50 protein-coding genes and 1 pseudogene (1 of these 51 running past the window's edge) are annotated in these 57671 nt (G+C 45.9%); 28 read left to right on the top strand and 23 right to left on the bottom strand.

Annotated elements, in window-relative coordinates:
• Positions 1 to 131, bottom strand: partial view of a translational GTPase TypA gene (gene typA / locus BEL05_RS10860; RefSeq protein ID WP_069671170.1) — the beginning only. 1696 nt of this gene lie to the left of the window's left edge; only the first 131 of its 1827 coding nucleotides appear in the window; it begins with the start codon at positions 129 to 131; its stop codon lies off the left edge, out of view.
• 370 nt (positions 132 to 501) lie between these two features.
• On the opposite strand from typA, the gene glnA reads away from it, so the two are divergent.
• From glnA to ppnP, 6 genes are all read left to right on the top strand, one after another.
• The gene (gene glnA, locus BEL05_RS10855) at positions 502 to 1911 is read left to right on the top strand and encodes a glutamate--ammonia ligase (protein WP_028762956.1); all 1410 of its coding nucleotides are present in this window, start codon (positions 502 to 504) and stop codon (positions 1909 to 1911) included.
• A 226-nt stretch (positions 1912 to 2137) separates the two neighbouring features.
• Positions 2138 to 2566: a hypothetical protein gene (locus BEL05_RS10850; protein ID WP_037428092.1), complete on the top strand. Its 429-nt coding sequence runs from the start codon at positions 2138 to 2140 to the stop codon at positions 2564 to 2566.
• A 15-nt stretch (positions 2567 to 2581) separates the two neighbouring features.
• On the top strand, positions 2582 to 2899 hold the full coding sequence (locus BEL05_RS10845) for a helix-turn-helix domain-containing protein (RefSeq protein ID WP_028762955.1): 318 nt from the start codon (positions 2582 to 2584) through the stop codon (positions 2897 to 2899).
• A 34-nt stretch (positions 2900 to 2933) separates the two neighbouring features.
• On the top strand, positions 2934 to 3398 hold the full coding sequence (locus BEL05_RS10840; protein WP_069671169.1) for a COG3650 family protein: 465 nt from the start codon (positions 2934 to 2936) through the stop codon (positions 3396 to 3398).
• A 264-nt stretch (positions 3399 to 3662) separates the two neighbouring features.
• Positions 3663 to 4487 (top strand): N-acetyl-ornithine deacetylase, encoded by an 825-nt coding sequence (locus tag BEL05_RS10835; RefSeq protein ID WP_069671168.1) that lies wholly within the window; start codon positions 3663 to 3665, stop codon positions 4485 to 4487.
• A gap of 96 nt (positions 4488 to 4583) precedes the next feature.
• A complete protein-coding gene (ppnP, locus tag BEL05_RS10830) occupies positions 4584 to 4898 on the top strand; it encodes a pyrimidine/purine nucleoside phosphorylase (RefSeq protein WP_069671167.1) in 315 nt (104 codons plus the stop codon).
• A gap of 51 nt (positions 4899 to 4949) precedes the next feature.
• Here the strand turns inward: ppnP and BEL05_RS10825 are convergent, their stop codons facing one another.
• Both BEL05_RS10825 and BEL05_RS10820 read right to left on the bottom strand, forming a co-directional pair.
• Positions 4950 to 6059, bottom strand: coding sequence for an aminotransferase class V-fold PLP-dependent enzyme (locus tag BEL05_RS10825; RefSeq protein ID WP_069671166.1), 1110 nt, complete (start codon positions 6057 to 6059; stop codon positions 4950 to 4952).
• A 3-nt stretch (positions 6060 to 6062) separates the two neighbouring features.
• The gene (locus BEL05_RS10820) at positions 6063 to 7241 is read right to left on the bottom strand and encodes a PrnB family protein (protein WP_069671165.1); all 1179 of its coding nucleotides are present in this window, start codon (positions 7239 to 7241) and stop codon (positions 6063 to 6065) included.
• A gap of 167 nt (positions 7242 to 7408) precedes the next feature.
• Here BEL05_RS10820 and BEL05_RS10815 point away from each other — a divergent pair, with 167 nt between their 5' ends.
• The 4 genes from BEL05_RS10815 to glnG all read left to right on the top strand — a co-directional run bounded on the left by BEL05_RS10815 (position 7409) and on the right by glnG (position 11158).
• Positions 7409 to 7873, top strand: a complete 465-nt coding sequence (locus BEL05_RS10815; protein WP_028762949.1) for an Lrp/AsnC family transcriptional regulator — start codon at positions 7409 to 7411, stop codon at positions 7871 to 7873.
• Positions 7874 to 7975: 102 nt separating this feature from the next.
• Complete coding sequence (locus BEL05_RS10810; RefSeq protein ID WP_028762948.1) at positions 7976 to 8521, top strand: DUF4124 domain-containing protein; 546 nt, start codon at positions 7976 to 7978, stop codon at positions 8519 to 8521.
• Between the two features lie 130 nt (positions 8522 to 8651).
• Positions 8652 to 9707, top strand: coding sequence for a nitrogen regulation protein NR(II) (gene glnL, locus BEL05_RS10805; RefSeq protein WP_028762947.1), 1056 nt, complete (start codon positions 8652 to 8654; stop codon positions 9705 to 9707).
• Between the two features lie 41 nt (positions 9708 to 9748).
• Entirely contained in the window at positions 9749 to 11158 is a 1410-nt protein-coding gene (gene glnG / locus BEL05_RS10800) for a nitrogen regulation protein NR(I) (RefSeq protein ID WP_028762946.1), read from the top strand.
• Positions 11159 to 11254: 96 nt separating this feature from the next.
• Here glnG and BEL05_RS21035 read toward each other — a convergent pair whose 3' ends face one another.
• On the bottom strand, positions 11255 to 11398 hold the full coding sequence (locus tag BEL05_RS21035) for a hypothetical protein (RefSeq protein ID WP_156029382.1): 144 nt from the start codon (positions 11396 to 11398) through the stop codon (positions 11255 to 11257).
• 91 nt (positions 11399 to 11489) lie between these two features.
• Between BEL05_RS21035 and BEL05_RS10795 the strand changes: the two genes are divergently transcribed.
• On the top strand, positions 11490 to 12392 hold the full coding sequence (locus tag BEL05_RS10795; RefSeq protein ID WP_028762945.1) for a LysR family transcriptional regulator: 903 nt from the start codon (positions 11490 to 11492) through the stop codon (positions 12390 to 12392).
• Between the two features lie 86 nt (positions 12393 to 12478).
• Here BEL05_RS10795 and BEL05_RS10790 read toward each other — a convergent pair whose 3' ends face one another.
• Positions 12479 to 12988, bottom strand: a complete 510-nt coding sequence (locus BEL05_RS10790) for an ester cyclase (protein ID WP_139151868.1) — start codon at positions 12986 to 12988, stop codon at positions 12479 to 12481.
• Between the two features lie 610 nt (positions 12989 to 13598).
• Here BEL05_RS10790 and BEL05_RS10785 point away from each other — a divergent pair.
• Together BEL05_RS10785 and BEL05_RS10780 are read left to right on the top strand one after the other, a co-directional pair.
• Positions 13599 to 14456, top strand: coding sequence for a lipase family protein (locus BEL05_RS10785; protein ID WP_069671164.1), 858 nt, complete (start codon positions 13599 to 13601; stop codon positions 14454 to 14456).
• 10 nt (positions 14457 to 14466) lie between these two features.
• On the top strand, positions 14467 to 15753 hold the full coding sequence (locus tag BEL05_RS10780; RefSeq protein ID WP_069671163.1) for a DUF4785 domain-containing protein: 1287 nt from the start codon (positions 14467 to 14469) through the stop codon (positions 15751 to 15753).
• A 55-nt stretch (positions 15754 to 15808) separates the two neighbouring features.
• Here BEL05_RS10780 and BEL05_RS10775 read toward each other — a convergent pair whose 3' ends face one another.
• The 5 genes from BEL05_RS10775 to BEL05_RS10755 form a co-directional block, all read right to left on the bottom strand.
• Positions 15809 to 18910, bottom strand: coding sequence for an efflux RND transporter permease subunit (locus tag BEL05_RS10775; protein ID WP_028762941.1), 3102 nt, complete (start codon positions 18908 to 18910; stop codon positions 15809 to 15811).
• Positions 18907 to 20232, bottom strand: coding sequence for an efflux RND transporter periplasmic adaptor subunit (locus tag BEL05_RS10770; RefSeq protein ID WP_069671162.1), 1326 nt, complete (start codon positions 20230 to 20232; stop codon positions 18907 to 18909). Before BEL05_RS10770 ends, BEL05_RS10775 begins: the two co-directional genes overlap by 4 nt.
• Complete coding sequence (locus BEL05_RS10765) at positions 20225 to 20878, bottom strand: TetR/AcrR family transcriptional regulator (RefSeq protein ID WP_028762939.1); 654 nt, start codon at positions 20876 to 20878, stop codon at positions 20225 to 20227. Before BEL05_RS10765 ends, BEL05_RS10770 begins: the two co-directional genes overlap by 8 nt.
• 172 nt (positions 20879 to 21050) lie before the next feature.
• Positions 21051 to 21920, bottom strand: a complete 870-nt coding sequence (fieF, locus tag BEL05_RS10760) for a cation efflux pump FieF (RefSeq protein ID WP_028762938.1) — start codon at positions 21918 to 21920, stop codon at positions 21051 to 21053.
• A 64-nt stretch (positions 21921 to 21984) separates the two neighbouring features.
• Positions 21985 to 22470, bottom strand: a complete 486-nt coding sequence (locus tag BEL05_RS10755) for a Spy/CpxP family protein refolding chaperone (protein ID WP_028762937.1) — start codon at positions 22468 to 22470, stop codon at positions 21985 to 21987.
• Between the two features lie 236 nt (positions 22471 to 22706).
• Here BEL05_RS10755 and BEL05_RS10750 point away from each other — a divergent pair, with 236 nt between their 5' ends.
• Together BEL05_RS10750 and BEL05_RS10745 are read left to right on the top strand one after the other, a co-directional pair.
• On the top strand, positions 22707 to 23390 hold the full coding sequence (locus BEL05_RS10750) for a response regulator (protein ID WP_028762936.1): 684 nt from the start codon (positions 22707 to 22709) through the stop codon (positions 23388 to 23390).
• Positions 23390 to 24757, top strand: coding sequence for an ATP-binding protein (locus BEL05_RS10745; RefSeq protein WP_069671161.1), 1368 nt, complete (start codon positions 23390 to 23392; stop codon positions 24755 to 24757). Before BEL05_RS10750 ends, BEL05_RS10745 begins: the two co-directional genes overlap by 1 nt.
• 21 nt (positions 24758 to 24778) lie before the next feature.
• On the opposite strand, the gene BEL05_RS10740 is transcribed toward BEL05_RS10745, so the two are convergent.
• Together BEL05_RS10740 and BEL05_RS10735 are read right to left on the bottom strand one after the other, a co-directional pair.
• On the bottom strand, positions 24779 to 25804 hold the full coding sequence (locus BEL05_RS10740) for a helix-turn-helix domain-containing protein (RefSeq protein ID WP_069671160.1): 1026 nt from the start codon (positions 25802 to 25804) through the stop codon (positions 24779 to 24781).
• A gap of 43 nt (positions 25805 to 25847) precedes the next feature.
• A complete protein-coding gene (locus BEL05_RS10735; protein WP_245686978.1) occupies positions 25848 to 27566 on the bottom strand; it encodes an SLC13 family permease in 1719 nt (572 codons plus the stop codon).
• A gap of 322 nt (positions 27567 to 27888) precedes the next feature.
• On the opposite strand from BEL05_RS10735, the gene BEL05_RS10730 reads away from it, so the two are divergent.
• The 8 genes from BEL05_RS10730 to BEL05_RS10695 all read left to right on the top strand — a co-directional run bounded on the left by BEL05_RS10730 (position 27889) and on the right by BEL05_RS10695 (position 36655).
• Positions 27889 to 28524 (top strand): hypothetical protein, encoded by a 636-nt coding sequence (locus BEL05_RS10730; RefSeq protein ID WP_028762932.1) that lies wholly within the window; start codon positions 27889 to 27891, stop codon positions 28522 to 28524.
• A 17-nt stretch (positions 28525 to 28541) separates the two neighbouring features.
• The gene (locus tag BEL05_RS10725) at positions 28542 to 29012 is read left to right on the top strand and encodes a CYTH domain-containing protein (RefSeq protein ID WP_069671159.1); all 471 of its coding nucleotides are present in this window, start codon (positions 28542 to 28544) and stop codon (positions 29010 to 29012) included.
• Positions 29013 to 29023: 11 nt separating this feature from the next.
• Positions 29024 to 30364, top strand: a complete 1341-nt coding sequence (locus tag BEL05_RS10720) for a hypothetical protein (RefSeq protein ID WP_028762930.1) — start codon at positions 29024 to 29026, stop codon at positions 30362 to 30364.
• 301 nt (positions 30365 to 30665) lie between these two features.
• Positions 30666 to 32024 (top strand): OprO/OprP family phosphate-selective porin, encoded by a 1359-nt coding sequence (locus tag BEL05_RS10715; protein WP_069671158.1) that lies wholly within the window; start codon positions 30666 to 30668, stop codon positions 32022 to 32024.
• 17 nt (positions 32025 to 32041) lie between these two features.
• Positions 32042 to 32866: a hypothetical protein gene (locus tag BEL05_RS10710; protein WP_028762928.1), complete on the top strand. Its 825-nt coding sequence runs from the start codon at positions 32042 to 32044 to the stop codon at positions 32864 to 32866.
• A gap of 101 nt (positions 32867 to 32967) precedes the next feature.
• Complete coding sequence (locus BEL05_RS10705; RefSeq protein WP_028762927.1) at positions 32968 to 33636, top strand: DUF47 domain-containing protein; 669 nt, start codon at positions 32968 to 32970, stop codon at positions 33634 to 33636.
• A gap of 11 nt (positions 33637 to 33647) precedes the next feature.
• Positions 33648 to 34691, top strand: a complete 1044-nt coding sequence (locus BEL05_RS10700) for an inorganic phosphate transporter (protein ID WP_069671157.1) — start codon at positions 33648 to 33650, stop codon at positions 34689 to 34691.
• A 44-nt stretch (positions 34692 to 34735) separates the two neighbouring features.
• Positions 34736 to 36655, top strand: coding sequence for a methyl-accepting chemotaxis protein (locus BEL05_RS10695; RefSeq protein WP_069671156.1), 1920 nt, complete (start codon positions 34736 to 34738; stop codon positions 36653 to 36655).
• A gap of 15 nt (positions 36656 to 36670) precedes the next feature.
• Here the strand turns inward: BEL05_RS10695 and BEL05_RS10690 are convergent, their stop codons facing one another.
• Entirely contained in the window at positions 36671 to 37327 is a 657-nt protein-coding gene (locus BEL05_RS10690; protein ID WP_069671155.1) for a TetR/AcrR family transcriptional regulator, read from the bottom strand.
• A gap of 121 nt (positions 37328 to 37448) precedes the next feature.
• Here BEL05_RS10690 and BEL05_RS10685 point away from each other — a divergent pair, with 121 nt between their 5' ends.
• Positions 37449 to 38318, top strand: coding sequence for a LysR family transcriptional regulator (locus BEL05_RS10685; RefSeq protein WP_028762923.1), 870 nt, complete (start codon positions 37449 to 37451; stop codon positions 38316 to 38318).
• Positions 38319 to 38426: 108 nt separating this feature from the next.
• Here the strand turns inward: BEL05_RS10685 and BEL05_RS10680 are convergent, their stop codons facing one another.
• The 5 genes from BEL05_RS10680 to ardA all read right to left on the bottom strand — a co-directional run bounded on the left by BEL05_RS10680 (position 38427) and on the right by ardA (position 45276).
• Complete coding sequence (locus BEL05_RS10680; RefSeq protein WP_245686977.1) at positions 38427 to 40415, bottom strand: methyl-accepting chemotaxis protein; 1989 nt, start codon at positions 40413 to 40415, stop codon at positions 38427 to 38429.
• Between the two features lie 133 nt (positions 40416 to 40548).
• Entirely contained in the window at positions 40549 to 41676 is a 1128-nt protein-coding gene (locus BEL05_RS10675) for a hypothetical protein (RefSeq protein WP_069671153.1), read from the bottom strand.
• An 84-nt stretch (positions 41677 to 41760) separates the two neighbouring features.
• The gene (dddY, locus tag BEL05_RS10670) at positions 41761 to 43005 is read right to left on the bottom strand and encodes a dimethylsulfoniopropionate lyase DddY (RefSeq protein ID WP_069671152.1); all 1245 of its coding nucleotides are present in this window, start codon (positions 43003 to 43005) and stop codon (positions 41761 to 41763) included.
• A 368-nt stretch (positions 43006 to 43373) separates the two neighbouring features.
• Positions 43374 to 43727, bottom strand: a complete 354-nt coding sequence (gene ardB, locus BEL05_RS10665; RefSeq protein WP_069671151.1) for an acrylate reductase cytochrome subunit ArdB — start codon at positions 43725 to 43727, stop codon at positions 43374 to 43376.
• A gap of 28 nt (positions 43728 to 43755) precedes the next feature.
• On the bottom strand, positions 43756 to 45276 hold the full coding sequence (gene ardA, locus BEL05_RS10660; RefSeq protein ID WP_069671150.1) for an acrylate reductase flavoprotein subunit ArdA: 1521 nt from the start codon (positions 45274 to 45276) through the stop codon (positions 43756 to 43758).
• Positions 45277 to 45547: 271 nt separating this feature from the next.
• Between ardA and BEL05_RS10655 the strand changes: the two genes are divergently transcribed.
• A complete protein-coding gene (locus tag BEL05_RS10655; RefSeq protein WP_069671149.1) occupies positions 45548 to 46477 on the top strand; it encodes a LysR family transcriptional regulator in 930 nt (309 codons plus the stop codon).
• Between the two features lie 2 nt (positions 46478 to 46479).
• Here the strand turns inward: BEL05_RS10655 and BEL05_RS10650 are convergent, their stop codons facing one another.
• The 3 genes from BEL05_RS10650 to BEL05_RS10640 all read right to left on the bottom strand — a co-directional run bounded on the left by BEL05_RS10650 (position 46480) and on the right by BEL05_RS10640 (position 50685).
• Entirely contained in the window at positions 46480 to 47484 is a 1005-nt protein-coding gene (locus BEL05_RS10650) for a substrate-binding domain-containing protein (RefSeq protein ID WP_069671148.1), read from the bottom strand.
• Positions 47485 to 47797: 313 nt separating this feature from the next.
• Positions 47798 to 48781: an acrylyl-CoA reductase (NADPH) gene (gene acuI, locus BEL05_RS10645; RefSeq protein ID WP_028762915.1), complete on the bottom strand. Its 984-nt coding sequence runs from the start codon at positions 48779 to 48781 to the stop codon at positions 47798 to 47800.
• A 131-nt stretch (positions 48782 to 48912) separates the two neighbouring features.
• Positions 48913 to 50685: a sigma-54-dependent Fis family transcriptional regulator gene (locus BEL05_RS10640; RefSeq protein ID WP_069671147.1), complete on the bottom strand. Its 1773-nt coding sequence runs from the start codon at positions 50683 to 50685 to the stop codon at positions 48913 to 48915.
• Between the two features lie 312 nt (positions 50686 to 50997).
• Between BEL05_RS10640 and exaC the strand changes: the two genes are divergently transcribed.
• The 3 genes from exaC to BEL05_RS10625 all read left to right on the top strand — a co-directional run bounded on the left by exaC (position 50998) and on the right by BEL05_RS10625 (position 55167).
• Complete coding sequence (gene exaC / locus BEL05_RS10635; protein WP_069671146.1) at positions 50998 to 52518, top strand: acetaldehyde dehydrogenase ExaC; 1521 nt, start codon at positions 50998 to 51000, stop codon at positions 52516 to 52518.
• Between the two features lie 182 nt (positions 52519 to 52700).
• Positions 52701 to 54269 (top strand): YjjI family glycine radical enzyme, encoded by a 1569-nt coding sequence (locus BEL05_RS10630; protein WP_069671145.1) that lies wholly within the window; start codon positions 52701 to 52703, stop codon positions 54267 to 54269.
• Positions 54270 to 54300: 31 nt separating this feature from the next.
• Positions 54301 to 55167 carry a YjjW family glycine radical enzyme activase gene (locus BEL05_RS10625; RefSeq protein WP_069671144.1) on the top strand — a complete coding sequence of 289 codons (867 nt, stop codon included), beginning with the start codon at positions 54301 to 54303 and terminating at the stop codon, positions 55165 to 55167.
• A 903-nt stretch (positions 55168 to 56070) separates the two neighbouring features.
• On the opposite strand, the gene BEL05_RS10620 is transcribed toward BEL05_RS10625, so the two are convergent.
• Together BEL05_RS10620 and BEL05_RS10615 are read right to left on the bottom strand one after the other, a co-directional pair.
• A complete protein-coding gene (locus BEL05_RS10620; RefSeq protein ID WP_069671143.1) occupies positions 56071 to 56613 on the bottom strand; it encodes a hypothetical protein in 543 nt (180 codons plus the stop codon).
• Between the two features lie 650 nt (positions 56614 to 57263).
• Positions 57264 to 57671 (bottom strand): annotated as a pseudogene (locus BEL05_RS10615) (transposase); the annotation flags it as partial.

Below are 57671 nucleotides of genomic sequence, written 5' to 3'. Positions count from 1 at the left end.
TCCATCACCCGCTCAGCGGCCTCTCCTCGAGTTTCAAGGGTTCCTGACTGTGCCAGCAACTTATCAACCAAGGTTGTTTTACCATGGTCAACGTGTGCAATAATGGCGATGTTACGTAAATTCTCTAACACGGATAAACCTCTTACCATCAAAAAAAAATAGGGTATTGATAACAGCTTTAATAATAGCTGTTGCAATCAAAAACGTGCCATTCTACTCTAGCCGAGGGCTCTCGCACAGGATTATTTTTTAGTCAGCTATGAATAGTCATGTTTATCATGGTGCGCACCAATATGGATATTGCACCACCATAAAGCAAATACCGCACCATTCTGGTGCAGAAATGCTGATGGCAGTCCTGTCACTTATCAATCAACCCATAAATATCAACAACTTAGAATGTTGGCACGAGTCTAGCTTTACAATAGCCAGAACCGCGTTAAGCGCTAAGTTGAATTTTATAAGAAGGGCATCCCCTCTACCCTACTCGGAGACTTTAGAATGTCAGTTGAATCAGTTTTACAACAACTAGAAGAACTTGAAGTTAAGTTTGTTGATTTGCGTTTTACCGATACTAAAGGTAAAGAGCAGCACGTTTCTATTCCATCTCACCAGGTTGATGCCGATTTCTTTGAAGACGGTAAGATGTTCGATGGTTCATCAATTGCTGGTTGGAAAGGCATTAACGAGTCAGACATGGTATTAATGCCTGACCCAACAACATTTGTATTAGACCCTTTCACCGAAGAAACGACGGCACTGATTCGTTGTGACATTCTTGAACCAGGCACTATGACTGGTTACGACCGTGACCCACGCTCTATCGCTAAGAAAGCAGAAGAGTACCTCATCTCAACGGGTATCGCTGATACCGTATTGATTGGTCCAGAGCCAGAATTCTTCCTATTTGACGATGTTAAGTTTGGTACTGACATGTCAGGTTGTTTCGTTAAGCTAGATGCTAAAGAAGCCGCTTGGAACTCAGGAACTCACTACGAAGATGGTAACACTGGTCACCGTCCGTTCGTTAAAGGCGGTTACTTCCCAGTTGCACCCGTTGACTCTTCACAAGACTTGCGTAGCGCAATGTGTCTAGTACTAGAAGAGATGGGTCAAGTTGTTGAAGCGCATCACCACGAAGTGGCGACTGCGGGTCAAAACGAAATCGCCACGCGTTTCAACACACTTACTGAAAAGGCTGATGAAATCCAGATCCTGAAGTATGTCGTGCACAACATGGCACATGCATATGGCAAAACAGCAACCTTCATGCCTAAGCCAATCGTTGGTGACAACGGTAGCGGTATGCACGTTCACCAATCACTAGCAAAAGACGGTGTTAACCTATTCTCTGGTGACAAGTATGCTGGCCTAAGTGAAACAGCACTTTACTACATAGGTGGTATTATTAAGCACGCTCGCGCCCTTAATGCTTTCACTAACCCAAGCACTAACTCTTACAAGCGTTTGGTTCCACATTTTGAAGCACCAGTTATGCTTGCATACTCTGCACGTAACCGTAGTGCTTCTATCCGTATCCCAGTGGTACCAAGCCCGAAAGCACGTCGTATTGAAACTCGCTTCCCAGATCCAACCGCTAACCCATATTTAGCGTTTGCAGCGCTACTTATGGCTGGCCTTGACGGTATCCAAAACAAGATTCACCCAGGTGAAGCGATGGATAAAGATTTGTACGATCTACCTGCAGAAGAAGCCGCTGAGATACCACAAGTTGCTACTTCACTTGAGAATGCACTTGAGTGTCTAGATGCTGACCGTGAGTTCTTAACTAAAGGTGATGTATTCAGTGAAGATTTCATCAACTCTTATATCACGCTGAAAACAGCTGAAGCAGAGCAAGTGTCTCGCACTACTCACCCAGTTGAATTCGAGCTTTACTACAGCTTGTAATCCGTTAGAACCCATAAAAAAACCGCCTTAACGGGCGGTTTTTTTATGGGTGGACTTAACACTCATCGCCAAACTAATTACTTGTTATTATTATGATAAAATCCATGTGACACCTCTCGTGTCATATGACAGATAACTGTCTGTCATAACCCTGTCGGCGTTTTTTTACCTTACCTATGCTTCACTTGCACTCCTCAATCACAACTGGCAAGATTTGGAGCATATTATGGATAACGCAGCACAGCCCCACCACATGGATAAACACTCAGACAAAGTCACGTTAACCAATGGCTATTGGTTCTACTTCCGTGATGAAAATCGCCAATTTGCGATACACGGTTCGGGCTATTCAGGTAAAGAATCGGTCTATCTTAATGATCAACTAATCTCGTCACTGCGAAATTATCGTCGTCACAGTCAGCATCAATTTAACGTTGCGCAAGATAACTATCGAGTCGAGTTCAATGTCACCAGCATACTCAAAGGTGAGATTGTCTGCTCACTCTATAAAAATGAGCAACTGCTCGAAACCGAAACCAAAGCCTATACCCAAGATACCACTTCGACCTCTCTGAAGAAGATAGGCTTATTCTTTATCGGTGGCATAATCACAGGTGCACTGGCAGGGCTCATTGCCGCAAAACTTTTTGGCTAGGACAAGAGCAAAACTATGGATATTAACGCAGAAAGTGTCAAACAACTGCGCCAGCAAAGAGGCTGGACTCAACAACACTTAGCCGATGCTTGTGACATCAGTATTCGCACTATACAGCGGGTAGAAAAAGAGGGCAGTGCATCGAGTGAAACCCTTTTGGGCTTATGCGCGGTACTCGAGGTTGATCAAGCAACACTGAGATCTGTGCCTCACCCAAACGCTGACGAACTCCGGTCAATCTCCATCTACAATCAGCCTGCACTACTTATCGCGGCGGGCCTAATTGGTGCAATACTCGGGGCACTAATCATGTATTTTGCGATCCAACATTAAGTGTGAACCAAGCCAACAACAAAGGGATAGGTGCATGATATTAAATAGATTGATCTTAGGTAGCAGTCTAATGCTCATCTTGATTGGTTGTAGCTGTGTTCAATCTAAAACTGACAATATTGAATTAACCAATGCGGCGGCGCTAGCTGGAATCGCCCCAGCCACAACCACGGCTGGCCTCTATATTTGGGGGCATGAAGTTGCCGCCTTTCAGCTCTGTGATAGTCAGCAAGTATATTGGGTACGTGCCACACCAACCACAGACCAGCTCAATCAACTCGCTTTGACCCTCAGCGAGCAAAGATCACAGCCCTATCAACCGATTTATGTTGAGGCCGAGATCTCTCCCATCTCCCGCGACTGCAATCCCGCTTTCATTGACGGTTTCGCCGCAGACTATGACGGTATTATTGAAATCAATTCAGTCACTACAGTCGAAACTAAGATTCCCGTCAACTGCCACAACATACAAGCCACTGATAACAATAGCTTAACTTAACACCGGCTCACCTCGCACCATTATGGTGCAACCAATGGCATGCAATGGTCTCAGTAGAACAATCTCACTTTAATCTGACTAAACATGCAACGTGGTAGCGAACAGAAATTAGCCCTTTCTTTATCTCAACACGCACACTGAACATCATTAATCGACTCTCAGGTTTAACCTACAATAATTAACCCGTACTAGTGCCTAAAATGATTTATCTTTATGCCTAAACTGCTATCATGAGCAAGCCGTTAATTTAACTTAGAATCAATTATGTCGAGTCGAGAGCCCTTTCAAAGCTACACGTGGAAAAGCGATATTTTCAGTTGTGATAGCAACGATATCAGCACCTTTTATGCCCGCTTAAATGAGCAAGTGACTCGACTCGGTTTATTGGAGCGAAAGCTAGGCGATGCTGGCCGTTATCCGCTCAACCTGTATCAATCACCCGCACAGAAATCGGGACAGCCTTCACTACTCATTAGTGCAGGGTTTCATGGTGAAGAAGCCGCTGGGCCATGGGGGATGCTACATTTCCTCAATGAACTAGAGCCAGAGTTATTTCAGCAGATTAATCTCAGTCTGTTACCCTTGGTCAATCCAACTGGGTTTAAACGTGGTCATAGATTCAATCAGTTAGGAGAAAACCCTAACCGAGGTTTCGTACTAGATAATGGCCGAGGTAAAAGCAATGATGACACATCTGCTGAAGGCAAGGTATTGCTTGAGCATTCACAACTATTACAAGCGGCCAGTAAAGATGGCATCTTAACCTGCCATGAAGATGTGTTACTCACAGATACTTATATCTACTCATTCGAAGCCAATCAAAATCCTGGTCCATTTAGTAAACATCTACGTGACACACTAGGACAGTTTTTCCCTATCGCACAAGATGGTGAAATCGATGATTGCCCGGTAAGAGATGGCATCATCTTTAACCATTTCGATCTCTCATTTGAGGCATTTTTAGTGCGTCTAGGCGCCAGCGTCGGCGTGTGCAGTGAAACACCAGGGAAGCAAAACCTAGATCAACGCATTTTAGCCAACAGTGCCATCATGCAAGCCTTTATCGACCAGGTGAACGCCAGACAATAAGCTGGCACATCAAGATGAATAACTCAGCACAATTAAGAATATATAATCCGAATTATCGAGTATATATTCATTTAAATCGTTTTTTGGAGTCAGTGCATGAGTCAATTTCAACAGGTGTCAGTCGCCAAGCAGGCCAATATCTATTTCGATGGTAAAGTCACTAGCCGTACAATAACTTTGGCCAATGGTAGTCAGCAGACATTGGGCGTTGTGCTGCCGGGGGAATACCAATTTTCCACTGCCGTTGGTGAAATAATGCAAGTCACTGATGGCACGCTATCGATTTTACTGCCAGAAACCCTTGAATGGGTGGATTATGCCGCAGGCAGTGAATTCCAGCTGTCTGCACAAGTTAGCTTTAGCATTCGCTGTACCGAAATCGCTCAATACTGCTGCCAGTACCTCGACTAACAAGGTAGATAAAGCCGCTTTAATCAAGCGGCTTTATCCTCCCTGCAAGCACTAATAGTAAGGCTTGATCACCTGCAATAGCTGCGCGATATCTCGCTCGGTGTTATAGACATGGGGCGATATTCTTATCCCTTGGCTACGCGCATCAACGCTAATATTGGCCTGTGCTAAGGCCGCCATCACCTCATCCTCTCGACCTGGAAACTGCAAGATCAGGGTGCCACTGCGTTTATTTTGCGTGTTAGGCGACACCAACACGGATGCCGCTTGCTCGGTAACAATACCAATAAGGTGTTGATTGTGCTGGTGCACTCTGTCACATCCTAATTGCGCGAAGTAATGGATACTGTTGGCAGCTATGGCAAATGGCGCGATGGAGGGAGTTCCCCCCCAAAATCTCAGTGCCGTGGGATGATAGCGAAAGTGATGAATATCAAACTCAAACGGGTTCTCATGGCTAAACCAACCCACATCCATTGGCTCGCACAGCTCTAAGGCCTCGGTATTCACCCATAGGTACGCCGCGCCCGGTCCACCGCACAACCATTTGACACTTGAACCAATCATAAAGTCGGGACGTAATACGCTTAAGTCGATGGGCAATACGCCAGCAGACTGTGCCACATCAACGACAGATAAACACCCTAATTGACGCGCCATCTCGACGACTTCTGTCACCGGCGCTTGTTGGCCTGTATTGGAGTAAGCATGGCTAATAAAAACTAAGTCCAATTGATCATTCATGTGCTCGCGCCAAACATTGGCATCTGTAATATCTAAATGCTGACCAATAAAACGTATCTGACAATGGGGTAACGCTTGGCGAAGGGCAAAGCCCATGCTTGGAAAATCCGTTTCACTCATCAATATGACGGCATGGTCGCGGCGCAACTGCGGCACGGACATCACCAATTTAGTTAACGCACTAGAGAGGTTTGTCTGCGGACAAAACTGCGTTGACTGACTATTAAATAGCGCAGCTAACCCTGAAGTAAACTGATCTATCACCCCTAGCCAATCTCCCCAAGGTTCGCGCCCCGAATCATGCCAAGGGCTAAGGAAATGCTGAGTAAAGGCGGCTTTAGTGGTTTGCAGCGGGCGCCCAACTGAATGATTGAGTAGATAAACCGATTGGGGCAAAACAAAATCTTGTTGCAACATAGGTTACTCGGCTCCCTTTAAGGTCAAGGTTAACGCAGCAATATCATCGAAACGGGTACGAATATCATCACGTTTGGCCGCCGCACGTCGGTCACGTAGCTTCTCTAACGCGCTGAGTAACACCGCCAATGGTGGTCCACTGGCCGTCACCTTCTCCATGTGTTCCTGCACCATACGTGTGGAAGGCTCAGTGATATATTTCTCCACCAGCTGATTGTGGTGCTGAATGGCCGTTTCACCGTGGCACTGACAAACCGCTAAAAAGAGTGACAAGTTCTGCTGATACCACTCTTCTTCTGCGTGCTCCTGCGCTGCAAGAAACTCATCCATGATACTGCTACGGCGCATGCAATCTCGCAAAATCCGCTGATCTTCAGGCATCATATAGAGAAACTTATCCACCAGCAGTTGCGAATAGGAGGGCTCATTAGCAAAGCACAAGCCTAACTGCAGATCGATCACATTAATACCTGCAAAGTCACCCGCGTTGGCACCTCGATACACCTGCTGTCCAACACGATGAGGTTTGTAATAGGGACGAACACAATTGAAGAACATCGCTTTATCTAGGCGTTCAAACAGTATTTGATTGGAAGCTATCACCTCTTGCAACGCCTTAAGTGCCGCCGTAAACAGATCGGCGCTGATAGGGTGAGAGATCCCCAAAGGCTGGATTTTTAGCAAGGCATCGGCGGCGCGTTTATAGGCCAAAATCCCCTTAGTGTTGTAGTCAACAAACAGTTTTTCATCGTCCAAATCGGTAAAACGCTTAAAAACACCATTAACCGCTCGGTTATGGGTCGTCAAATGGGCAGTCGCAAACCTCGGTGTCACCCCAATCGATGCACCTATATGCATAGCCAGTGCGGATGCCTCGATTAAAGGCGAACTCGTTTCACGGCTGGGTTCTGTGATCTCATGGCGTCGACATGCCGCCATATACAGCCCTACATTGCCCAGCAGATCGAAGGCACTGTCAAAGCCTTCATCAGTATTGCCCTCCTCGACTAATGCCTTAATCAGCACCCGTCCCTGCTCTGCTAAAGTCGATTTGAGTTCATCACCCACGCCCTTCACATTCGCTGGATCATTTTGTTGTAAATAAAGTCTTTCTAGTGCTGAGTTCAGTGTCACAAACTCTTCTCTAATCCAGCGATCGAACGCTTGAACATGTTCACTCATAGGGTACCCTTTTGCTGTTGTTAGTTATTGAGGGAGCCCTGATAACCTAACACCATAACGTTAGGTCAAATCATCAATGTTCATATTAATATCGCACCAAGTTAGTGATTTCCAATAACAATTGGATTATAAATAACAATATCCTCTCAAAAATAGACGTTCGAAATATGAAAACTCTAGACAGCAAGGACAAACAGATACTGATCATTTTGCAAAAAGAGGGTCGTATTTCTGTGGCTGAACTAGCCACACGGCTTAATTTATCCGACACGCCGTGTTTAAGGCGCATCAAAAGATTAGAGCAAGATGGCTATATCCAAGGCTACAGCGCGCGCCTTGATGCTCAGGCATTGGCACTGGATGTGGTGGTCTACGCCTCGGTTCGATTAACCGAGAACTCCGACAGCTATGCTGAGCAGTTTGAGCAGCAGATGGCACTACTCGACCCCGTGCTCGAGTGCTCTGTGATCACAGGGGCTCACGATTATCTATTAAAAATTGTCGCCCATAACCTGTTGGAGTATGAACGCTTTGTGAAACAGTCACTGGGTAGCCTCAAATGTATTGCCAGCATAGAGTCAACCGTGGTGCTCAAACAAACCTTTTCGCGTCATCAACTCCCCATTAATTAAAATGGGCCGACAAGAGTCTCTTCTCTGGTCATTTACACCATGATTTTTGTCTAAAAAACGGCTAATCTGATAGGGATACTACCGTATAACAAAGGATCTCTTATGCGCACGCTACTCATCATTGCCCTGTTATTCATGGCAGGACTCGCCCATGGTGCGATCTATAAGTGGGTCGACAAGGATGGCAAAGTACATTACTCAGATTCGCCTGTTGAGAACGCTCAAGCAGTAGAGTTTAAAAGTAATACCGAAAACCAAATCAAACTTCCTCCCCCAATTGTCATCGACTCTGGCGTCAAAGATAACGAAACAGAGCCTCAAGGCGACCTGTACCAAATGCGGATCACTAGCCCCTCTGCCGAGGAAACTATCCGTGACAATAATGGCAATATCACCATTATTGGCTCCATTAGCCCTGATCTCGCTAAAAGTCACGTGTTGGTTTTAGTGATGGATGGCAAAGTGACAGGTCCAGCCCAGTACTCACCAATTTTTAACCTAGAGAATGTCGACCGAGGCGAGCACACCTTCGAAATAAAGGCTCTGGCACAAAACGGCAAACAACTTGCATCCACTCCTCCAAGAACCATATTTCTTCATCGAGCCACCGTAAATGCGAGGCCTAGACCGACGCCTCGAGGTAATTAAAGACATTAATACTTATGTTTTTTAAATAGTTACATTCTAACTATCACCATTCGACCTCGATGAAGTAAGCTTGCACCATGCACCAAATTGGTGCACCATCATGGTGCAGTCTATTTTATTGGAGTCGTCGATGAACACTGAACCCTTGCTCAACCATTTGGTGACCGCCGTTATTGTCATCAATGGTGATCTAAAGCTGTGCTATGCCAATAGTGCCGCCGAGCAGTTACTCGGTTTGGGTAGCCACCGACTTACCGAACATAAACTGACCGACTGTTATCAAGTTCTCAGTGTTGAATCAGAGCTGTTAAGCATTGCGATTAGAGAGCATCAAGGGCTGACAGTGAATACCGCCAATATTGTTACCTTAGATGGCCATCACCATACGGTAGATATCACCCTAACTCCCATTGAAACCGCTGAAACGTCGGCACAAGGGCTATTAGAGCTACGTCAGGTTGACCAACAAAGGCGAATCCATCAGCAATTGACCTTAGATGCGCAGCAACAAGCGGCGCAATACTTGGTACGTAACCTCGCCCATGAAATTAAGAACCCGTTGGGGGGGCTCAGAGGTGCAGCCCAGCTGCTGGCGAGAGAGTTGGAAGATGCTGAGCAACGTGAGTTTACCGACCTAATAATTGAACAAGCTGATCGCTTACGTAACTTAGTCGATCGCCTATTAGGGCCACAAAAGCCAACCCAGCATAGTCTGCACAATATTCATGAAGTGATCCAAAAAGTGCTTAAGCTGGTGAATGTCACGCTGCCCAGTAATATCCACCTGATCCAAGATTATGATCCCTCGATTCCAGATATCGAAATGGATCAGGAACAACTTCAGCAGGCGGTGTTGAACATAGTGCAAAACGCGATACAGGCATTGGAGACCGGAACTGAAGGCGGTGAAATACGCATCAAAACCCGTACCGAGCACCAAGTTACCATTGGCACTATGAGGCATAAGCTAGTGTTGGCCTTATCGATAATCGACAACGGCCCCGGGATCAAGCCCGAACTGATGGACACCCTATTTTACCCTATGGTCACCGGGCGTGAGCAAGGCTCTGGGCTCGGATTATCTATCGCGCACAACTTTGCCAGACTCCATGGCGGTCGTATCGACTGCAGCTCAGTGGCTGGCAAAACAGAATTCACAATTTTACTGCCGTTAAACGGCCTGTAAGAGGACACCAACATGAGCATTCAACTTAAGAGAGTAGATGTATGACAGAAAAAGTTTGGGTTCTCGACGATGACAGTTCCATACGCTGGGTAGTAGAGCGCGCGCTAAAAGGCGCTAAAATAACCTGTGCGAGCTTCGCCGCTGCCGAATCCCTGTGGCAGGCACTCGAGCTTGCCCAGCCGCAAGTGATCATCTCCGACATTAGAATGCCTGGCACCGACGGGCTCACCTTGCTCGATCGTTTACAGCTGCACTATCCCCACATTCCAGTAATCATCATGACGGCCCACTCAGACTTAGACAGCGCAGTAAGTGCTTATCAAGCGGGGGCGTTTGAGTACCTACCTAAACCGTTCGATATTGATGAAGCCGTGGGTTTAGTGGAACGTGCGATTAGCCACGCCAAAGAGCAGTCACCCAAAGCTAAAACTGAGCCAGAAATTAAAGCGCCGGAGATCATCGGTGAAGCGCCAGCCATGCAGGAGGTGTTCCGTGCTATCGGTCGCCTATCTCGCTCATCAATCAGCGTGCTGATCAATGGTCAATCGGGTACAGGTAAAGAACTCGTTGCTGGCGCCCTGCACAAACATAGCCCACGCAAAGACAAACCTTTTATTGCCCTCAACATGGCGGCTATCCCTAAAGAGCTGATTGAATCAGAACTTTTTGGCCATGAAAAAGGCGCATTCACCGGCGCAGCCAGTGTGCGTCAAGGGCGTTTTGAGCAAGCTGATGGTGGCACCCTGTTTCTCGATGAGATTGGCGATATGCCGCTAGATGTGCAAACCCGCTTACTACGTGTATTGGCCGATGGTCAATTTTATCGTATTGGTGGTCACTCACCAGTGCAGGTGGATGTACGTATTATCGCGGCAACCCATCAAAACCTTGAGTCTCAAGTAAGTAAAGGCGAGTTTCGTGAAGATCTCTTTCATCGCCTCAATGTGATTCGAGTACACCTGCCACCACTATCACAGCGACGTGAAGATATTCCTCAATTGGCGCGCCACTTTTTAGCCACAGCGGCCAAAGAGATCAGCGTAGAGCCGAAGGTACTGGCTAAAAGCACTGCAGAAACCTTAGCTAACCTTCCGTGGCCGGGTAACGTGCGCCAGTTAGAAAACACCTGTCGCTGGTTAATGGTCATGGCTTCAGGGCAGGAGATATTACCGCAAGATCTACCACCCGAACTGTTAAGCCCAAGCCTTAACGGCCAACAGCAAGCCGCGGCAGAGGCAGGAAGCTGGCAAGAAGCTTTAACACAATGGATAGATCAGCGACTCAGTAGCGGCGATAGCGATCTGCTCACCGAAGTACAGCCCGCCTTTGAACGCATTTTGTTGAAAACCGCCCTTAAACATACTAAAGGGCACAAGCAAGAAGCCGCCAAGCGCTTAGGCTGGGGAAGAAATACCTTAACTCGCAAGCTTAAAGAGTTAGAGATGGAGTAGTTGCCAAAAAATATGCTGAGTAGATCATTTTCTTATACTGATTGGTATGGCATAGGCTAAACAACTCAAACCATTTTTTGCAAAAAATAACCCAGCTTACGCTGGGTTATTAGTACTCTTTTCGGCAGTCACTATCACCGATTGAGGTAGTGCGTCGGACAGAGCTTCAGTCTCAGTCTGCTGCACAGGCATCGCCGCTTGCCACAAAGCGCCTACCCACAAATTTTGATTCGCTTTCATTTAGTTCCCCTTTTTGCTTACCGGATCAAAGTAATGCTTAGGCGACTATTAGTAAAATGAATAAATACTATTACCTAAATTCCTTTTTGGCATGAACATTCCAATCAAAACACTGCAGTGCTTTTTGACCCTAGTGGAAACCGCGAACTTTACTCGCGCGGCTGACAAATGCTTTATCACTCAACCCACATTGAGCAAAATCATCCAGCGACTTGAAGAGAATCTCGGCCAACAACTGCTGCATCGCAACAATCAAAAAGTGGAGCTAACCCAAGCTGGCCTTTTACTAGAAAAAAGTGCCCGAGAGATACTGGGTCAATGGCATAGATTGCAAGAAGACTTAAACAACTTAAGTGGCCTTAAATCTGGTCGACTTCGTCTTGGCGTTTGCCCTATGATGAGCAGCCTGATCATTGGCTTGCTGACTGAGTTTCGACAACGCTACCAAGGTATAGAGCTACAGATGTATGAATATGGGGGGTTTGGCTGTGAACAAGCGCTGCTTAGTAACAGTCTCGACATCGCCTTTACCGCTCTACCCACCACCCACGATACCGAATTGGCAAATCAAGCACTAACTCGCTATCCCTTGCTTGCCTGTGTGCCTGAAGGGCATGAATTAGCCAATAAAACATCGATTACTTGGCAAGATTTTGAAGCTTATCCTTTTATTCTTTACAACGAAGATTTCTCACTGGCCAAGCTTATTACCCGCCTAAGTGCTAAAGCAGGCGTCCAACTTAATATCGCCTTTAGAAGCGGTCAATGGGACTTCTTAGGGACCATGGTTGAAGCACAAATGGGCGTGGCTATCTTACCCCAACCCATCAGCAATAAACTGAGCAGCAACAAATTGGTATTTATACCAATGGAGCCCAATCTCACCTGGGATCTAGCGTTAATCTGGCGTAAGGACCTACCACTGACCCCCGCAGCAGAGGCGCTCCTCAGTCTTAGCCAGCAAGCCCACCTTCATCCACAGTGCTCAATTTAGATTCTAGCTCACATCGCCTTTCAATATGGTCACTGCATGAACCTTATAGCGTCGGTGACCTTACAGGTTACAGACGCCAGTTCATATTAGTGAATCTGTGAAAAGAAGGTGTAATAGTCTTCTAAGTGCCAATTTTTGGTTATCTTGCCTTGATGTACTTCATAAATATCCACTGCAGGAAAATCTACAACCTGTCCTGCTCCCTGCTTTTCACCCATTTTGCCGGTGAAGTTACCTTTAAACCGGTAGCGAATGGTTGCATAGTTATCAGAAACTAATAGGTGCTCTACCTCTACATGCAGATTGGGAACAGCCTGACGAAACTGGCTCGATGCCGCTAATACACCAGCAATTCCCGCTTCACGGCCTTCTGGTGGAGTCATATCCTGAAAGTCCTCTAGCAACGCCTTACGCGCAAATTTTGCATCACCGGTATTCCAAAAATTCGCGTAACTCATCGCAGCCTCGGTGACCGTTTTAGCTAAGGGTGATTGCTGGTTACTGACCAATATTTGTGGTGTTAACGGATTTGCAGACACCATGTGAGTGGCAAGTAAAAGCGCCGTCATACCTAATAAATTCGTCATTTTGTTCATCTGTTTAATCCTTATTCATCTCTCGTCAGTAAAGTCATCAACCAGTTTAACCGCACCCTTAATGTCGCTTCTGTTGTGCCATTCCAAATGGCCTCACTTAACGCTGCGCAGTTACTCTCTTGTTAGGGTCAGTATATTTACTCTTATCTATTTTGATAATTGGGCTAAATATGAATTCATTATTAGATAAAACCGAATAGTGGAAAGAGGTGATTGGATGGAATGACAACTCATTACCCCCAATAAATAATGAGTGATATGGATCAGGCATAAATTCCAACCAGGTAAAAGTGCATCGCCATTGCTAAAAATTCAGAGTTTTAATCTAAATAACGATTAACTTTAAAAATATGCCACTATAAAATACGCCAAGCGATATTTTTTTAACTTTATATTAAAACAGCTACTAGCTCTGTTACCCCTTGCAACACCATATTTTCCGCTGCTGCTAAATATGTTTAAAACAGCTGAGCTAACCTGCCCACTTTAACATGTACTAAAGTACCGATAATAAGCCTTGAAGCGATGCATTGATGCCGTTAGGTTGCAAACAGGTCTACTGTTAGACCTGCTAACCCTAGTAACTAAAATAATAAATAGAGATAAGCCAATGAAGATCTATACCAAGCTACTACTGCTGGGTCTGTTTGCTGTCAGCCCATTGTCTTATGCCGCTTCAGGACTCGCGTTCATCCATGGAACTGGCAACCAAACCGATGCACTATCAGATTACTGGACAAGAGACTTTGTCGATTCAGTACGTCAAGGTGCGACGACTCCCAACAACTATGTTGTCATTAACTGCAATTTCGACCAATACATGTGGGAAGATGTTGCCGCTGGGTGCCTTGCGGAGCAGCTCACCCGTTTTATTGATGACAAGGCGATCACCGACCTAACCCTTATCACTCACTCCAATGGTGGTAATGTGGTGCGCTGGGTGTTATCTAACCCAACCTGGGATGGACGTTATCCAAAAATCATCAATGCCATCTCCAGTGTAATTGCCATCGCTCCCTCAAGCGGCGGCACACCGCTGGCCGATGCCGTCAACCAAGGCAATGTATTTGAAACCTCGTTAGGCTGGTTATTGGGTTATGGCAGTAATGCCGTTAAACAGCAGCAAGTTAGTTGGATGAGTTATTACAACAATACCTGGCTCAATGGTACTGCAGGCCGCCCAACATTAGGTAAGCCGTTTGAAGTGATCGTCGGCTCTGATGTGGATTCAGCCTTTTGGGATAGCGACAGTTATTGCGCTGGCTATCAATATCAAGTGGCGCTAGAAACCACCCAAAACTGGCTCGACGATTGCTCAGATGGCTTTCTTGAATGCCAATCACAGAGCGCGGCGGGCACTGTGTGGTTTACCGATAGACAACGCACTGCAGGCAGAGAACCTCTGAGTCATCAGCAAAGCCGCAGAGCATGCTTCAATCTCGACACCATCATCGCCGATCATATTTAGGAGCCAACTGATGAAACAATCAATCCAGCTGGCGAGTTTGTTCGCCATAGCAAGCCTTTTGACAGCGTGCCAATCAGAAGACACCGCCAGCAACGCAACGACGGATAAGCAAGCTAGTGTCATCACCACAGTGCAACTGTTACAGCCAAGTGGCAATGATTTAAGCGTCACAGACATAACAGCAAGTGCATTACCCCCAATTAACCAATCCCATGATGCTATTGGCTTCTCACAGTCTATCGACGCCACACTTAACTTGGTCGCGCCGTCGCTGACACAGCAACAGAACAGCGATCAATATTGGCGCACAGTGAGCGGTGCGCAACTCAACGCAGGTATTAAGCTTGCGATCAGCCAAAGCGAGAGCGTTATTCGCATCGCCCCCCGTGGTGATAATCGTTCAGGCGGACTCATTCACAGCCCCGCTATCGCTCCAGAGCAGTTACGCCTGTATAAGATCAATAAAAACGGCATCGATAGATCAGCCTCCATGATCCACTCAACAAGCGATCCACAAGCCATGGCAACAGCAGGGATTATCGATGACTCCAGCGCACTCACTCTGTCAAAGCAAGCCAGCGCAGGACAATATCAACTGCAGGTCATGCAGCCATTGGCCGCACAAGATAGCTACCTAATTAATGTCAAAGAAAAGGGAAGCCCTTACCAGCTTGAACTGCACGCCCCCGCAACGCTGGCGAGCAGTAATGCCACGCTTAACTTCTCGTTAGCCATCAGCAATAGCGACATCGCGCTGCAGCCAACAGCGACATTAAAGCAGAGTGATGGTCAATATCATCAACTGACTTTAGTTAATGTCGATCAGCAGTGGCAAGCGCAATTGCCAGAGGCATTAACCTTACCCAGCAGCAATCGTGGACTGAGTGAAATACAGCTAGATATCGAAACCCGTATCGACAACAAGCCCGTTATCCGTACCGTCAAAACGGCATTCAAACAGTATGTACCTTCGGCGATGTGGGGTGAGTCAGCTCAGATACATTGGCAACAGCAGTTGCCCGTTAAAGCGATGCTGGATCTACAAATCGCAAATCCTGGACGCTATGAGCTATCGGCCGTATTGGTGGGTACCGACGCGAGCGGTGCTGTCGGCAATATTCTGCGCAGCCAGTCGGCATTGTGGTTAGAGGGAGATGGTCAAGTTAGTCTAATATTTGACCGTGACACTATCATAGCGTCAGGTCTGAAAGCCCCCTTCTTTTTACAGGCGTTGGAGTTAAAAGATCAGGGCCAGATGGCAAGGTTGAGTTACTTGAGCCATGCCGCACAACTATAAAGCCCATTAGTAAAACGCCCTCATTATTGGAGGGCGTTTACTTATTGGCACTTATCTAAATGTCTTGGTGTTTATGTACCTTGCCAAAATCTGCCAAGATGGCATAGGCACACGGAATGATAAACAACACCAGTAAGGTCGATGCAAAAATTCCAAACACTATGGAGACAACCAAAGGCTGTACCACTTGTGCTTGTAAGCTGCTTTCCATCAGCAGTGGTAATAGTCCCGCAGCTGTGGTCAACGAGGTTAAGAAAACCGCACGAAAACGTTCTCGGCTGGCGCTGATCACCGCTTGTTGGACGCTATCGCCCTCATCCACATGGTGACGAATATATTGCACCAAGAGTATCGAGTCATTCACCACGATCCCCGCCAGCGAGATAAAGCCCATTATCGATGGCATCGACAAGTTGTACCCCAACAAAAAGTGGCCCCATAACACACCAATTAATGCCAATGGTATCGCCAGCATCACCACGGTAGGCTCTAAATAACTGCGAAACTGGAAACTCAATATCGCAAACAACCCAAACAGACCAATCATAAAGCCCTTGGCCATTGAACTGCCCGTCTTGGCGGTCTCCTTAGCTGAACCTTCAAAATCGACCCTTAAGCTAGGATATTGAGTCGTCACTTGTGGTAACCACTCAGATTTAACCTTAGCTAAGGTTTCATTGGCATTGGCGCTATGGTTATTCACATCGGCCATCACGGTTACTGTGCGCAAACTGTTGATGCGCTGAATGCGCACATAAGAGCGTTGGTCTTCCAGCTTCGCAATTGCTGACAGTGGCAGTTGGCTGCCATCAGCGAGTATGATGGGGAAATTCGCCAACGCCTGTAAGTCGCCGGCTTGCTTCGTATTAAGACGTACATCAATCTCGATATTTTCCGGCCCAACTTGGATCTCATCGGCGGTTTGACCATAGAAAGCACTGCGCAGCTGTGCAGCCACCAATTGGCCATCGATACCAAAGGTTTCAGCACCGGGACGTAAACTGACTTTTATCTCCTCTTTACCAGGCCGCATGTCATCGAGGATGCCGCTAATCCCATCAAACTGCGCCAAATAAGATTGCAGTGATACCGACGCCTGCTTAAGCGTATCGAGATCATCGCCCTGTAAGCGCACTTCGATATCACGCCCCGCAGGCCCCATGGTTGGCTGTTTATAGACAATCGAAAGCGGTAGCGCCAAGTCGCCACTATTGGTACGCCAATCGGCAATAAAAGCATCGATGAGGGTGTTGCGCGTCTCTGCCGATAGCAGATCTAAGCGCACTGTGGCCACATGTGGTCCCTTCTCTCCCGCATCAGCGTTAAAATTATATTGTGCAGTGATATCTTGTATGAGCTCAACCCCCTCTTCCACCTCTTCACTGTACCTATCACCTGTTAGCTTGGCACTGGCGATTAACTGCTCCACCACCGCTTTAGTTTGATTCAAAGAGGTGCCTGGCGGCAAAATAATCCGGGCTTCAGCGATATCGCCATCGAGCTCAGGAAACGGAACAAACTTAATCGCACCGCCCACCACTAGCGATATTGAGATAAGCAGAATGCCTAACGTTGCGCCAACACTGGCATAGCGCCAACGCACCATAAAGGTGACCATATCTACCAGCTGATTGTTTCTAAAAGACTCAAACTTAGCCAGGAACTTACGCTTAAATTCAAGCGGTTCACGCTCTTTACCAGCATGGGTAAGCGAATGGTTTAGGTGATTGGGTAAAATCAAAAAGGCTTCAACCAAACTCACGGTCAACACCATGATAAGCACAGTTGGAATCGCCGACAGCACTGCGCCCATCTGGCCATCGAGCCCAAGCAGCGCACTAAAGATCAACACAGTCGTCAAAAAGGAGGACACGACGCCTGGCGCCACCTTACTGACCCCTTTGACCACCGCATCACTCGGAGAGAAGCCACGGTCAATGTGCGATGCAATGGATTCCGCAATCACAATCGCATCATCCATCATAATACCGATAGCCATTAGCAGACCGACCAAGCTCATGAGGTTAATGGAGACCCCAAATAGGCTCATCAAATAGAGGCCGCCAAGAAAAGCGACCGGAAGTCCTGCCGATACCCAAAATGAGTAGCGCAATGAGAAAAACAGCCACATGCTAAAGAAGACTAAGATGATCCCCTGCCAACCATTGGTTAGCATCATGTCCAGCCTGTCTTGCAATACCGATGACAGATCATTGGTCATGGTTAAGGTGACACCCTCTGGAGCCCGAGTCTGCTCAAGCGCAATAAACGCATTGACTCGCTCTTTAATCCGCAACGCATCATCGGCCTTATTTTTTTGCACCTTGATTAACGCGGCATTCTTACCGTTAAACTGGATATGCTCTTCATCCAGCTCAAACCTGTCTGTGATGGTGGCAATATCGTCAAGCCGTACCACACTACCATCACTATTGGAGGCTACAATAGTGCGGCCTAGCGCTTGAGGTGTAACTTTGCGCTCATCAAAACGCAGCAAAATATTCTTGTCTTGCAGCTCAATATTACCCGCTGGCATTTTAACATTTTGCCGGCCCACTTTATCTGCCACATCAGCCGCAGTCAGCCCTAGGCGACGCATCGCAATACTATCTAATTCGATACGAAGCTGGTGATCGGAAAAGCCCGCTATCGATACCAAATTGACACCCGCATCGATCTTCAGACGTCGCTTTATATCTTCAGCATAACTTTTTAAATGTGGCCAGCTGGTGTCGGCGACAATCGCAATGTCGACGACCGGCTCCGCCCAATCAAGCTCTTTGACCACAGGGGGTTCGATTTGGGTCGGAAAGTTCTGAATGGCATTAATTTGTGTCTGAACATCAACCAACATCCGCCCTAAATCAGCATTGGACTCGAGCTTAAGTCGCATCGACGCCACGCCCTCTTGGGCATCACACTTCACCTCTTCAATATTGGCTAAACCGTCCACCGCATCTTCCATACGCAGACAAATACTCTCTTCCACCTCGACAGGCGAAGCGCCGGGATACACCACGGTAGCCACGACATAAGGCGGCGCAAACTCAGGAAATGTCTCTCGTTTTATCGACCCCATATTGATCAAGCCCAGCATCAAAAAGGCCAGCATGATCAAATTGGCTAATGTTGGGTGCTTGGTAATATAGGCGATCACAGACTGGCCTCCTTGGTGTCTGCTTGCGCCGCATTGGGCTGTACGACCTTAAGGGACATGCCAGGAATAGCAGGAATGAGATCATTGAGCACTAAACGATCTCCTGTCGCTATCTCCCCATCAATGGCGACTTGTAAGCCATCACGAAATAGCACTTCCACCGGTTTAATTTGCAGTCGGTCATCATTATCCATTAGATAAATGGCGCCGCCATGAAGTGCCTTCTCTGGGATAACAAAGTGAGGTTTTGCCCCGCCAATGATATCCGCGCGGACAAACATCCCCTTAGTTAATGGCGGGCGTGTTAATAGATCCAACTGATGAAAATCTTGCTCCACTTCAAGGTAAACCCCTATCGTGGCTAGGTTTGGATTTACCGTCTCTGCAACGCGTGTCACCTTAGCCGGCCAAGTGAAGCGGTTATTACCTGCCTCAAAAGTAACTTCCGCTTGCAGCTCAAAGCGTTCAATTGAGGGCATATTCATCGTGGCTGATGTGGATAATATGCTACCAACTAAGGTACGCATATCTTGAATAGAGAGCTCGGCCTTAATCTCTGCAGTGCCCAGCTGATGTGCCACCAGCATCACAGAACCTGTGGTCACAACCTGATCTTGTTCAATGTTAACATCTGAGATTCTGGCATCGAACGGCAGGACAACCTTAGTCTGCTCCAGTCGCCGCTGTGCATCAGCCAACAAGGCAATATCCACTTTCTCTTGCGCTTGGCTCACTCGTCGGTCATCGGGCAGCAGCTTTAATGAGCTTTGTAGATCTTCCACTAACTTGGTCTGTACCAGCAAAGATTGCTTTTGATTTTCGACTTCAGAACTTGACACTAGGTCACGCTTTTTAAGGGTAACCTTACGTTGATACTCCTGCTCTGCTAACACCAACTTCTGCTGCTCAATTTTAAGGCTAGTGTTAAGGTTGCGCTCTTGCTGTGCTAGCCGAGTCAACTGGGCTTGCGTCGCATTAAGATTGGCCTGAGCCTGTGCCAACTTAAGCTCGTACTCCAGAGGGTCGATCGCTAACACCTGCGTACCTTTGGCTAGCATCCGCCCCGTTTCTAATTGAGGGTGGCGATAGATAACTTTACCACCCACCTCAGCCATGGCTTGCCAAACATGTTTGGGCTCTACGCGCCCAAACCCTTCGATCCGCGGCGCTAATTCAATCTGCTTAAGCGACAACACTTCAACAAAACGCGCCTTATCGTATCCTTGCACCAGAGAAGGCGAAGGCTTTAACAGTCCCGCAAGAACCAGTACCAACATACCTATGCCGATCCCAACAAATATTAGGCGTTTTTTATTATTCATCAGTGTGGTCCTTTTCACGCAGTAATCCTCTGCGGAGTAAATTGGCATTTTGTTTTGCTAAGGTTTGCAGAAACTCAGGCGTGATCTCAATCCCGACACGCTTTAATAGGTTATCGGGCACCAAAAATGGAAACACCATCATGGCGAAAAAAGACAGTTGCGCACAACGATCATCAATATCATCTTTTAACATCCCTTTGTCTTTCATCCGCTTAAACATGGCAATGTGGTCAAAGTTAACCACCTCATAAAACGCTTTGGTGACCTCTTCATTTTCCGGCAAGCTCTGGTCTAAGCCCGCAATACGGAACATCAGGCGAGGAAAATGAGGGTGTTTCGCCATGATGGTGTAATAGGTTTGCATCAAACTCGCTGGACCGTCAGCTTGTATGTCCAATTTGGACTGATACACCAACTGGGCAACTGGTAGCGCCGTTTCACGGATCATGGCAGAAAACAGACTCTCTTTCGAACCAAAGTAGTATCGGATCAAGCCAGGATCGGTGCCAGCACAGCTCGCTATCTCACGAATGGTGACCTGCGCATAGTCACGCTCAATAAACAGGTTTCGTGCCGCTAAAATAAGCTTATCGCGATTTTGACTATCACCGCTGGGACGACCAACACGCTTTTTCGCTTCTGCCATATTAATTCCTCATTAGAAGAATTAATTTTAGGAAAAGAATGAACAAATTGGCAGCAAAATAATTCCCCCGAAACAGGGGTTATGTAGAATTAACATGGTGCAGTTTTAACGAGAAGGACCGCCTACAGCAGGCTTAACTACCGTAGGCTCAATGACAGACTGGGTGCGACTATCACACAGGATCTTGATGTATCAGCACTTCTACATCTTCAAATAGGTGGCGAACTCTTGCCTCTGCCGCATCAGCAATGGCATGCGCCTCTAGCAAGGTAAGTCGACCATCAAGCTCTAAATGGCACTGCACAAAGGTCGTTTTACCTGACTCTCGTGTACGCAAGTCGTGAAATCCGTTAATACGAGGGTCTTGCTCTAATGCCTGTACGATTTTAAGTTTGGTATCTGCATCCAGTTCTCTATCGAGTAGCGACTGTGCGGAGCGATACCCTAACCCTAATGCTTGCTGACCAATAAACAGCGCAATCAGCACCGCAAACAGGCCATCGGCCCACCACCATCCAAACTGTGATAACACTAAGGCAAGCAACACCGCAGCATTGAGAAAGAGATCTGACTTATAGTGCAGCGCATCGGCCTCAACAACAGTGCTTGAGGTTGCGGCGACTGCACGCTTTTGTAACATCACTAGGGCAAAGGTCAAGATAATTGCGATAACAGAGACCACCACGCCTATCATTGCATGTTGTACAGGTGCAGGATTGATTAAGCGGTCGCCACCATGAAATAGCAACAAAAATGCCGAACCGAGAATAAAAGCAGACTGGGCCAAGGCGGCGAGCGGTTCAGCTTTACCGTGACCATATCGGTGATCTTTATCAGCCGGCACAATGGCATAACGTATCGCTATGAAATTAACAATAGAAGCGAGTGCATCAGCAAAAGAGTCGGTGAGTGATGCCAGCATACTCGCCGAGCCAGAATACATCCACGCCGCTAATTTGATAATAATAAGGGTGAACGCCGTTGCCACCGCTGCGCGGCTTGCCAGCTTCACCCAGAAATCGTATTGGGAAGTGTCTGTCATAGGGTCATATTACTACTAGTTCAGTAGGGGAAGAAACATGACCCAATTGTAACTCAGTTAGTCGCTATGAGCGATCTCCTTTACGTGACCCACGCTGAGCAAAATTCGCTTTAAATTTAGCTTGCTGCTCTGGCGTAAGCAGTTGGTAGATTGCACGCTGCATCTTCACTCTTTCAACGGCAGCTTGTTGACGTTTTTCCTGGCGTGCATCCATCATATTTACCACGTCTGCTTCACTAAAACTGTCGCTAGAGATCATATCTAACATCTGTTGCTGATGAGCCTGACGCACCTCTGCCGATGGACGTTGTGCTGCCCTCTCACTCTTATGTGCTTTCATTAAGCTTTTAATTTCAGTGCGCTGCTGCTCAGTTAAATCTAGGCCACGTAACATCTTGCGCATATCACCATGATGCCCACGATGTTCACCGCGCATCTCATGGTAGCCTTGCCCTTGATTAGATCCATTCTCTGCGCTAACCGTCGGTGCTAACAATACTGCGCTAGTCATTAATGCAAACAATGCGGATTTTACTGTCATCTTGTTCATAAGCTACCTCTTAGCTTTTATAGCGAGTGGAATAGGTAAATAAACTCTTAAGTGAGTTCCAACATGAGCTAGTGTAATCCCTGCAATGTAATCTAGGGTTTGACCTACGTAAAACTGCGTAAAGTTACTGCATCGCCTTCAAAGAACAGCACTTTACGTAGACTTACATTCTATAGACGGCAATTGACATCGAAACAGGTATACTCAAGCTGTTATAGAAAGAGAAGAGAAGTAGTATGAGCCACATTTTGTTAATTGATGATGATCTAGGACTCGCAGAATTGTTGGCACAACTGCTTGAGCTGGAAGGTTTTACACTAACGCTAGCCCATGATGGTCAAACGGGATTACAGCTGGCGCTGACACAAACATTTGATCTCATCTTACTGGACGTCATGCTACCACAACTCAATGGCTTTGAAGTGCTCAAGGCCCTGCGTGCCAAGAAGCAAACTCCGGTATTGATGCTAACGGCTCGTGGCGATGAAATTGATAGAGTTGTCGGCCTAGAAATTGGTGCCGACGATTACCTGCCCAAACCATTTAATGACCGTGAGTTGATTGCTCGCATTAAGGCGATTATTCGCCGCACGCATCAGCAAATTGATGAGCAACAACCGAGTGTGCTCGAATTCGCCGACATTAAGCTAGATCCGAGCCGCCAGGAGGTGATCTGCCAAGAGCAATTACTCATCTTAACGGGCACCGAGTTTAGCCTGCTTTACCACATGATCCAGCATAGCGGCGAAGTATTGAGCAAAGACAGCCTGAGTGAAAAAGTCTTAGGTAAAAAGCTGATGCCATTCGACCGTAGTTTAGATATGCACCTGTCAAATTTACGTAAAAAGCTGCCGGAACGTAGCGATGGTCGTCCACGAGTAAAAACCCTACGTGGCAAAGGATATATCTGGTTAACCTAATGAAAGTTAGTCACTTACCCAACAACATATTTATCAAACTGCTGCTAAGCTTCTGGCTCTGTAGCAGTTTAATTATTGCTACCGTCGGCCTGCTGCCACTGTTGCAGCAAAACCACGATCGGGCCCCAATTCCGCCTCACCTTGTCAACCTGCTCGACAGGATCGCTAAACGGATCCAAGCCAACCCAGAACTGATCACAACCCAACGCGATAGACGCTGGCACAGATTCAGAGAGATGAACAACAAACCTGTTCGCTTTTATCTCGCCAATGCACAGGGGCAGATACTCAATACCGAGCACCCTTCGCGCGCTATACGTCGTTTTATGCTGATGGCCGATGACGCAACCCGCCCTATCAGTCATCAGTTTAAAAGCGAATTACTGTTTGGCCCTCATACGTTTGAAGTCAATGGCGAAAAATACAGTCTTTACGGTCGTCTCGCAGAGATGCACCCTAGGCCGTGGTTTTTCTTTTTTGCCGAAAACATCATCCTAACCTTGGCATTGGCTATTCTTCTCTCTGGCCTGCTGTGTGCCTTGTTGGCTTGGCACCTTGGTAAACCGCTACGGGCCTTAAAGCACAGTGCCGAAGCTGTCGCCAGTGGCGATTTAGGTCACAGGGCCGATAGCAGTACCACTAAACGTAAAGATGAAATTGGCCAGTTGGCTCAATCATTTAATGCGATGGCCGGCGCTATTGAATCTATGGTGAATAGTCAACAAAGGTTGATTAGTGACATCTCCCATGAGCTGAGAACACCACTGACCCGCTTGCAACTGGCATTGGCATTGGCCCGTAAGAAAGGACAAACCTCTACCGAGCTAGAACGCATCAGCTACGAAGCCGAACAACTAGAAGCCATGATTGCCGAGCTACTTGAATTGTCTCGGGTTAAACTCAACCTACATGAAAATAAACATCATTTATCCTTGAGTGAAACCTTAGGGCAAGTGTTAGATGACGCCGAATTTGAAGCCGCCCAACAAGATAAACAGCTCAATATCGACATCGACGAGCAACTCTGTTTTGCCATGACCCCGAGGCCACTGGCTCGAGCCATCGAAAACCTACTGCGTAATGCCATTCGTTATGCCAACCAAAATGTCAGCATTCATGCCATTCAGCACCCTGAACAGATAGAACTTACCATTGCCGATGATGGACCAGGTATTGAAGATGAACGCGACCTACAAGCAATTTTTGAACCCTTCTACCGACCGCAATCAGCAAGGGAAAGAGAATCGGGTGGCTGGGGATTAGGACTCGCAATTGCCAAAGCTGCTATCGACGCCCACAAGGGTAAGATAACAGCCAGCAACCTGTCACCTCATGGGCTAAAAATCACCATCAGGCTGCCGAAATAGCAGCCTGATGGGCTAGTTAAGTCAATCATTATCTGCACCAATCAGGTGGCGGCTGACACTAAGGACCTCTGCAGCGGTTTTACCTAAGGTATAACGCCCAGATAGTGATTGATGTTGATTATAGTCAGCTTGCCATGCACTAAATTGATGATTGATCTGCGCCAATGATTCGACTTTATTCGCCTTAAAATAGGGCTCAAAAAACTCACTATTGGCAAACGTCTGAAATCTTGCCGCTAATCCATTAACAACAGGGCCGTTATACGCCCTCATCTGAATATGGTTAATCTGTTGTTCGCTCAAGAACTGACTAAATTCTTGGCTTTTCTTCCCTGAGAATTCAGGCCCTCTATCTGTCAGAATACTGTTGATGTTAATCGAATTCTCTCGATACCAAGGCAGCACAACCTCACGTAAAAATTGAGCGACACTCGCCGAACTGTTATCCGTCATGACAGTCGATATCGCATACTGACTATACCCGTCCACAAAGGTATGTAGATACAGCTGCCCCAGTGGAGAAATGACACCTAGATCAAAAGTATCTTGTACACATATATCACCAGGATAAAGGCACTCAATATTGGGATCATTAGGATCTTGCTTATAAAGCTGTTCAATGTGCTGCTGATCTAATGGCGCAAACTTCTGGTTTTGCTTGAGCTTATTGTGTAATGCCAATAAACGGTTCTTTTTGGTTTCTAAGTTATGTCGCAGCCAAATAGTTCGAACACCGCTAGCAGAGATACTACAGCCTCTGGCACCGAGTAACTCTGCGACTTTGGCTTGACCATAATTAGGGTAATCCAATGCTATCTCAATAACCTGATCTTCCACCTCTTGTGAGACACGGTTTTTCATCGCAGGCTTTTTCCGCGACAGATTCTTCAACCCTCTCTCACCAACAGTCTCGTATTGCTTTTTGAAGCGATAATAACTGTCCCTGCTATATCCCATAATTTCACAGGCTTTACTGATACTGCCAAGTTCAGTTGCCAATTGTAATAAGGCTAGCTTACTGCGGATTTCATTATTCTTTGCGCTCATAGCAAACTCTCAATAATATTCCATTTCACAATGAAAAGCGGCCTTAGCCAAACACACCATTTGGCGTATAACCCAACCATCTAAACCACGTCTCACCCATCAAAATACTTGTCGCCCAACCGATCAATAACATAGTAAAACCAAATTTAAAGGTATCGCTCAAACTATAATGGTCAGTTGAATACAAGAGTAGCGCTGGCTTACTGTTAAAGGGCAACACATAAACATGTTCAATTAAAAGGGCCACAGGCAACGCCAAACTCATAATCGGAAAGTCAAAGCGTTGTGCAATACCAATAGCTATCGGCACAAACAGCATCGTTCTCATGGTTTTTGACTGAAACACCAACGAACTAAATAGCATGGCTCCAGTGAGTAAAACATAGAACACGCTAAATGGCGTACTTTCATCTAAACCAAAGTATTCTAAACTAAAATTCACTGCTAAATTAGGTAAATCCGTCTGTTTAAACCCCGCCCCTAACGTATAAGCTCCTGCAGAAAACAGTAGTAAGTGCCAGGGCACATCCACTTGGTTCCAATTAACGACACCAATTCTAGGACTTAAAGCGACAATGGCACCAATAAACGCTATTGCGGTTGCACTAACACCATGATACTTATCGGTTGCCCAAAATATTAAGATGGTCACAAAAATCACAAGAGACTTTATCTCTCGTGTCGAGATTGTTCCCATTTTAGCCAATTCTTCTTTTAGGCGATCCATTCCCCCCTCAATTTGCGGCAATCGTTCTTCTTCAGCCAACGGGAAGAAAATTTTGGTGGCAATTAACCAACCAATCACCACCATGCAAATGACAATGGGCATCGCCACTATCATCCAATCGGCAAAGAAAAAGCTGCCGCCGATAGCCCCTGCAATTAAACTCGCCGCTAGGAGATTTGCTCCGGATCCCGTCACAAACGCCCCAGCACAGAGATTTATTTGCAACAGGTTTTGTAAAACTAAATTACGGCCGAAGTTATTCTTGTTATCTCCGCCTTTGGCGCCATAAACCGCTGCTATAACCATAAAAATGGGCATCAAAATCGCAGCTTTGGCGGTGGTCGCCGAGATAAACGCAGACAACGCGAGGTTTATGACCATAAAGCTATAAAAAATTGGCGTAGCACTGGTGCCAAATCGACAAATAAACCATAGCGCGAAACGTTTAGCTGCACCCGATGACACCAACATAGAAGCAAGAATAAAAGACAATATATTCAGCCACATAATTGGATGCCCTAACTGAGCATAGGCAACTTTTTCCGGTAGAACACCCGTTAAGACCATCGCGATGATCACCATAAGCGAGGTCAAATAATTTGGAATAGGCTCTGTTATCCATAAAATCACCGCAGTACAAAAAATGGCCAGCATGGCCTGACCATGCCAACTAAATAACACACCACCAACTTCAGCAAAGTGAGCCGCTGCGGTTTTACTCAGCATGCTCGGATCAAAATCCACCAGAAAACTAAGTGGCTGACTGCTCAGCAACAATACAAATACCGCCGCCGCAATCCAGATACCCGCCCTAGCTAGCCACACTTCAATAGGGCTTTTATGTCTAACGGGTAATTTTTCCATACGGTATTGATTCATATCGAGTGGATCGATTTGGCTCGCCTCCTTTTGTTCCACACTCATGCCCTCTTCTACCTTCGCTTTGTTACTAGGGTTATATCTTACAGCAAGCCCATCGGTTGAATCTTGATGCATATCTAGCGGATTGGCTGCACTAACGTTTCCTTGAGTCATCTAACTGCGCCCTTAAACTGGATAGTGATTAAGCAAACCTTACTCTCATACGCCAAAACAAAACTGGATCCAGATCAACATAAATACATTTTAGTTTTTACATAAAAAGTATCAATACAGGTAAAGCTCAACAACAAAACACAGCAAAACAATTGGAAACAACAACTTGCAAGAATACGTATACAGCGGAAACGGAAAGCTCGTACGATTAGGTTGTAACTAAGTTATTTAAAGTTGATCTAGATCGGTTTATTTTTAGTTTTCTAGGAGTACTGTAAATAGCGTACTTAACCACCTAAAAAACCGTATCAAGGAAGCATTTATGTCAGAACTTAAAATTGGCGAAATTTCAAAGCCTCGTTTCGAATTCCGCACGTTCGGTCAAGATTTTACCGAAGCCGCCCAACGTATGGCACGACTTTCTGTACCGATCCCAGAGAAGGTCTGGCATCGAGAAAGCGACGAAATCTATATTATGTCGCGTACTAATGATCTGAATAATACTAAAATCCGCGACGGCAAAATGGACGTCAAATGCTATGTACAAACCATTGATGGCCTTGAGCAGTGGGACCCGAAACTAAAAGCTGAGTTCCCGATTAGCGCAGCACAATTGATAGAAGAGATATTCCCCGCATTTATGGTCGAACAGCCTGATTTAGATAAAGAGGAGTACACTTTTGACGAATTCATCGCAATCATTGACGCGCATCCAGATCTGCAAGCAGTAAAAATCCACAAAGAGCGTTTTGGCTACATGGTCAACAACACTATCTGTGAAGTGGCCAATGTGCTTGTTAACGGTGCGCGTATTGTTAGCATCAATAGCGAATCAACAGAACTCGAAGATATTCAACAGACAGTCAAAGATGTGAAATTAGAAGGTGTTGAAAACATCAATTACCTGCAAGCGATCAAGCGCGTCATCGGCATGAAAAATTTACCGCTGGCTAATTAATTTTAAGGAAACGGATCATGGCACAAGAAATTGAACGTAAATATTTAGTCAAAAGTGATGAGTTTAAGCAGCAAGCAGCTCGTTCAGTTCGCATCATTCAAGGGTATTTGAGTAGTGTTCCTGAGCGAACCGTTAGAGTAAGAGTTAAGGGTGACAAAGGGTTTCTCACCATTAAAGGGATAGGTAATGAATCGGGGGCTTCACGTTACGAGTGGGAAAGTGAAATCCCAGTCTCCGAAGCACAAGAGTTACTTAAAATTTGCGAGCCGGGTGTGATCGATAAAACCCGTTACTTAGTTGAACATGAGAATCATCTTTTTGAAGTCGATGAATTCTACCAAAGTAACCAAGGCTTAACTGTTGCTGAGGTTGAACTGACAACTGAAGCGCAAACCGTCAACAAGCCAAGTTGGTTAGGTGAAGAGGTCACTGGTGACACGCGTTACTACAACTCAATGCTAATGAAGCAACCTTATACTACCTGGTAACAGTAATAATTATGTTGTCGCTATCGATCGCCGACCAATACCACTTAGCCATTAATGTTGAGCTTGCCGCCACCATTAAAAATGCACGGGTAAAAGTACACTACTTTTACCCGGCACCATTGGCCGATCATAGCGACTTTTTCTCTCCATCCCACTTCTATCAATCCTTATTACAAAAACAATCACTGATAAAAGCGACGCCAATGAACGTCGACTCAGTCAAACGCGACCTATTTACCCTGAGACAAACGGCTTACGCCAAAGCAACCCACAACTCCAACAACTATATTCGCGCATTATCGAACTTCGTCTCAGGCATAAATCAAATGCTATTAACCGCTAGTACTTCACAGTTAGCGCTAGTTGGCGAATTGATTGAATCTTTTCAAGGTATTCATGACAATGAGAATCAACTCACTCATCATAAACGTTTTCAGCTCGCCAACCATCAACTCCTCTATCACTTCCACCAAACGCTACTGCAACACAAACTTAAGGCATGTAAGTCTGAAAAAAGTGATATTGAAAGCAAAATAATCCACACCTGCAATTATGCCAACAAGCACCATATCAAGTTAACCGATAGCAGCGAAGATGGGCAGGAGAAACTCCTGCGTCGTTTGCATATGGGACGTAGGATTATTAACAGCCCCTATAAAGTCCGCTGTAAAAAATTGAATGATGGTGCGGTTGTCGAACAACTCATTTTTGGCTTTGCCGCTGCATTAGCCATGGCATTTGCGACTGGAGTTGCCTTTGCCACTCAAAAAGCCTTTGGCAACTTTTCAACTCCTTTCTTTGTCTCTTTAGTGCTCTCCTACATTTTTAAAGATCGCATTAAAGAGCTGGGTCGCAACTACCTGATGCAGAAATTTTTCTCCCATTTTTTTCAACATCATTACCGTTTCTATACCAATGATGACAACAGCCTCTGCGATCTAAAAGAGACTTACTATAGCCAAAATCGACATCTGTTAAATGAGGAGGTAAAGGCAATTATCAAGCGCGCCAACAATACCGAAAGTAGTCGATTTAATACCGCTTTTGTCCATCAGCGTAGTTATCATTTCACGACAACAAACAACACAAATTCTGAGGAAAAGTTTTTAGATGAACTTACAATAAATTTGAGCAGACCTTTACGAAAACTCCCTAAGGTAATGAGTCAGCACTGGTATGAAAATGAGTCAAATATCAAATATACCAACATCCACAAAGTCAACACGGTACACCTCATTGTGACACTGCAACATGGCGCGCAGGAAACCCATGATCACTACAAGCTTTTTGTGAGCAGAAAAGGAATACACCGCATAGACAAAGTAGATATAAAACATAACATTAAAGGCTAGTTAATCAGAAAGAAAAACCACCTAATCTGACAACATTAACAACTAACACCAGAGTAGCCAACGACACGCTTATACCCTGTGTAAGATAGAAGCTAGGCATCGATTAGCATTTATACATTAGCGCATATCCACCTAAGAAAAAATCAACCACCAAAAAATTAACAATGTGTACGATTTAGTTGTAATTAGTTGACATCGATCATGTTTTTTAGCACATATAAAGCATACTCTTAACACATCAAGTTTAGAAAGCGTTTAACACCAAGTGTATACAATAATAAGTTACCGAAGGAAGCGTATTATGAACAGTAAAAAGATGTTTTCAATCTCACCTATCGCGCTAGCAATTTCCGCCTCAGTGCTATGTTTTTCATCTGCAGTCATGGCGACGGAAACAGATAAGGTCTTAGAGCTAGAAGAACGACTCAATGCATTAGAAATGGAGTTAATTGAAGCCAAAGATGCTGCCAATAAAGTCGACCGCGTTAAATTCTCTAAAGATTCGCCAAGCCCAGCCTTGATCTCCCAAGATGGCCGCTCTACGTTAGAGTTTAAAGCACGTATTCAAGCTGATTACGTCAAAGCTGATGAGCTTTACAAAAATGGCGGTGACTATGTAGAGAGCTTTACCGATGCAAGTATTCGCCGCCTACGTTTTGGCATAGAGGGATACTTTTCAAACTCTTGGGAATATGAACTGGAACTCGATTTCGATGGACTTGCCGAAGTTGAAGTTAAAGATGCCAACGTCACCTATAAAGGCTGGGACAATTCGACCTTAAAACTGGGTTTCCAAAAATATGCCTTTGGTATGGAAGCAACAGGTAGCTCCGCTCACCTTGCCTTTTTAGAGCGCGCATCGACTGATAGTTTCTCTCCAGACAGAGCATTAGGTGTGCAGTGGCGCTATGTGGGTAATAACTACAACCTGCATTTAGGTTATGGCGTGATCACCGAGAATGAGTTTGAAGAAACTGACGATCAAAACCACGCCAAAATGGATATGCTTAACGCACGCTTCACCATGGCGCCGATCAATAGTAATGGTCACTTGCTCCACATTGGTGCGAGCGGACTCTATAACAACCTCAATGATGATGCCGCTAAATCCCTGCGCTATCGTGCGCGTCCAAATACCAAGCCGACAGAGCGTATTGTAGATACTGGCAAGATAAAAGCGGAATCGGGCATTCACTACGGTGCAGAGCTGGCCTATCAATACAGTAACCTATTGTTGCAAGCCGAATACATGACCGCTTCGGTTGATCAAATTGATGACCCGAAAGTGAGTGTTAACTCTTACTATGCACAAGCTGTCTATACCATCACAGGCGAAAAATGGCGTTATAGCGGCAAGAAAGGCACATTCAAAGCTGTTTCTCCCGATAGTCCTATCTCTTCTGGAGGTTGGGGTGCATGGGAAGTTGCCTTGAGAGTTGATCAAGCTAACTTTGATGATGTCGATGCAGGGATCGAAGGCGGTAAGAAAACAGATTACGTACTGGGATTAAACTGGTACTTAGAAGACAACCTAAAAGCCCAACTCAACTACGTACATACCCAGGCCGATTATGTCTCGCCATACACAGATATCAATGGTGTAGAACAATACGATCAAGACGGTAATATTTTCCAAGCTCGCCTACAGTTCGCATTTTAAGGTAAGGAGCCTACATTATGAGAAATAATTTATTTCTAATCGGTGCAATCAATCTCTGCCTTAGTGCCAGTGCTTATGCACTATCACCCGACGCGTTTACTCAACTTGAGTATCACGTCAATACAGGGGTAGGAAAAACCTTACCCTATGCTGCAGACAAACAAACAGATGCCTTCAAGAAAGCATTTAGCTTTATTAACTTGGATGATGATATTTCAGTAAAACTAGTCACTTATATCGATACAGCCGATCGTGCTTTTAAAGCCGATAACATTCAAATCCGTGTCAGAGAACATGTCACCAAACCGAGAAAAAGTAAAATAACGGTCAAACTCAGAGCGGCAAACCCTGAAGGTTTTGGCGAGGTGAGTGACTACAAAAAAGCTGAAATTGACTTTACTAACGACAAATCAGCCTACAGTGTCAGTTACGATGTGCCGTACTCGCCAGCAGATATTGATGTCAAAAGAGTCGATATCGAAAGCGTCTTCAATATTTTGAAGAAAGATGACACGGTTTGGGAAATCGTAGGCCCTATCTACGAAAATAATAAAGACAAACTGCAGCAAACCTTAGTGATGAGAACGCATGGCTGGGAAGGTAGTCTTAAAGACCCTCGCTACGAAAATTTAGAGATCGATTTTCAGTTGTGGACCCCTTACTACCGCAAGCCTCGCGTCACCTTTACCGAGTTCTCGTTTAAAGGCCACGCTAGCGATAAGAGTTACCTAGAAGAAGCTTATAACTTCCTCAACGAAGAAGTTAATAAAGTGAACATGCCGAGTGAAAACAACGGCTCTAAGACATCTGCCACCTTTAAGATGTCAAAAGGGTTTAATTAAACCCGACTAAGGCCAAGTGTTACTAAATTGCTCCCTTTAGTGATATTTGGCCTTCCCCTCAGCGTTACCTACACACCTATCCAATCGAATAAGGAGATGCCATGTTTGGCTTTTCTCGGCTCACTACGCTTCTTTCAAAGAGCGAATCTACAGAAACAAAGGTTTACCTCTTTTTTGAACAGGTCACCTTATCTCACCATAAGTCCATCCAGATGTGGAAAAACTACTTAACTTACGGTGCCAAGAGCGCTGAGTTTGAAAAAACATTGGCCGAACTTCAAAGTATTGAGCATCAAGCTGATCTATTAAAAAGAGAGATAGAGCATACGCTTTACCGAAAGACGCTTATCCCTGACTTACGCTCTGATGTGGCATCATTAATTGATCTCACCGACCGTTTAATCAACAAACAAGAAACCATAGGCTTACACCTAAAAATTGAGCAACCGCTTATTCCTAAAGAGATTGGAGATGAACTGCTTAGCTTACTTAACACTGTCAGCGACACCATAGATCACACACTCCTGTGTGCCAAAAGCTTCTTCACCGATTTACAGCGAGTGCAAGAGTACCATACCAAAGTTATCGCTTTTGAAAGCCAAGCCGACCTACTATGCACTCGCACCAAAGTGATGTTATTTGATACCGACCTACCACTAGTTAACAAAATTCAGCTGCGCTATTTTTGCGACCGTATCGACCAAGTCGCCAACCTCGCGGAAGACATTAGTGACCGGATAGCGATCTTCACCCTTAAACGCGTGCAGTAAGGAGTTTAAGTATGGATATTGCAATCTGGATTTTTCTTTCTAGCGGCCTGTTTCTCGGTTGGTCTCTCGGAGCCAATGACGCTGCCAACGTCTTCGGTACTGCCGTTGGCTCAAATATGGTTAAGTTCTCGACCGCTGCAATGATCTGCTCAGTAATGGTCATATTAGGTGCAGTGATCAGTGGTGCAGGGGCATCACATACCTTAGGTGCGCTTGGTAAAGTCTCTGCGTTAGGCGGCGCATTTACCGTTGCACTCGCTGCAGCAACCACGGTTTATTTCATGACGAAATCAGGCCTGCCAGTCTCTACTGGGCAAGCCATTGTTGGGGCCATCATTGGCTGGAACCTGTTTAGCGGCATGGAAACAGATCCTGAAGTGTTGTCAAAAATATTAAGTACCTGGGTATTGTGCCCAATACTTGCAGCAGTCACTGCGGTTATCCTGTTTAAGTGCGTCACCTCAGCGATTGCAAAACTTCGTCCGGGGCTGTTTCAACTCGACAAGTGGACCCGCATAGGCCTTATCTTGGCAGGGGCTTTTGGGTCCTACAGCCTAGGTGCTAATAACATCGCTAATGTCATGGGGGTGTTTGTACTCAGTACCCCCATAGATCCCATTAAGATATTCAACACTGAACTCACCGCAGCAATGCAGCTGTTTTTTATCGGTGCTGTCGCGATCAGCATAGGGGTATTTACTTACTCAAAAAAAGTGATGCTGACGGTGGGTGACAACCTCATCGCCATGACCCCCGTCACCGCTTGGGTGGTGGTGATGGCCCACTCTATCGTTTTGTTTATTTTCTCCTCTCAAACCTTATCAAATGCGTTCGTCAGTATCGGATTACCGCCCATCCCTCTGGTGCCTGTATCAAGCTCTCAAGCGGTTATTGGTGCCGTTGTCGGCATCGCATTACTCAAGCGATTGCCTATTCAATGGAAAGTCCTTTTTAGAATACTTATCGGCTGGGTGATCACACCGATAATGTCTGCGATTGCCTGTTTCATTGGGCTATTCATTATACAAAACCTGTTCAATCAGGTGGTCATTTAACACCTGAACTCACGGTATTGCTGCCACTGGATACGAGGACAATTATGAAGTTAACGCACAGATTTAATGCGCTATTGCTGCCGCTCGTGACGCTCGGGTTCATTGCTATCGCTTATATCACGATCAGCATGAGTCTCAGTGCAATGCAGCAGGCATCAACCAGTAGTATTCAGGGCAGTAATGCGCTGCTAAAAAACAATATCAGCGCATGGGTCAATGGCAATCTAAACACCATTAATGCCTTATCAAAAAGTCCATTTATACTTATGGCACTTGAGGACCCCGCTTTTCGGCCAAATGTATCGGCACACCTTAGGGAGATGGCTGAGCAATATGGCGCTAGAAATATTGCGTTACTTGATCAACAACAAATAGCCATTGCCGCCAGCAAACCTAGCCGTATCGGTAAAAGCTACGCCAGCATGCGTTACGTTATGCAGGCTAAGCATAGCCAACACGCTGTAATTTCTGAGCCAACTAAAAGTCGTGTCGATGGCAAACTGCTGGTGACTTTTGCAATAAAAGTCTCAGGCAAAGGCTTACTGTTTATGAGCCTGCCATTGGATAATTTTTATCAAGACTATGTGGATATTGGCGAGGTCAATCAACACAGCAATGCATTCGTGTTGTCGCAAACATGCCAACTGGTCGCTCACAGTAAATTAGCCAGCACAAACAATGAATCACTTAACTTTCAAGACTTATGCAGCAAGAAGAATCAAATTGTAGACTTTGACGAACAGAATCAAACCTATCAAGGCTGGGTCCAACAGGAACCCACCAGTGGTTGGCTAATCGTGAGTGCTATAAAAAAACAGGTGATCGAAGATAGCCAATCACAGCTAATCATCGTAAGTGCTGTCGTGTCTCTCATTGCCATTTTGATTGTGTCATTGCTGATCATTAAGCTGGTGACCTTGGTCACTCAAGGACTCAGTACCGTATCTACCGCCATTGATGATCTCGCCATTGGCGATATTGAACTTAGCCGCTTAAACCAAACTCAATGGCAATCCCTGCTAGATAGAAAAGATGAGCTGGGGCATATCGCACAGGCTGTATCACACTTAGTTGCAATACTACGCCAACAGGTGGTAAGCGCGGAAAAAATTGCTGCGGGCGATCTCTCAGGTCAAATCAAACTGGCCAGCGAAAAAGATGTACTCGGTCAGGCATTGTCCAAAATGTTGGCGAACCTTTCTAGGCTCATTCTCTCGGTAAAACAGTGCAGTGATGCCATCCAACACACCTCAAGTACCTTGAAACAAGATGGTACTCAACTGGAGAATGGTGCCAGCACCCAACTGAGCTATTTAGCCTCCATGAGCTCTGCACTGCATGAAATAGAGAGCCAAACCCAAATCACCGCGCACTCATCCGATGGTATGCACCGACAAAGTAGCGAAATATTAACTCAAGCGGCCGGCGGCTATCAGCAGATGCAATCGCTCACTGTTTCCTTAGACGGTATAAATCAATCAGGCAACGAAATCGCCAGCATCATGAAGGAGATCACCAACATCGCCGATCAAACTAATCTGATTGCGCTCAATGCCGCCATAGAGGCCGCACGAGCAGGAGAGTTTGGTCGAGGGTTTTCTGTGGTGGCCGATGAGGTTAGAAGCCTAGCAAACCGCACAGCCATCGCAGCCTCAAAGACCATAGGCCTTACTGATAACTCACTTCAAAAAATGTCCGAAGGCAATAAGATAGCGCGACAGACCGAGCAGGCGTTTAATCACATAGTGAATCAAATGGAGGAGTCTACGACCCAATTGGCATCGATAGCACTGGGCAGTAAAGAACAGGCCCAAGCCACCACGGAGCTAACTGACAACCTAGGCCAAATTGAGCAAGTCAGTCAGCATGTTGCCTCAATATCAGATAAGGTCGCCAAACAGTCGACACAATTGAGTGATTTAACCCAGCGCTTACACGCTGAATGTGCGCATTTCACCACTTAATAAATGGCAATATCATCACGCGGCTGACATAGCGGCTTGCGGTTGGTGTTGTTGTGACAACCAGTCGGCAAATGTTTGCTTGGAGGGGATTCGCTTGTCCGAATGCCCCATTAGCTGAGCCATCGCATAACTAAATTGATAATAGGTCTGCAGATCGTCGCATCGCCTAATGCCATCATCGCTGTTGATCATGGTGCCACGAATATAGTTTTTGAGTAGTTCATAACGGTCAAATCCCGCTCGCTCGCCAACTGACAAAATAATACCTTGATTCCATGCTTGATATTGCTCGAGCAAATCATTAAATCGATCACGATATACATCAGAAGCTTGCTGTAATAACTCTTGATTGGGCATCATTCGTTCTATCACAAAGCGCTTCTGAGCTAACACGTCATGCAGGCGTTGGCAGTGATGAAACAGATAGCATTCAAAGGGGTCTGTGTATTGCTGTTGATCACGTTCAGCGGCGACCAACCAATCTTGATATTGGGCACAAGCGACTGCGACGACCAAGTCAGCCTCTGTGGTGAAATGATTATAGATGGTTCCCTTAGAGATCTGACTCGCCGCCACAAGATGAGAGCGGCACAAATCGAAACTTTGATGCCCCCTAAGGCAACGCTGCGCCACCTCAACAAGATAATCCGTTCTCTGTTCCCAACTGCTCATACCGACCTCATCACATTTTTACAAACAAAAACATTGCAACTTCACAATCAAACGATAACAGGGTTTGTGACCCGTCGATATTGAGTAATACTGATACCACTATGAGCAAAGCCAATACCCTATGTTAAAAATCGAATTACTCGAAAGTTTTATCGCGGTTGCAGAGTGTGGCAATTTATCAAAAGCTGCTGACAAGATTTGTCGTACCCAATCAACGTTAAGCTTGCAGATTAAAAAACTGGAAGAGAGTGTCGGCCAGCCATTACTGCTGCGTGATAACAAAGGGGTGACACTTACAGAGTCAGGTGAAACACTGCTCAACTATGCCTACAAAATGATGCAGCTTAACTCGCAAGCACTGGATGATCTTAAAGACTGCCAAAATAGAGAGATCATTCGACTTGGTGTGCCAACCGATTATATTAAGCGTTACCTCAATAGCTGCTTACTGGAGTTCATTCGTGAATTTACCTGTATCGAGTTAGTCATCGACACCGATGTCAGCGGCAATCTGTATAAACGCTTACAGCAAGGGGAGTTTGATCTAATTGTTGCCACCCACTGGCAGCCACCGGCACACGGTGAACTGCTATTTGAGCGCAAATTTCATTGGGTCGCTGCAAAAATAGGTAACGCCCATAAACGCGATACCATTCCGATGGCACTTTACCCAGAGAATTGCCCGATTAGAGCGCAGGTATTTGCTAATCATCAGCTGACGATGCGGCCGATTAATGTATTGTTATCGACCCCGTCGCCACAAGCCTTGTGTATGGCAGTAGAAAACGACCTCGCGATTGCGCCCATTGCAGAGTTTCGCATTAACGACAATATGCAGATCTTAGATCCAATCGAGCATCATTTGCCAGTGCTCCCAGTGTTTAACGAGGCCTTGTACCTCAACCCTGATACCCAAACTGACGCAACCCAGCAGTTGATCACATTGATCAAAGCGAACGTCGAGCATCTCGCTGAAGCCAGCAACAACTAGTCTTGCCGTGAGAGATGAAAAAGTGCCGACAACCGGCACTTTTGTTCGCTAAGCTTCCAGTGGATATAGACAATACCCCGGATAAAAGCTCATCCAGCCAGCGCTATATTACGCATTATCAATAGTAAACTTATCCACCACAGCCACCAGTTTTTGATTCGACGCCGACAGCTTATGAGTCTCATCTCGACTCGCTGCGCCGCTGTCCTCTAGCACCACAACCATATCGCGTATTTCTGCCATATTGCGGCTCACCTCGGCCGACACCATGCTTTGCTCTTCGGCTGCAGTCGCTATTTGGGTGTTGAGATCACTCACCGTTTCTACAGATTTAATCACCTCATCTAAATTCTCGGTCACATTATTGGTCCAGTGACTGGTTTGCTCACAGGTTCCCTTGGTTTGCTTCATCGTGGCCACGGTATGCTCTATCCCCAGAAGCAACTTATCCAAGGTCTGCTCAATTTCAGCCGTACTGGTTTGAGTCCGTGCCGCCAAGGCCCTCACCTCATCTGCTACCACAGCAAAGCCTCGGCCTTGATCTCCTGCTCTAGCCGCTTCAATTGCAGCATTGAGGGCTAACAAATTGGTTTGATCGGCTATGTCTCCAATCACCTGCAGCACTTGGGTAATGGTTGTGGCGTCATCGGAGATGTTGGCAATACTTACTTCGGTCGCCTCAACATCATTGATCAACCGCCCAACAGTCTCACGGGTGTTGGCCACTATCTGTTTAGTATCATTAATTTGGCTGCTGGCTAAGGTCGCCACCTGAGAGCCTTGCGAGGTATTATTAGCCACATCGTTGGCTGTGGCGCTCATCTCCTCGACAGCGGCTACAATCTGCTCAGTCTCTTGCACATGTTTTGTCAGTACCTGACTGTTACCATCCATCTGATCTTGTAAGGCAATAATGCTTCGTCCTATGTCTTGGGAGTCGATGTAGAGCTCCTTAACGATGACCTCAAGGTTAGCAATAAACTGATTAACCCCTGAGGCAATATCGCCAAGATCATCATGGCTATTCACAGGCAACCTCATGGTCAGATCGGCCTGGCCTTGAGAGAGGCCTAAAATCACCTGCTTCAACTGTAAGATAGGGCGATAGAGCCAATTTAAGATAAGTAGTACAAGTAAAATACTGACCAACAACATGATGCCTGAGTTAACTAAGGCTGAATTTAGCGCCTCATCCACCTTGGCAAAGGCAATTTCTTGATCGATATTCAGCACAAGAAACCACTTCTTTTTGCCTTGTAATAGCGGGATCACATGACTAAAGATAAGCAGATCTTTACCAGCAAAGTGATAATCGCCCGAAAAAGTATCATGGGCCACTAACTGTTGCTCCATCTGGCTCCAACCTTGCTGGCTCATCAGTTTACCCGCCGCTAACTGTGGCATAGTTGACGCCAACACCTTGCCCGCTTCATCGACAATGGCGGCTGTCGCCCCAGGGAAGTTGACATCTTTGACGGTCTTGTTAAGAATTTCGAGGCCAATATCGCCAGATAACACCCCATCACCAACATCGGTTACGATAGAGATCACCGGGTTGCCCGTTACCATATCGACATAAATATCGGTCAATACTGCTTTGTTATTGTTTCTAGCCAGTTGATACCAGCCTCTAGGTCTTGGATCGTACTGTGCGGGGTCGGCAACACCGTTATGCCAAATATCATCATCCACTACGCTGGCATAAGAGCTACCATCTTCAAACCCCCAAAAAACAGAATACAAACGGCTATTATCTTTGACCAACTTAGCCACCATGGCATATTCACCATTCACTCGGTTTTGGCGGTATTGCCCTGCCAGTGCATCAATACTGTTGGCTTTACCCATGAACCAGTTCTGTATGCTTTCAGACTCAAAACTTGCAATCATTTCAAGATTGCCTCGCACCTGCTCGATCGTATTACTTTTTAGTGTTAAGTAAGAAAACAGGTTAGAAAAAGCGAGGCATAGGGAAACTAAAATAATCACCGATAGGGTAATTGTTTTTTTAAAGCCAATGGTATTCATTACAAATTTACTCTCGTCACTGAGGCACTTACCCACATTGGGTGACTTTACCCGTGGAATTGATTCCAAGCTGTGCCCCTACCGACTAATTGACTGTCATAATTTAAAATAATCAAATAAAAACAATCATTAAAAGTATAAATAAAAATGCCAACCCTAGGGTTGGCATTTTTATTACAGAGACGAAGTGCGTTTCATCGACTTAGAAGTAGTAGCCGAAGTTAATGTTAACTCGCTTGTCCCAGCTATCGCCCACTTCAGGTAAGCCCACATGGCCATTGTCGCGGGTCGAGGCATACATATTTTTACCTACAATGAAATCGATCATGGTATAAGTTGGACCAGCTGAAATGGCACAACCCGTCACGTTTTGGTAGCTAGTATCATAGCTGTCATCCGCCACATCTGGCGTCACCATACCAAAGTCATTGTAAACCTTAAGGCTGCCCCAATCCGTAGCAATATTCTTAGCAATATTAATGCTGTAGGCTTGAGCTTTAGCGGCGATTTCATATTGCCAATTATAGGCAGCTACCGCAATTTTGTTACTGTCGACAGCATCGGCGGCATCATATTCATACTGCATGGCCTGCAGTTGCAGATTCCAGCCCTTATAACTGCTGTCCATGTGAACTGCTACCGCGTAACGATCGCCATTATTACCGGTTTTACCGTTATAAATCTGACCATACTCAATAGAGCCACCAAACAGAGTTTTACCCCCTTCGTAGCTCACCTCATAAGTTTGACGTAAGTTAAGTTGATTGGTCTCTTCGTTGTTGTATTCCGTTCCGTTCACAACACCTGTATACAGATCAGTGGAGTAACGGTCGCTGCGGCTGGCACCATATTCGGCATTTTTATAAAATGCCATCTCTGTTCCCCACGCCCCATTTGAATAAACCCCTTTGACCCCGAGATCGTAATCATCTTCGAAACCTAGATAATAGGGTACGCCAAACCAAAAACTGTTAGAGATAAAGCCAGGATTCCCAAAAGGGACTTGGTTAACACCAAACTGGAGTTGCCATGACGGATTCAGTTCATAGAAGCCATAACCGTAGCGCAATGCCTGCCAACCATCAAAGAAACGGTATTCACTAGCTAAGCCCCAATCACCCAATTTGCCATTAAATTTAATGGCAGCCATATCAAAACTAAAGTCACCTAACTTATCTTTAGAGGCTTCACTGTAATCTTTATATGCGTAATTAACCCTAACGGTTCCCGATACATCAATGCCATCTTCTTTTTCTTGTGCTTGTACAGCTGAGCTAGAGAGTAATAAAGATGTCACAACAGACAAAACAGATAATTTAAATAATTTCATACCATCACCAAAATATAGTGGAATAAATAACGGCTAAATACAGCCATAAAGTCAATTTAATAAACTCAAGTAATCAATATCCGATTACCACTTAAGCTTGGTTAAATCACATTGAATAACTTCATCTTTATTTGCTGGAGTGCCTGGATTTTTAGCCGATTCACATAATAAGGTCGTACCATAGTCATTACGCTTATCGTTGGCGTTACTTCTTGCCCAAACCGAGACAATGGCTCGCTCTTCTGGTTTAGCTTCGCAACTGCCATCGACATCGAAGGCATGGATGGTGTTTTGGTGGAAATAGAGTAAAGCGTCCTGACTGGCGCTACCTGCCAACCACATGGTATGCCCATTAGGCTGTGCGGCATCAAACTGCACCCGTCTCATCTTGTCATCTTCTTTAACGGTATGAACCAGTGGTGAGTCTTCACGTACTGCAAAACTTTTAAACTGATTAGCGCAAGCTGGCACACGCATGTTGTAGTAGATCTCAGAGATCGCATGGTTATGATAGGGATAAAGCGTGTCGACAGATTGCACTGTCATCCCCACTTCTGCACCCACCTTTTCACCGTTAATCTCATCGATGCGCAGTAATCCCCAATGACCGAAGATCTCGGCATAGGCATAACCACCACGAATATTATTGAAGTTCTTATCATTACGCTTACTTTCTTCAGCATACATTGGGAACCACCCCGCCGCTGCCCATAGGTTTGGCAAAGCATTCGCGCTGATATCATAAGGAAACGCTGCAGGCATTTTCACTTCTTCGCCAGTCACCATCTTGGCAAAGTTTTTGGTAAAGGTTTTACCAATCTTTTTCACCTCTTTATTAGTGACTTTAGTTTTAAAAAACTCATCAAAAGTTGTGCGTTTGAAATGCTGTGCCACGGGTGAATTTTTGGTTAACTCACCGCCCGGGTTGTAGATCCAATTAACGTTCTCACGCGCACCAAAACACTGCTTTGCTTGCTCAGGGTTATTGATCACCTGATAGATATTTTTCACCATCAGTTTCATGTCGCGGCGATCCATGATGCACATCTTCTGGCCGCCCTGGGTTGAATCAAACAGCGCTTCATCAGAATTAAGACAGTGACTATTTTCACCATTGGTTAAGGCGATGGCATAAGCCTTTAGGTAGGTTAGCGTCTCGTCCCACAACATATCGACATACTTTTGATCAGCCGCTGAGTACGCAACGGGCTCACCTAAACAGGTAAACTGTGCATTATCAATATCAGCTTGATCTAAGAAGTCTGGTAGGTTAGCTGCCAGTGCACTATTTGCATAAAGCAATGATAGAGCTATTAAGGTTTTTTTCATTCATCTCACCACTATTTATGATTATTTATATGTTTATTAAAACAGGTACATAATAAACTTGGAATCAATTCCAAAAATATATGCAGTACATATTTGCAACAATTTAAATATAAAAAAATACAAATTCAGTTTAATTAAATTTAAATTATTTCGGACAAAAAAAGCCTCTAAGGAATATCCAGAGAGGCGTGATAAGCAATAATATTAACGTTAGATTGTCTTTGCAGGGATAATTAAACAGTCAATGTTACTTTAATGAGACAACCTAAAAGAAAACTCAAATAAGTTGTGGAAACCCATATCGAGGGAGCGAAGATGGGAGAGATGGCCCATTGGTTAATGGGCCTTACAGGTTATTTAACCCTGTACTACTCTTGATGCTTGTCAAACTTAAAAGTATGACAGTTACTGCATAATGGTTTCTTCGGTTTGTGCTCACCATGACACTCTTGGCATGGTAGATCTTTACCATAGTGCAGATTGTTATGTGGATTCTGCCACTTAGCCTCTTCACTACGTGCGGTTTGCTCGGCTAAATCGTCGACATCATGACACTGTAAACAGGCTTGATCTGACGGGAACTGCTTGATGCCATTGTCATGACATACCTTACAATCTTTACCGATCACATCTTTATGCCAAGCGCGTTGCTCAATCGCTTGAGCCGATAAACTCACTAAGCCACCTAAGACCAGCGCGAGTACAATATTAAATTTTTTCATTATTGATTCCTCTAATTAACTGGTCACGTTAGGCTTGCATGAGGCTGCGTGCAGCAGTCATACCCATAACCATACATTCTGGAATTGAGCAGCTACCTAAACGGCTGACACCATGAATACCGCCACACACTTCACCTGCCGCGTACAAGCCAGCGATCGACTGACCAGTGAAACTGTCTTTCACTTCAGCTTTAGTGTTGACCTGCACACCACCTTGGCAATAGTGCACTTTTGGCCATAGGCGAACCACGGTAAATGGGGCTTGGATATACTTGTCCTTCGCCTTAGTCATGTTTTTACCAAACTGCTTGTCGTCACCTGACTTAACGTAGCTGTTGTACTCTTCGATTTGCGCTTTAAGTGGCTTCAAAGGCACATCAAAATGTTTAGCTAACTCTTCGAGAGTGTCGAACTTCCAACCCACGTTATACTTAATCACTTTCTTAGTATTGGGATGCTTCTTAGAATCCTTATAGCTAGTGATCAAAATTGGCGGTAGTGCATTACCCTTTTCATCGCGACAAGCCAGTTCAGCATCGGCACGAGTCTTGCGGTCAGCAATTTCATTCATGAAACGTTTACCGGTTAAACGGTTAATCGCCATTGAATGAGGGAAGTTATAGATAGAGTAGTTAGACACATAACCAAAACCACCTTCGTCTGGCGATGCCCATGGACCTGACTGGATATGAGCAAGATGCACAGGGATTGCGCCTAAACGGAACATCTCGTACATCCCTTCACCTGTCGCACCTGGAGCGTTAGTACAACCAACTTCAGAGGTTAAGGTTGGATCTTGTGCCATACGCAGATCAACGTTTTGCGCAAAGCCACCTGTTGCCATGATCACACCGCGCTTGGCACGGATATTAAGTACTTCACCGGGCTGATCTTCACCAAAGTGGTAGTTCTGACGCATTTTAACGCCAACCACTTCGCCTTTCTTACCCACTAAGAAACCTTCAAACTTAGAGCGGTTATGGGTTTTAACACCAATGCGTTGGCACTCTTTGTAAAGAGGCTGAGTAATACCCGCGCCACAGCTCACAGTTGTTTGATACGTACGTGCAACAGAGTGACCACCAAGTTGCTGTAGGTAAGGGTGGAACTCTGCCCCCGCATCAATGGTCATCTGCAGTGCTTCAACCGCGTGCGAAGCTACGTGACGTAGCAATGCTTCATCGGCAATCCCACGGCCTGATTTTAATTGGTCACCGACCATGCGATCGACCGAATCTTGTACGCCCTCTTTTTTCTGCATCGGCGTACCCGGTGCAGCAAATAGACCACCGTTAATGGCCGAGTTACCACCAAAATAAGACATCTTTTCAAAAATATGGACATCTTTGGCGCCTTTGCGTGTTGCTTCTATCGCTGCCGCCAAACCCGCAAAGCCTGATCCAATAATCAGCACTTCAACTTCTTTGTCCCATGTTACACCGTCAGCTTTCTCTGAAACCGCCATCGCAGGCGCTGCCATTGCTACACCAGCAGCGGCACCCATACCTTTAATGAAATTACGGCGTCCTAGCAGATCTACATTGCTCATCTGTCATCACCCTTGTTGTTTTATTCGACAAGGCGATCATAAGACTGGAATGTATTCCAAAACGGGAGTTAATCATCAGTTGCATTAATACAAGTTGATAACATTCTTAAAACACCACTTAGCTTCAAATTTACTCAGAAATACTACTTTATGGGTATTTTGGAACAAGTTCCAAAAATGCGCTCGCACCACATTGAACCTAAAATTGAGAGCAAAAAATGGATGAGACTGTTAAATTAGATAAGGTATCTTTCCCAAATAATAGAACGTCATGGAACTCGAAGAGATCTACCGCCAAGATCTAAGCTTACTTATTGCGTTGCAGATATTAGTCGAAGAGCGCAGTGTGACCAAAGCTGCCAAGCGACTGCACTTAAGTCAATCGGCCACCAGCCGTATATTGAGCCGATTAAGAGCCATGCTCAATGATCCGCTATTTTCCCGTATCGGCCAACAGCTAGTGCCGACACAATACGCACTCGATTGCTATAAGCAACTGCAAGGGCCTACTGGCGACTTGCTGACCTTGCTCACCCCTAAAGCCTTTGTACCACTTGCGTGCGAGCAAAAATTTACCATTGCAGCCACCGATTTTGCTATTCAGGCCTTACTGCCGTTTATTTTGCCAACCCTGTATCAACAGGCTCCCAATATCCGCCTAGAGATCATCCCAGTACAACACCATGCGCTGCAGGCACAGTTGAGTCTTCAGGGCGCCGATATGGCGATTTGCCGAGCGATTGGGCAAACAGCACCGCTTGCACAAACCCCGCTGGGCCGAGTCGGCGTAAGTTGCTTGCTCTCTAGCCAACATCCTAAAGCAGCTGAAGCCTTATCCCTTGAAGATTACCTTCACTCTCCCCATGCCACCATCGCCATTAGCGATGGCGTAAAAGCTATCGTCGATGCCGCTATCGATCAGTTTCCACCGCGTAAAGAGCTTTTACGCACACCAAATTTAGACAGTGCACTGGCACTACTTAAGCTGGACTCATTGATCATAACGTTGCCCGAAGGGATGGCAGAACTGGCCGCCGCTCGACATAGACTGCATGTTAAACCGCTCCCCTTTGAGATCGCCCCGCTTCACTACAGTTTATTTTGGCACTCTCGTTGTGAGTTAGATAAAGCGCAGCGCTGGCTCAGAGAAACTATCGCCACCTCGATACAGTCACTACTCGGTGCGCCAGATACCTATTAATATTAATCATTGCGGGTGCAGGTCGTTACTGTCTGTGGCGTGCAATAGTGGAAGCCCAAGTAGTTAAGTGATTTCGCGGGAAGTTGCTGATTAACAAGATACTCATACATCATCTGAGCGCTGAGCCGCCCCATCTCAAAAGGTCGCTGCCCAATATTTACCGTCGACAGCCCAGCGGCTAACGCTTCAAGTTGTACGCTTTCGGTATCCGCAGAGATGATCACACTCGTCTGGCTCGCTATCTGCATCTTGTAAGGGGCTATGCGCTCTATGTAGTCGGGCGAGAATTGAGCAAACCCCGCCACAGCGATATAGATGGGCACCTGCTTTCTTAACAGCAACTCTAACTGACTGAGCGCCATTTTTCGTTTGCCTAGGTTATAAAAAGGGCAGCGAGAATATTCACTCCAGCCATTGTCACCCCTTAATCGACGATTATCGTCATGTCCCGACAACGCAAAACGTACGCCACGAATACGTTCATTCAAATTAGGAGTACTGGCATGCCCAGACTGGATACACACAGGGGTATCCCCCGTTTGTTTAAATTGCTTGGCATAGTTACCTAATGCCACACCAAATTCAAAATTATTGGTGCCCACATAGGCAAGACGATATGACTGATGCTCTGGTAAGAGATCAGAATCAAAGGTGATAACAGGAATATTTCGCGCTTTAGCCAGGCGCAATGCATTGTCGCTTAAAAACTGGGAATCCGTGGTCGAAATCATAATCCCATCCACTCCCTTATCAAGCATGGCTTTGGTGACACTCACTTGCTCACGGATATCTTGAAAGGCTTTTGGGCCATCGTAAAGGCATTGCACTTGGCTTTTACTGGCGGCAAAGGCTTGGCAGCCTTGAAATGACTGCTCATAAAAGCTGTCATTCTTAGTTTTACCAATCACACCAATCACGATTTTGGCGGCTGGTGTATCGGCTGTCGCCGCTAGCGGTAAACGACACAGCAATACCATGGTCAATACACCGCTGATCTGAAACCCCATCTTTACTGTTTATCCTGTTAAATAAGCGTTTATCTTCGATGTCACTTTCTCTCAAAATCTCGATAAACAAACAACGCATTAACACGATCATAACACCAATATTAGGGATTGCCATTTTACCCATTGGCATTTTACCCATTGGCATTGCGCCACTGTCAGAATAAAAAAAGTGGCATTGCACCACCGTCAGAATAAAAAAAAGTGGCATTAAGCCACTTTTTAATCATATAGAGATTACTCAGCACACTTGACAGCTCACTCAATTAAGTGCGTTTGCTACCAACACACAATGAGTCTATCGCTATGCTGATTGTTAAGACACTTTAACCAATACTCGCCCTGTCACTTTGCCCGCCACGATTTTCTGGGCAAGTTCAGGTACTGCATCAAGCTCAACAGTTTGGCAAGCTTGTTCATAAAAGCGCTCTGGCAATAACGCTATCGCTTGCGCCCACGCCTGCTGACGTTTAGCAAAAGGACACGACACCGAATCGACCCCTAATAGGTTCACGCCACGCAAAATAAATGGCATCACTGTAGTCGGTAACGCAAATCCCCCTGCCAAACCACAAATAGCCGCACTGCCGCCATAATTCATCTGAGCTAATGCTGTGGCCAGTACCTTATTACCCACGGTATCGACAACGCCAGCCCAACGCTGTTTTTCAAGCGGGCGACTATCTTGCTCAAGTTCGCTGCGATCTATCACATCAGTCGCACCAAGCTGTTTTAGCCACTCGCCATTTTCTTCAACACGTCCAGAGCTTGCTACCACACGATAGCCCAACTGTGACAGCAAGGTTACTGCCACCGAGCCAACACCACCGCTTGCGCCGGTCACTAACACTTCGCCCGCTTCAGGTGTCACACCAGCGCTTTGCAATGCTTGCACACATAACATGGCTGTTAACCCCGCCGTACCTATCATCATGGCTTTGGCCGCATCGCATTCTTGTGGCATAGGGACTAACCAATCGGCATTCACCCGTGCTTTTTGTGCCATACCACCCCAATGATTCTCGCCTACACCCCACCCGGTGAGAATAACCTGATCGCCAGCTTGATAACGAGGATCGGCAGATTCACTCACCACCCCCGCAAAGTCGATACCCGGCACCATAGGAAACTGGCGAATGATCTTGCCAAGGCCTGTCACCGCGAGGCCATCTTTATAATTTAAAGAGGAGTAGACCACGTCAACCAAGACATCGCCTTCCGGCAAGTCTGTTAGTGGCACCTGACGAACTTCAGCTTGGGTCTGTTTTTCAATTTGGGTTAACACGAGCGCCTTAAACATGGGGCCTCCAACAATGACGAAATAGAATAAAAGAGTAGAGCAAAAAATGTCATGAGTACACTGCACGTTTTGCATAACAAGCATGCGCACGACGCATTAGCTTTGCATAAAAACAGCCCTAGCACTTAAGCCTACTTGAGCCCCAACGCCTTTAATTTTCGGTACAGCGTGTTACGACTCATGCCTAAATATTTTGCACAACGGCTAACATTGCCGTCAAACCTGTGAAACGTTGCAACAATATTGGCGTTGATCATCAGGCTTAATTCACCTTCAGCCGTTGTGGCTGACACCTCAGGTTGCACTTGCTCCCCCAGCTGCGTTTGCAGTGCATCGGGCAGATGTTGCCATTGCAGCTGAACTTCATCCTCGGCCATTAAACAGGCTACCTGCATCAAGTTATCCAGCTCTCTGAGGTTTCCCGGCCACGCATAATCCAATAAACAGCGCAGTAACTGCGGACAGATGGTTTGGGGTGCGGTGCGATAGCGCCTATGTAGCTTATGAATTATCCGCTCTCTATCGGCTCGCTGACGTAACGCGGGTAACATGACTTGCAGCCCATTGAGTCGATAGTAGAGATCTTCACGAAACTCACCCGCTTTCACTAAGGCCTGCAAGTTTGCATGCGTAGCCGCAACCACTTGAATATCAACTTTATAGCTGCGATTAGAGCCAACAGGTACCACTTCTCTCTCCTGCAACACCCGCAGCAAACGACTCTGAGTCGCCATGGGCATCTCACCTATTTCATCCAGAAACAGAAATCCACCATCGGCTTGACGGATTTTGCCCTCGTAACCATTACGATGTGCGCCAGTAAACGCCCCCGCTTGGTAACCAAACAGTTCAGATTCCACTAGCTCAGCCGGTAATGCAGCACAATTAACGGCAACTAATGGTCCTTGGCTGCGACCACTTTGAGCATGCAGTTTTTTCACAAATTGCTCTTTACCGACACCGGTTTCACCGCATATGAGCAAGGGAATACAACGGCGAACCACTTTATTGGCCTGCTGCCACGCGCGCTCTAATATAGGGTCGCGAAAGCGCACGCCTATCTGTTGGCTGACGACCTGTGTGCGACGTTCAGGCACCAGAGATTGGGTCTTAAGATGAAAGCGCTGGTGCTGTAGCAGATGTTCGGTACGATTCCATTTCTCACCCAAATACTGGTGAAGATCATCGCCCACCTTGGCGTCATGCAGCAAGGTCTTAGCCATGGGATTACACCCCAATATTTTGCCATCCGCATTGGCAACGACAATGCCTTGCCATCCTGAAGTGATCAGCGACGGCTGCTCCGCCAGATCGATGCGATAATGACTCCCAGGAAGATGACACAGCAGCGCCGTCTCAACCTGCTGCACTAAGCTGGAGATCAAAAGTAAGGTTTGCTGGGTATGGCGTTGCTGCTCACTGGTAATATCGATAGCCCCAATCAGCTCCCCTTGTGGAGAAAAAATCGGGCTCGCCGTGCAACTCATAAATCTATGCTGACGAATAAAATGTTGATCGCCAATCACTGACACCGCTTGCTTAGCCAGCAATGCGGTACCAATCGCATTGGTACCCTTATGCTGCTCTTGCCAGTTGACGCCGATATCCAGCGCCACATTGGCAAGTTTGTCAGAGTATTGGCTCACCCCCCAATGACACAATACATAGCCTTCACTGTCTGACAAAATCAGCCGACTTTTACTGTGGGCCATCAACTGATTAAACAGCGGTAGCGCATGCTGTTTCACCAACTCGATAAGCTGCTTGTGTTGAAAGTGTTTAACCGCTAACGCGTCGCGGTCGAGACGCAGTTCATCGGGGCTGGAGGTCTGCTGTAGTCCAGCACCTTGGCTGCGGGACCACGAATCTGTTAACCACGCTTGAGAGTGGGGTGTAATTGTCATACCTGTGTTCCATTTTGGCACACTCATTGTGTGCACTTATGTCACAGTGCGACCCTTCAACCAGTGCTACATCATCCTGGACTACGCACATTAGGACATCAAAAATCAGTTTTTCATCATACTGTTACAAGCTAACCAGCACAACTCCTGCCAGTTTGGCGCGTACCTTGCGATAGCAACAAGGCTAAAGCCAATAGTGTCACACTAGGATGAACACTCGCTTTAGTCACTGAAAAACCTGATTTATCACAATGACGATCGTCTCTTAATGACGGCACTCAACAAGACAACGTTAGCGAAAAGGAAAGCCAAATGATCTATACAAAACCTGGCAGCACAGATGCAAAAGTGAGTTTTAAACACCAATATGACAACTATATTGGTGGCGAGTGGGTCGCCCCAGTTGGTGGTGAGTATTTCTCTAATAGCTCACCGGTCGATGGCCAAGTCTTTTGCCAAGTCGCACGTTCCGATGCGCGAGATATTGACCTTGCACTCGATGCCGCCCATGCAGCCAAAGTAGCTTGGGGCAAAACATCTGTGATGGACCGCGCCAACCTATTGTTAAAAATCGCCGATCGTGTCGAACAGAATCTTGAGTATCTCGCTGTGGCCGAAACCTGGGAAAATGGTAAAGCGGTGCGTGAAACCCTGAATGCCGACCTCCCTCTGTTTGTCGACCATTTCCGCTACTTTGCTGGGTGTATCCGTGCTCAAGAGGGTAGCGCTGCCGATCTTGACGGCAACACTGTGAGCTATCATTTCCCCGAACCCCTTGGGGTCGTCGGCCAAATCATCCCGTGGAACTTTCCGCTACTCATGGCGGCATGGAAAATTGCCCCAGCATTGGCTGCGGGGAACTGTGTGGTACTTAAACCTGCCGAACAGACACCTGTGTCGATTCTGGTGATGATTGAGCTGATTGAAGATCTGTTACCAGCGGGTATCCTTAACATAGTTAACGGCTTCGGAACCGAAGCTGGACAGGCATTAGCAGTAAGTAAGCGTATCGCAAAGCTTGCCTTTACTGGCTCCACTCAAATTGGCCACCACATCTTAAAGTGCGCCGCAGAATCTCTCATTCCTTCGACCGTAGAGCTTGGGGGTAAGTCACCCAACATCTATTTTGCCGACGTCATGGACCATGAAGATGAGTACCTAGATAAAGCCGTTGAAGGGATGCTACTGGCGTTCTTCAACCAAGGTGAAGTCTGTACCTGTCCATCACGGGTGCTGATCGATGAGTCTATCTACGACAAGTTTATCGAACGAGTGATTGCCCGCGCGAAAACCATTAAACAGGGTGACCCACTCGACACAGATACCCAAGTTGGCGCCCAAGCCTCTAAAGAGCAGTTCGATAAGATTCTGAGCTATCTAGAGATTGGTCGTAACGAAGGGGCAAAAGTGCTTCTTGGTGGCAACATGCGCCAGCTCAATGGCGATCAGCAAAGTGGCTTCTATATTGAGCCCACCATTTTCAAAGGCACCAACGATATGCGAATCTTCCAAGAGGAGATATTTGGCCCTGTTATCTCGGTCACCACCTTTAAAGATGAAGCCGAAGCCCTAGCGATTGCCAACGACACCGAATATGGCTTAGGAGCAGGCCTTTGGACCCGTGATATGAACCGTGCTCAACGCATGGGGCGAGGCATAGAAGCCGGGCGCGTATGGATAAACTGCTATCACGCTTACCCAGCTCACGCCGCCTTTGGCGGATATAAAAAGTCAGGTATTGGGCGTGAAACCCACAAAATGATGCTCGACCATTACCAAAATACTAAGAACTTGCTCGTCAGCTACGATGTCAATCCGCTAGGCTTCTTCTAAGCCAGCCATCGCCCTCTTCATCATAAAGGGGGCGATCTCTTATCTAGATCGCACGACGCCATCAAACTAAGATCTACCCCCTCGGATTTCCAAACTGGAAACGCGCCATTAGCGGTTTTTCACTTTTCGCTCATCCACTAACCACGTAAATTTATATCCATAACATTATTGTGGATACCATCATGACCGTTCTCGATAAACTGGCCAGCATTGTTAGCGACCCGCATCTTTCTGCTAAACAGAAATCCGCCTATTTGGCCTTAGAGGCTGAAGCAAGTCTTCCCTATGTCGAAGTGTCTGAAACGCTGCAAGCCGCTATGCAGGCAGGTATTATTTGTGACATGTTTGAGGGTCATGCGCCCTTTAAGCCACGTTATGTACTGCCAGATTATGCAAAGTTCTTACGCCAAGGCTCACGCCACTTAGAGCTGGCCGCCGCGACAGATTTAGATGAAGCAATTAATTCGCTCATCATCCTCTATCATCATGTTCCGTCAGTCACCAACATGCCTGTATATCTGGGTCAACTCGATGAACTCTTAATGCCCTACGTTGAGGGGATTGACGAACAAACCTTATACCGCAAGCTTAAAAACTTATGGATCATGCTAGATCGCACCCTGCCTGACGCCTTTGTGCACGTCAATATCGGTCCAAGGGATAATATCGTTTGTCGCACCCTACTTAAGATCGATGCAGAGCTTAAACAGGTCGTGCCTAATTTGACCTTTATGTATGATCCGGATACCACGCCCGACGATCTACTATTGATGGCGGCCAGCAATATTTGTGAATGTAATAAACCTCATATTGCTAACTACCCCATGCACGCCAGCGCCTTTGACGCAAAAGGATTTGGTATTGTCAGTTGTTATAACGCGCTACCACTGGCTGGCGGCGCCAATACCTTGGTCAGGATTAATCTAAAACAGGTGGCCAATCAGGCAAGTAGTATCGATGCTTTCTTTGAGCAGTGTTTGCCTACCTACTGCGCGCTCGCCTATGAGTTGATTGAAGCCCGCGCTAAATTCCTCCATCAAGAGTCACACTTTTTCGACAGTTTCTTGGTGAAAGAGGGCTTAATTGAGCCATCGCGTTTCGCACCGATGTTTGGCATTTACGGCATGGCAGAGGCGGTGGATATCCTGCTAGGAAATCCCACAATATCTGAGCAGATGAGCGACAAACCAAGCAAACATTACGGCCACCATGACAGCGCCAATCAGTTGGGCTACCGCATATCAAAAGCCTTAGATGCCATTGTTAAATCAACACCTGTCACCTACGGTTACTACGGCCGCGCACTGCTGCATTCTCAAAGCGGCATCAGCTTAGATGTTGATGTCACCCCCGGCGTGCGTATTCCTTATGGTACAGAGCCTAACCCTGTGGCACATATTCAAGCCCTTGCGCCCCACCATCAATACTACACCTCAGGGATCAGCGATATTCTCACTATTGATGCCACCGTTAAGCAAAATCCTGAGGCGATGTACCAACTATGCAAAGGCGCATTCAACTTAGGCTTTCGCGAGTTCAGTGCCAATGTCGCCTCTAATGACTTAATTCGTGTTACAGGTTACATGATAAAACTGTCAGATATCGCCACCTTTAAGCAGCAGGGTTCACGCACTAACACCACTGGGTTAGGCGCAGAAGCGGCTAAAAATACCGGAATACTCAAGCGACAGCCTCGCGTTGCCGCCCATGAGTTAACCCCCTGCTACGGTGAATCAAACCACTGTGAATGACACCAAGGTCAACCGAGTATCGGCAAGTCCAATGGCCAATGTCAGCCAAATCTTGCCCTTCTCCTGTGTCGACGGGCCAGGCAGTCGGTTGGTGATCTTTTTGCAGGGGTGCAATTACAGCTGTAAAAACTGTCACAACCCCCACACCATCACCCCTTGCGATCATTGTGGCGACTGCATCAGCGCCTGCCCACAGGCGGCGCTCGCCTTAGATAGCTGCGGCGTAAAACCACGTATTGTTTGGCATAGTGAAAGATGCAGCCATTGCGATCAGTGTTTGTCAGCTTGCACTAAACAATCTAACCCTAAAACCGGGCAGTACAGTGTCGAGCAGCTACTGACACAGATCCGTATTAACCTACCCTTTATCAATGGCATCACGGTTAGCGGCGGTGAAGCTAGCCTACAGTTGCCATTGGTTATCGCGCTCTTTAAGGCGATTAAAGCCTGCCCACAACTTAGCCACCTCAGCTGTATGCTCGACACCAACGGCAGCCTAAGTCTAACTGGCTGGCATAAGCTACTGCCCTATCTCGACGGCGCCATGGTGGACTTAAAAGCCTGGCAGCAAGAGACCCACAACTACATTACTGGCCGCGATAACCACAGGGTTTTTCAGTCAATCACGTTACTAGCCCAACATGAAAAGTTATATGAAGTGCGCCTGTTACATATCCCCGGCATTAGCGATTTCGACCGAGAGGTCGATGCCCTATCTCACTACCTAGGCAAGCTACCCAAAACAGTACGCATTAAACTCAATGCCTTTCATCATCACGGCGTTACCGGTGAAGCGGCACATTGGCCAAGTTGCCACGAAACCGATATCCAGCAGCTAGCCGAGCAACTGTCACAGCGAGGAGTGAAGAATCTGGTTCTGCCCAGTGTGTATTTGTAAGGTGATTGAGCTTCTGACCAGCTCAGAGGGAATTTAATGGTTTGCAACCATGACATGACTTCATTGTGTTGAATTGCTTGCAGCAGTTGCAGCGCAGGGATGCGTCAATGTCGTGATCACAGGACATGAATGAACGACCCATTCGTGCAGGTACTTCTTAGGCGCGGTAAGTGAAGCCTAGCTTCGTGCTTACGAACGAGAGGCCGGGATTGCCGAACCGGCTTTTAGATAATAGGGATATCGTTGTAAACCCTCCATGGGTGCTCTGCGATTTCATCCCTGAAATCGAAGGCCTCAGCCGCACCTACACCGAATTCTTAATCTCTTCGATTTGACCTTAAGGTTGGAACTCGGACAATCAAAAGCTAAATTGTTTTGGACAAAAGTGTTCTGGCCTTGGAATGAAGGGGCTGGCATTTTTGTGGTTTAACATTTGGCTGAATTAGTGTTGGTAGAGTGTCTTTGAAATTTGTATCTTCATTGTAACTAATCGCCTGTCCGGCGAGGAGTGTGCAGATACAGCTGCTACACGCCGTGAATCCATCCGTGGAGACTCGACGATGGCATCCCTGCCATCAACGTCCGCAGCCGCATCTGCACTGGGTCATTTTGTCTCTTCGATTTAGCTTTATTTTGTATCCACAGGTCTGTCAATTGTGAATCATTTTTGGACAAAAGCTTCTTAGGGTTAATGTTAAAAATGCTCTAGTTCACATCACGATAAGTATGGCTAAAATAGGAAAGGCTAGCTAAGATTAGCCTTCAAATAAATGGCCAATTTAACTAAGCTACTACACATTAACGTTTATTGAAATCAGCAACAATAAAGCTCAATCAAAGGCTTAGTCATCAATCACCTTCCTTATTAAATTAATCAAGATGGATTACGTCATTCCGCTTAACTTATGACCAATACCACTGCAAGTTCTTCCTCAGAAAAACTCCAATTAAAGTTATGAACATAAAAACAGTAATCAAACCATAATTGGCTAATAAAAAATTCAATGCGATACAACTAAATAGGAATACAAGCTTATATTGATAACTCCACTTACTATTATCACCAGACAGCACGAACCACACCAATGTGAATACTGTTAAAATCAGCACCATAAGAGAAACACTGTCAGCTTCGCCCCTTTCAACCTCATCTAAATACTCTCTCTTTAAGTACTCACTCCTTTTTTCTTGAAGCTCTATTACCTTCTTCATATCCTCTACACTTATATATTCAACTTCTCCCCTCTTTCGCGTGAATGAAGATGTTATAGTCCCTCCTTGGGCATACTTTAAACTAGATTCCTTACCACTATGAATAATTCCAAAATCATTTATCTGCTTACTTATATACCCACTAAAAAACAACAGAAGTATATATAGAAAAACCAAAACAATTGAAGATAAAAAAACCCACTTATTTGAATTTAATTGTCGTAACTTGGACACGTCACACCTCCAATACAATACATAGTCTCAGAATACTTATTTATTGGCATAAAAGATAATACGCCACCCATAGTTAATCAATAACATAACACCATTATTTCCAGATTACTTCTATGCTGCCCATGATAGGCATCATAAATGAGAAAACGCATTGAGATGGTTTCGAGCGGAGCGTCAGATAGGTTGGATTTGATAGAAAAAAGACCAAAAGATAATAAGCCACCCATAGTTAATCAATAACATAACACCATTATTTCCAGATTACTTCTATGCTGCCCATGATAGGCATCATAAATGAGAAAACGCATTGAGATGGTTTCGAGCGGAGCGTCAGATAGGTTGGATTTGATAGAAAAAAGACAAAAAGGCAGAGTTTAAGGCATCACCAATTGACCTGAATGACAGGCCTAATGCAAAAGAAAAAGAAATAAGCCACCCATAGTTAATCAATAACATAGCACCATTATTTGCAGATTACTCCTATGCTATCCCCTGATAGGTATCATAAATGATAAAACTCATCGAGATGGCAGATAAAGAAGCATCAAATAGGCTTAAACAGATGAAAAGATGACAGAAAGACGGAGTTTAAGGCATCACAAATTGACCTGAATAACAGGCCTAGTACAAAAGTGGGAAGCGGCTAAAGGCTAGCTGAACTGAAGGTGTAGGCAACTGTTTGCAAAGTGCCTTCGTCGTTTTTCTAAGTGGGTGTAATAGTCATCAAGCTCTTGTATTGAGCCGACAGGACCTCGGAAGAGTTTGCCAAAATCAGTCGTTAATTTGAGCCAGGTTTCTGCTGGAACATTAATTCGTTGCAAGATATTCTCTGCACTTTTTGAGATAGTACCTCGTTTATCTTCTCGGATAACCCGTCCAGTTTCATCCACCAACTCAAGGTAATCTTTAAAGCTGAACGCTATGCCTTTTGGTTGTTGTGCTCGCTCATTACCAATAAACGCCAACAGAGGCTTAGGCTGCTCACCTTTGATTACCGCTTTTATCCGTTGTTGGATACTGGTGTAGTCACTATGCTCTGGGGTACTGGCCTTCTTGGC

It is taken from the genome of Shewanella colwelliana (genome assembly GCF_001735525.1).
In the GTDB taxonomy this organism is placed as follows: domain Bacteria; phylum Pseudomonadota; class Gammaproteobacteria; order Enterobacterales; family Shewanellaceae; genus Shewanella; species Shewanella colwelliana.
This window is presented reverse-complemented; position numbering and strand designations above follow the sequence as displayed.

Excerpts from the sequence above, each read along its gene's own strand:
- BEL05_RS10795 (WP_028762945.1), top strand. The coding sequence starts at position 11,490 with ATGAACATTCCAATCAAAACACTGCAGTGCTTTTTGACCCTAGTGGAA.
- BEL05_RS10685 (WP_028762923.1), top strand. The coding sequence starts at position 37,449 with ATGTTAAAAATCGAATTACTCGAAAGTTTTATCGCGGTTGCAGAGTGT.
- fieF (WP_028762938.1), bottom strand. The coding sequence starts at position 21,920 with ATGACAGACACTTCCCAATACGATTTCTGGGTGAAGCTGGCAAGCCGC.
- glnG (WP_028762946.1), top strand. The coding sequence starts at position 9,749 with ATGACAGAAAAAGTTTGGGTTCTCGACGATGACAGTTCCATACGCTGG.
- BEL05_RS10740 (WP_069671160.1), bottom strand. The coding sequence starts at position 25,804 with ATGAGCGCAAAGAATAATGAAATCCGCAGTAAGCTAGCCTTATTACAA.
- BEL05_RS10690 (WP_069671155.1), bottom strand. The coding sequence starts at position 37,327 with ATGAGCAGTTGGGAACAGAGAACGGATTATCTTGTTGAGGTGGCGCAG.
- ardB (WP_069671151.1), bottom strand. The coding sequence starts at position 43,727 with ATGAAAAAATTTAATATTGTACTCGCGCTGGTCTTAGGTGGCTTAGTG.
- BEL05_RS10850 (WP_037428092.1), top strand. The coding sequence starts at position 2,138 with ATGGATAACGCAGCACAGCCCCACCACATGGATAAACACTCAGACAAA.
- BEL05_RS10735 (WP_245686978.1), bottom strand. The coding sequence starts at position 27,566 with ATGACTCAAGGAAACGTTAGTGCAGCCAATCCGCTAGATATGCATCAA.
- BEL05_RS10820 (WP_069671165.1), bottom strand. The coding sequence starts at position 7,241 with ATGAGTGAACATGTTCAAGCGTTCGATCGCTGGATTAGAGAAGAGTTT.
- BEL05_RS10755 (WP_028762937.1), bottom strand. The coding sequence starts at position 22,470 with ATGAACAAGATGACAGTAAAATCCGCATTGTTTGCATTAATGACTAGC.
- ardA (WP_069671150.1), bottom strand. The coding sequence starts at position 45,276 with ATGAGCAATGTAGATCTGCTAGGACGCCGTAATTTCATTAAAGGTATG.
- BEL05_RS10815 (WP_028762949.1), top strand. The coding sequence starts at position 7,409 with ATGAAAACTCTAGACAGCAAGGACAAACAGATACTGATCATTTTGCAA.
- BEL05_RS10725 (WP_069671159.1), top strand. The coding sequence starts at position 28,542 with ATGGCACAAGAAATTGAACGTAAATATTTAGTCAAAAGTGATGAGTTT.
- BEL05_RS10765 (WP_028762939.1), bottom strand. The coding sequence starts at position 20,878 with ATGGCAGAAGCGAAAAAGCGTGTTGGTCGTCCCAGCGGTGATAGTCAA.
- BEL05_RS10745 (WP_069671161.1), top strand. The coding sequence starts at position 23,390 with ATGAAAGTTAGTCACTTACCCAACAACATATTTATCAAACTGCTGCTA.
- BEL05_RS10785 (WP_069671164.1), top strand. The coding sequence starts at position 13,599 with ATGAAGATCTATACCAAGCTACTACTGCTGGGTCTGTTTGCTGTCAGC.
- BEL05_RS10700 (WP_069671157.1), top strand. The coding sequence starts at position 33,648 with ATGGATATTGCAATCTGGATTTTTCTTTCTAGCGGCCTGTTTCTCGGT.
- glnA (WP_028762956.1), top strand. The coding sequence starts at position 502 with ATGTCAGTTGAATCAGTTTTACAACAACTAGAAGAACTTGAAGTTAAG.
- BEL05_RS10840 (WP_069671169.1), top strand. The coding sequence starts at position 2,934 with ATGATATTAAATAGATTGATCTTAGGTAGCAGTCTAATGCTCATCTTG.
- BEL05_RS10750 (WP_028762936.1), top strand. The coding sequence starts at position 22,707 with ATGAGCCACATTTTGTTAATTGATGATGATCTAGGACTCGCAGAATTG.
- ppnP (WP_069671167.1), top strand. The coding sequence starts at position 4,584 with ATGAGTCAATTTCAACAGGTGTCAGTCGCCAAGCAGGCCAATATCTAT.
- BEL05_RS10710 (WP_028762928.1), top strand. The coding sequence starts at position 32,042 with ATGAGAAATAATTTATTTCTAATCGGTGCAATCAATCTCTGCCTTAGT.
- BEL05_RS10730 (WP_028762932.1), top strand. The coding sequence starts at position 27,889 with ATGTCAGAACTTAAAATTGGCGAAATTTCAAAGCCTCGTTTCGAATTC.
- BEL05_RS10630 (WP_069671145.1), top strand. The coding sequence starts at position 52,701 with ATGACCGTTCTCGATAAACTGGCCAGCATTGTTAGCGACCCGCATCTT.
- dddY (WP_069671152.1), bottom strand. The coding sequence starts at position 43,005 with ATGAAAAAAACCTTAATAGCTCTATCATTGCTTTATGCAAATAGTGCA.
- BEL05_RS10845 (WP_028762955.1), top strand. The coding sequence starts at position 2,582 with ATGGATATTAACGCAGAAAGTGTCAAACAACTGCGCCAGCAAAGAGGC.
- BEL05_RS10640 (WP_069671147.1), bottom strand. The coding sequence starts at position 50,685 with ATGACAATTACACCCCACTCTCAAGCGTGGTTAACAGATTCGTGGTCC.
- BEL05_RS10810 (WP_028762948.1), top strand. The coding sequence starts at position 7,976 with ATGCGCACGCTACTCATCATTGCCCTGTTATTCATGGCAGGACTCGCC.
- exaC (WP_069671146.1), top strand. The coding sequence starts at position 50,998 with ATGATCTATACAAAACCTGGCAGCACAGATGCAAAAGTGAGTTTTAAA.
- BEL05_RS10770 (WP_069671162.1), bottom strand. The coding sequence starts at position 20,232 with ATGAATAATAAAAAACGCCTAATATTTGTTGGGATCGGCATAGGTATG.
- glnL (WP_028762947.1), top strand. The coding sequence starts at position 8,652 with ATGAACACTGAACCCTTGCTCAACCATTTGGTGACCGCCGTTATTGTC.
- BEL05_RS10715 (WP_069671158.1), top strand. The coding sequence starts at position 30,666 with ATGAACAGTAAAAAGATGTTTTCAATCTCACCTATCGCGCTAGCAATT.
- BEL05_RS21035 (WP_156029382.1), bottom strand. The coding sequence starts at position 11,398 with ATGAAAGCGAATCAAAATTTGTGGGTAGGCGCTTTGTGGCAAGCGGCG.
- acuI (WP_028762915.1), bottom strand. The coding sequence starts at position 48,781 with ATGTTTAAGGCGCTCGTGTTAACCCAAATTGAAAAACAGACCCAAGCT.
- BEL05_RS10675 (WP_069671153.1), bottom strand. The coding sequence starts at position 41,676 with ATGAAATTATTTAAATTATCTGTTTTGTCTGTTGTGACATCTTTATTA.
- BEL05_RS10705 (WP_028762927.1), top strand. The coding sequence starts at position 32,968 with ATGTTTGGCTTTTCTCGGCTCACTACGCTTCTTTCAAAGAGCGAATCT.
- BEL05_RS10790 (WP_139151868.1), bottom strand. The coding sequence starts at position 12,988 with ATGAACAAAATGACGAATTTATTAGGTATGACGGCGCTTTTACTTGCC.
- BEL05_RS10650 (WP_069671148.1), bottom strand. The coding sequence starts at position 47,484 with ATGGGGTTTCAGATCAGCGGTGTATTGACCATGGTATTGCTGTGTCGT.
- BEL05_RS10720 (WP_028762930.1), top strand. The coding sequence starts at position 29,024 with ATGTTGTCGCTATCGATCGCCGACCAATACCACTTAGCCATTAATGTT.
- BEL05_RS10695 (WP_069671156.1), top strand. The coding sequence starts at position 34,736 with ATGAAGTTAACGCACAGATTTAATGCGCTATTGCTGCCGCTCGTGACG.
- BEL05_RS10625 (WP_069671144.1), top strand. The coding sequence starts at position 54,301 with ATGGCCAATGTCAGCCAAATCTTGCCCTTCTCCTGTGTCGACGGGCCA.
- BEL05_RS10835 (WP_069671168.1), top strand. The coding sequence starts at position 3,663 with ATGTCGAGTCGAGAGCCCTTTCAAAGCTACACGTGGAAAAGCGATATT.
- BEL05_RS10655 (WP_069671149.1), top strand. The coding sequence starts at position 45,548 with ATGGAACTCGAAGAGATCTACCGCCAAGATCTAAGCTTACTTATTGCG.
- BEL05_RS10825 (WP_069671166.1), bottom strand. The coding sequence starts at position 6,059 with ATGTTGCAACAAGATTTTGTTTTGCCCCAATCGGTTTATCTACTCAAT.
- BEL05_RS10780 (WP_069671163.1), top strand. The coding sequence starts at position 14,467 with ATGAAACAATCAATCCAGCTGGCGAGTTTGTTCGCCATAGCAAGCCTT.